This window comes from Candidatus Poribacteria bacterium, assembly GCA_009839745.1.
GTDB lineage: Bacteria > Poribacteria > WGA-4E > WGA-4E > WGA-3G > WGA-3G.
Genome location: VXPE01000110.1, coordinates 1 through 57,671, shown reverse-complemented (window position 1 = coordinate 57,671; position 57,671 = coordinate 1). Strand labels below are relative to the sequence as shown.

The following is a 57,671-nucleotide window of genomic DNA, read 5'->3' as shown; positions in this document are numbered from 1 at the left end:
ACCCCATCCCGTGATAAATCCCCAGCCACGTCTGTTGTGATACATATTCACCGAATGCCCGGTGCCAACGGACAGCATCCGAATCTCTTGTGTTTCCTTCCCAAACACCGAGAGTGCTTCTGTGAAAGCGACCGTGGACGGATTGTTTGCCCAGAGTCCACCGTCCGCTAACAGGAAATTGTCAACGGATTTTGGTGCAAAAAACGTAGGCGCGGCACAGGAAGCGAGAATCGCATCTCTTAGACTCACGGCTTTATCTGTAGAAGCACTCTCCGAATCGCGATTGCTATAATTCGATCTAAAGATATGGACCTCACTTTTAGCAATCTCCGAACTCGTTATCATCAAAGGCGTTTCTATTTCACTAAGAGACGTCGCAGGGAGGTGCTTGGCGATAATCTGTGCCAGTTTTTGATCGGGATATTTACTGAGGAACAACGGGATACGGTACCATCGTCTTCGGAAGATATAAGGGGTCTCCGTCTCAAAAAGTTCGACGATCTCTTGCATAGGGATGTCGGAGACAGCGGCACCAGCAATGATTGCCCCTGTGCTTGTCCCAGCGATGAGGTCGAAACAGGTTCTGATAGGTGTTCCAAGAGCCTGTTCAATCTTGGCAAGGAGTTGGGCGGTGTATATGCCGCGAGTGCCACCGCCATCTAATGCAAGGATGTGAAAGGTGTCCTTGTTGTTCATTGAGTGTTCTCTTTGAGGAACGAGCAATAAATTGCCCTACTACAAACCACACTCATGTTTATGCCTCATCTTCGTCTTCCGGGGGTTCCCAGTCTGCGGCATTGAGTGCTTTGAGGCGTGGTCCGAAGACCTTGTCAAATAGTTCCAATTTTGATCCAAGCCACTCATGCTGGTTGGGCCAATCGGTTTCGTCTGTCAGATCGATATCCGTCCTCCGTAAGAATATCCGGCTACCTTCGTATCCAAGAGATTCATGCCATTCAAGGGGTTCAGCGAATTCTCGCTCAATTTCTTTTCGTTGTTCCTTTAGCGGGTAGAAGTATTTCATCTCGCTTTGCCATTCTATGCAGAGTCTAATACCAATCTCCTTCTTTTCGTTAATCAGATAGGCATCTATGTAGAATTCGCTCCCATAGTGCTCTGTGTCGAAATTTAGGAGACTCCACGTGCCTGATTGCGGACCTTTAAGAGGCTTACCTATCTGAGTCATGTAATCGCTCCATTCTCTCCAAAACCTCCCCACCCACAGTGGAGTTTCAGAGGGTGCCTTGGATGCTGCCCTTTGTGTGTCCCGAATTATCGGACGTCTCCAATCCTTCGGCTTGGAGACGATCTCAAATTGTGGTGCACAAGCTGAGTTTTCAATCTGCCATACCTTAATCTCTACTCCAAAGTACTGGAAATTTGCGCTTGGCGTTTCATTTAATCGATCAAGCGCGGCGCGGTGTTCCTCCCGGAATTTTTTCGCGATCCAGATAACTGCGTCAACATCCAATCCAACTGCATACGTTAGGATTTGACCGAAGTGACTGTGGTCAGTCTCCTCCAACTGGTTCTCAATCAGGACTCGCGAGCCATCCACTGCGTTTCTGCACAGCATATCGGCTCGAAAGTTCCCAACATTTAACTCTTGATCCTCAAGTTCAAGAGTCATACCGAGTGTCTCCCCGAGGGAAAGATAGATTTTCTGCCTGTGCCAGCCACAGTGTGAAATCTGTAGCCTCGTTGGGCCAAATATCACGGAGTTCAACGGGTTCAAGACGGGAAAGTTCTTTAGACATAAAGTGTTCTGTCTCCTTTATCAATTTTTGTCTCTTTGCATTAGATTTGTATTAACCTACCACATCTCTCTACCAAAATCAACTGAATTTTCGCACTTGACACAATCCCACAATTTCTGTAAAATGATATTCAAAACAGCAGGACAGGGAGAACCCATGAATCGTAGAAATTTCTTAATTCACGGAAGCACCGCGTTGGCGGGACTTTTCGTTGCGCACAGTCCCCTGTGTGTGTATGCGAACCATCACCAAGGTCAGCAATTACCACCATTACCTTACGCCTACGATGCGCTTGAACCTCATATTGACAAACGCACAATGGAAATCCATCACGGAAAACACCACCAAGGCTACGTCAATAAACTCAATGCAGCAATCGCGCGCAGCCATGACCTACAGCACATGTCGCTTGAAGGCATGCTCCGAAATATTGAAAGGGTGCCGAAGCATATCCGACAAGCCATTATCAACAGCGGCGGTGGGCATGCTAACCATACGCTTTTCTGGAACATCATGACTCCTGGCGGCAGTGAACCGACAGGCAAAGTTGCGGAAGCCATTCAATCCACTTTCAGTTCCTTCGATGCCGGCAGCGAAATGTTCGTCAAAGCCGCGAAAACGCATTTCGGATCCGGATGGGCGTGGCTTGTTGTCGATGAAAACAAGAAGCTGCAGATTTACGCCACATCGAATCAGGATAGTCCCCTGATGAAGGGACACACGCCGATCCTCGGCCTCGATGTCTGGGAACATGCCTACTATCTCAATTATCAGAATCGACGTGCCGATTACATTGACGCGTGGGGCAAAATCGTCAATTGGGAACAGGTCAACACCAACTATCTCGCAGCAATAAAGGCTTAAACTGAGTTACAAGCCGCGCCGAACGAGAAAGAATAAGGAGCAACTATGGAGCGTAGAGATTTTTTGCGACAGAGCGGTTTAACGCTTACCGGATTACTGCTCAGCCCATGGGTGGTCTACGCCTTCCCAAACCGTGAAGGTGAAGTGCTTATCCCATTCACCGATCAGCCACCCGAACCGCCTTCAAAACGCGGTTTACTGGATTGGAACGAACTCGATTCCTTTATCACACCGAACGCTGAATTCTTCAACGTTTCACACTACGGCAAACCTGAAGTAGACCTCGCGACGTGGAAACTGGAAGTGGGCGGCTTGATCGAAAATCCGTTGATGCTCACGATTGAGGACATCAAAGCACGTCCCCGACAGGAGGTGACCTTTACGCTGGAATGTTCTGGTAATCATGGGTTTCCAACGTTCACTGGCGGGATAGGCAACGCAAAATGGGCAGGGACACCGCTCGCACCGATCCTCAAGGAAGCCGGTATCCGAGAAAACGGCATTGAGGTCATCTTCTTCGGTCACGATGTCGGCGAAGAGGAACGACGCGATGTAAAGATGCGCCAGAATTTCGCACGGAGCATGTCCCTCGAAGACGCGCTACAGGACACAAATCTCCTTTGCTATGAAATGAACGGTGAACCGTTGCCCCAACCAAACGGTGCCCCGCTTCGCTTGATAGCACCCGGTTGGTACGGCATTGCGTGCGTCAAATGGTTCAAACGCATCGAGGTGCGCGACACCCGATTTATGGGGAGATTCATGGGGCGCGACTATGTCACGATCCGCGAGGAGAAACGTTCCGACGGTGAATCCGTCTGGATGGAGACTTCGGTGGGTAGAACAAAGTTGAAATCGTTAGCGGCGAAGGTAACCCGTATCGGCGACAAATACCGTGTCTACGGTGCGGCGTGGGGTGCCCCTATCCAAAGGGTTGAAGTCCGCATTGACGGTGGGGCATGGCAAAAGGCGACGATAGATCCCGAAGAGGACGCGGAATTCGCATGGAAAATCTGGCATCTCGACTGGAACAGTCCTTCGAAGGGTGAACACACTGTCGTTTCCAGAGCCATTGATACGGCAGGCAATATCCAACCCGCAGGTGATTCCGACTACATCACTGGAAAGCACACCTATTGGGAGAGCAACGGTCAAGTTGTCCGCCAAGTCAATATCGAATAGAAGCCTCTTAGAGTATTCTGTAGGAGGGAACTCCGATTCCCGACATTTCGCTACTTAACCAGAGACTTGCCCGAAACCGTAGGGGCTGGGTAACCCAGCCCGTATAGAGGGCAAAGCAAAACTTAAAAAAAGAAAAATATGAAGATAACCGATGCACAGAAACAGCAATTCCAAGAGGAAGGCTATTTCATTTTAGAGAATGTGATCCCAGAACCGCTGCTGGAACTCCTCCGCGGTGAATGCGGAACCTTTATCAGTCAGATGGATGCCGACATGGACCGGCAGGACACGGATGTCCTCGGTATCAATCATCGCAACAAACGCTATTTCGTCTCAAACTGCTTCAGGAAACAGCCGAAACTTCGCGAATTCCTATTCAGCGATCTAATGGCGGAGGTCTGCCGTGCCACCTTAGGCGATACAGCATATCTTTTCTGGGAACAGTATGTCGTCAAAGGCGCAGAAGCCGGAATGAAGTTCAGCTGGCATCAAGATTCAGGCTACGTCGGCTATCCCGACCATAAGCCGTATCTCACCTGTTGGTGCGCACTTGATGATATGTCTGAAGAGAACGGCACTGTCTACGTGATGCCGTTTTCGCAGATCGGTATCCGTTCATGGGTGAAGCATATCCGTGAAGAGGGAAGTAACGATATGGTGGGTTATTTCGGACCGGAAAAGGGTGTCCCCGCGATTGTGCCTGCCGGGAGTATTGTCGCCTTCACGAGCATCAACTTCCACTGCAGCGGCACGAACTACACCAGTAACCTGCGGCGTGCCTACCTTGCGCAGTATTCAGCAGAACCCCTCCTTGCACACGATGGAAGCCGCTTATGGGGCAATGCAGAACCGTTGTTACGGGATGGAAAGTCCGCTGTGGGAGACCCACCCCCCGATATTACGTCTCGGTTCAATTGATGGAAGTTGCGCGGTGGACTGATTTACACTGACTCCTACTCAGTGTTGTCAAGTTTCTGAAGTGATTGCTCAATCTCAGTTTTGAGGTCTTGGTTATCGGTTTGTTCTGCTAATTCCAAGGCTTTCTGGAGATCTGTCTGTGCTTCCGGAGTTCTGCCCAAAAGCGCATTTGCTTCGCCTCGGGTGTGATATGCTTCAGCCAAAGAGGGATCTCTCTGCACTGCCTCGTCGCAGTCAGTAAGCGCAGACTCAATTTGACCTAACTTAATTTTCGCAAATCCTCTATTAATATACGGCCAGGCATCATCAAAATTGAGACGGATGGATTCATCACAGTCTGCCAGTGCAGATTCGTATTGTCTGAGCTTGTTTTTCAAATGCGCTCGATTGTTATAAGCTGGGGAATGCTCTGGTTCAAGTCTGATAGTGTGATCGAAGTCTTTGATTGCAGCTTCATATTCTCCTATCTCATATTTTACATAACCTCGCACGAAGTAAGCTTGGGCATCATCTGGTTTAAGTTTTAAGCCTTTATCAAAATCCTCAATCGCTTCCTCGTAGCGTTCTAATTCAAGCGTTGCATATCCCCGATCAAAGTAGGTTTGGGCATGATTCGATTCAAGTTGAAGCCCTTTATCAAAGTCAGCGATCGCGTCCGCATAGCGTTCTAATTCAACTTTCGCGTGCCCGCGCCTGAAATAAGCATAAGCATTATCTGGATTAATTTTGATACTCTTATCAAAATCAGCAATCGCATCCTCATGGTATCCCAACGCACCTTTTGCTATTCCTCGGTTGCTGTAAGCTTCTGTATAATCCGGTTTTAGACGGAGTGCCGCATCAAAATCCACGATTGCAGCCTCATAGTGTCTAAGTCTACTCTTCGCTCTCGCGCGGTTGTAGTATGCATCAGTATACTGTGAATCCAGATGTATTGCCTTGTTGTAAGCAAGAAGTGCCTCTTCTGGGTTGTTATCTGAGAGGAGACCTCCCATGGAAAACCAAGCGTGGGCAGCAAGTTCATTATCTGCTTCTTCTGCAATATTTGCGATGGAACGCCACTTTTCTATAGCATCCGCAATTTTTCCACTCTGTCGTAGTAGGTAGGCATCAATAATCGCCTTGTCGACGAGAGACAGTTCAACATCCCGCAGCTCTTCCTGCACAGTTTCGCTAATTGAACCATCTCTTGTGGAATTGCTGATATTTTCTATAAGTTCGATTAAAATTTTTATGTTCACGGTTTTCCTTGATGATGTCCTTTTCTCGGTCTGTGTGGGGAATTGGACAAACAAGAGCCACTTTCTGTATATGGTTAAAAGCAAAGGGAGATAAGACAAGGGTAGGGCGACTCTTTTTAATCTCAATCCCTATTTGTGGGTTGAAGTTAATTCGCAGGAAATTGGCGAACTTACAGTCAATTTACCACTATAATCAAAAAACTACAAGTATTATACTATGTCACAACTTAAATGTCAAAAAATTGCGCAGGTAAGGTGGTACATTGGGTTGCTCCGCGCTCTATAGCAATTAATCTCTAACGATCCATAGAAGAATGACGACTGAAGCCAGTCAAATAATTCCCAATCTTATCTTGGATACTTCGCGCAGATCTTGCTGGACCGATGTAATGACTGATGAGGATACCAAATGCAAACACCTCATCGTCTGCGGTCACGGTATAGCCAGCGAGCGCAGAAACCCCACTCAACGTCCCCGTTTTCGCGCGTAATATCTTCTCAGCGGACACGCCTTGCATCCGATTTTTCAAGGTGCCGTCAACGCCAGCAATCGGAAGCGATGCCAGAAACTCCGGCATCACCTCAAAATTATGATAGATATGGACGAGCAACCGTGTGAGCAATTCCGCATTGAGGAGGTTGTACCGAGAGAGTCCAGAACCGTCAACGAATCGGTGTATCGGCGGCTCGTCCATAATTTCCCCTAAAAATTCGGCGATGGCTTCTCTCCCCTTTTTCCACGTCCCCGGCTCACCCATCACCTCAGCACCGATTGTCTTAAAAACTAATTCAGCGATCCAGTTATCGCTCGGTTTGTTCATCAACCTGAGAATGTCGGTGAGGGGTGGCGATAGATGTTTCGCTATGCTGCGCGCATCCGATGGAACTGTTCCAGAGACGATTTTATCCGGCACGTGGATCCCTTTTTCTGTAAGCGCAGTTTTCAAGAGGTGTCCACAGGCAAATGCCCTGCTCATTGTGTTTGCGTTCGGTTTGACTTCTCGGATACTTAAAGGACTGATCCACAGCGGTCTATCGTCCCGCATCCACCCCGGACCCTCCCAAATGGCGTCGAGATATGTTTCATCGACAACGATATACCCCTGTATCGACTTCACACCCGCTTCAAGCAAGGCATCACCCAATTTTACAATGTCTTGAGGTTGGAGCACTGGATCAGCTCTACCTTTTAGATAGATATTTCCTAAGACTTCACCTTTCACAATGGCATCACTATAGAGTGTTGTCTCAAATTGATAGTCCGACCCCAATTTCGCTAAGGCGGTCGCTGCCGTGAAGAGTTTTGTTGTAGAAGCTGGATGATGCAACTTGTGGCTATTTTTTTCGTAAACCACTTCTCCTGTTTCAACAGCAACCACTTTGATACTGATGCTTGCATTCGTGAACAGTTCTTCTTGCAAAACGGCATCGATATCGGTCTGTAGTCTTTCGAGCGGGTCTACAGTATGGGTCGGCGGTTCGGTTGGAGTCGGATGGGTAGTGAATATCCCACAACCTGAGAGTAACAGCGTGCCGCAAAATAGAAAAATAGCAAAGGTCTTCATGATCTTTAATCATATCACAACTCAGTGAATTATCAAAATACAAACCGATGGAAACTAATTTTCAGTTTTCAGTTTGCCTCGCAGTGAGAATTATCGGTAAGACAGTAGCCGGAAATTTGACTTTTGCGCTGAGATGTGTTAAAATATCATAAGGTAATTTAACAGAAATTATGACCTAAAAGCATAAAAGGAGACACTAAATTTTGGCATTGTAGGGTGGAGCTTGCAAGTCTTTATGTAAAACCGCAAGCCAAAACTTGCTGTGAAAACGACATGGTTGAATTTTATGATACAACACTCAGGGATGGCAGCCAAGCAGAAGGCGTAGCGTTTTCTGTTGAAGATAAACTCATCATCATAGAGGCACTCGATAAGTTAGGCATTCGCTATATTGAAGGCGGTTATCCGGGTTCCAATCCAAAAGACATAGAATTTTTCAAGCGGGCAAAAGGCATGGCTCTGGAAACAGCGACCATCGTGCCGTTCGGTAGCACACGCTATCCCACCTATACCGCCGATGCCGATCCAAATCTAACCGCTTTGCTGGATACAGGGGCAAGAACTGTAACGATCTTTGGAAAGAGTTGGCGACTCCATGCCACGGATGTCCTACGCGTCACAGCAGAAGAGAACCTGGAATTAATTGAGAGTTCTGTCCGTTATCTCGTGGCGAATGGTCGCGAAGTCATCTACGATGCCGAACATTTCTTCGATGGTTACGCCGACGATGCTGAATATGCGATAGAGACGCTACGAGCCGCTGCCGCTGGCGGCGCGAATTGCCTCGTCCTCTGCGATACGAATGGCGGCAGATTACCCTTGGAAATTCAGGAAGGTGTTGAAGTCGTCCGCTCCGATCTGTCACTGCCTGTCGGTATCCATACCCACAACGACGCTGGAATGGGTGCTGCAAACGCCGTACTCGCCGTGCAAGCAGGCGCAACCCACGTGCAAGGCACTTTCAACGGATATGGTGAACGGTGCGGCAACGCGAATCTTGCCTCTATCATTCCTACAATTCAACTCAAACTCGGGATAGAGTGTCTCAGTGATCCACAATTACAAGCGTTAACAAGTGTGTCTCGGCTCATCAGTGAATTGGCGAACCTCCCGCATGACGAACGTCAACCCTACGTTGGACGTTCCGCCTTTGCGCATAAAGGGGGTTTACATACCGATGCGATCCGTAAAAACCGCCTCACTTATGAGCATATCGTGCCGGAAATGGTCGGCAACACACAACGGATTCTTGTCTCCGATCAAGCAGGACGGGGGACCCTTATGAAAAAAATCGAGAAGGCGTATCCCGATTACGACAAGAATTCACCACAGGTCCTGGAACTCTTCAAACGCCTCAAAGAAGCCGAACAGGAAGGCTACCAATACGAAGCCGCCGAGGCATCGTTTGAACTCTTGACGCATAAGATCTTCAATGGATACGAATCCTTCTTTGAGCCTGTCGGTTTCCGCGTAATTGTCGAACAGTTCAGCGACTTCGCTCTGCGTTCGGAAGCAACGATAAAGGTCACAACGCCAGATGGTCTTACCGCGCACACCGCCGCTGATGGAGATGGGCCCGTCAATGCCCTTGATACTGCACTCCGAAAAGCACTTGAGCAGTTCTATCCTGCCTTGCAGACAGTCCGACTCATAGATTACAAGGTTCGGGTATTGGATACGAAGGCTGGCACGGGTTCGAAGGTTCGGGTGTTAATTGAAGCGAGCGATGGTGAAAGGATTTGGAGTACCGTTGGTGTTTCAGAGAATATTATCTCCGCAAGTTGCGAAGCACTGATAGATAGTTTCGAGTATAAACTCTATATAGATAAAGCCATTGAAACACAATAACCTCACCTACAAATAACGTTCAAATTTTGGCGCAGCTTGCAAGCCAAAACTTGCTGTTAAAATATCTTGCCTTGAGGTCACCGTGCCTAACATCTTTGGGAGAAAACATGGGACATTTAGACACAATTGAAAAAGCAGCACAGAAATTGATCGCACTCTGTCAGAAAGAAAAACAAACAAAAACCGACAAAAAAAAGATGCTCGGAATACATGCCGAGATCCTGGCAAGTATTGAAAACCTTGCCGAATGTGAACTCTGCGGCGCAATCACAGAAATGATTGTAACCATGACCTTGGCTGACATCACAGCGAAGTTGTGTAAAGAGTGTGGGGTCAAATCATTGGAGACAGGAAAGATTCAAGCTTCCAAGCAGGGGACATCTCGGAAAAAGACCCGCCGTGCGAAAACATCCACTTCTGCCACAATGGAGTCGAGGCCCAAGACCAGTAGGACGTCTTCCAAACGTGCAGCATCCGTTGAAAAACCAGAAACTCCAGCCGCACTACATACTCGGATTGAAGCACAGACCGGCATCAAGAAAGCCGATGTAAAACGTCTCCATAAGATCGTTCAGGACATTGCCGCGCCGATGAGCGCGGCGCATACGCTCACCTATGTTCAACGCGAAGCAGAAATCGCAAAAATAAAGGTAGACGCAGCGGCATTAAAAAAAGCAGTTCCTTTACTGACTTAAAAAGCAGTTTAGTTCGTTCGGATGTGCTTTGCCCATTCACGATTCGCTTGGTACCACTCTACGAGCGTAGTAATCCCTTCGCGAAAACTCACTTGAGGGCGCCACCCTAAAAGTTTTTCTGCTTTACGGATGTCTGCCCACGTAGCCCGAGCATCTGCAGGATGAAACGGTTGGTGTGAGAGTTCGGCTTTTCTACCAACCAGTTCCTCTATCAATCGAATCGTATCAATAAGCACGATCGGACTGTCGGAACCGAGATTGATTACCTCGTATCCGAGCGGTTTCAGCCCCGCAATCACCCCTCTTGCTATGTCATCCAAATAGGTATAGTCTCGTGAGGATTCTTTGCCGTCGCCATAGACGATAACCGGTTTCCCTTCGCTAATCCAGTGGACAAAGCGAAACGCACTCATATCGGGTCTACCCGCGGGTCCATACACAGTGAAAAAACGGAAAATTGTTACGTCGATGCCGTGGAGATGATGGTAGCTGTGGCAGATCGCTTCGGCACCTTTTTTTGAGGCGGCATAAGGAGACAAGGGGCCCTCTGTGTTTGCCTCCTCACTGAACGGAAGTGGATTATTGTCTCCGTAGAGGCTTGACGTAGAAGCCAGCACGAATTTCTTCACTTCAAATTCGCGGCACAAATCCAGTAAATTCAGCGTGCCAGTCACGTTTGTATCCTGATATACCCAGGGATCCTCAACGGAATGCCTGACGCCAGCACGCGCTGCGAGGTTAATCACCGCATCATAAGAGGTATTGAAGATTGTGCGAAGTGATTCCCGATCACAGATGTCTGAACGGTGAAAGTGGAAGTTTGGGGTGCCTTCGAGTTGCTCAAGCCTCCACTGCTTGACCCGCGTGTCATACGAAGTATTTATGTTATCGATCCCAACGACGGTGTGCCCCGCCGCCAACAAAAATTCCGTCACCCTCCATCCGATAAATCCCGCGCAACCGGTGACAAGATATTTCATAATATCACTCCTAATTTTTATTTTTGTTTCGTATCTGGTATTGCCAAAAGCCTGTCGATCTCTTTTTTGAGTTCGGCGTGAATTTCTGCCTTGAAATTCGTTTTTCGGTGGAACACAATCGTGCCTTCTTGCGAGATGAGATAGAGCGTCGGTTTCTTTTCTTCTGTTTGATACTGTTTGTGGATCTCTCCCTTCCAATCCAGCAGGAATTTCACAGGAGGTGGGTTCTTCTTCAGCTGACTTCTGATAAATCGTTTCGGTATGAACCCGGGAACGCTCCGTAAATCGCCAATGATATAGGCGACAACTTGTTCGTTTTCTCCGTATTCTTTCTGGAACGCCTCTGCCCACTTGTCGTCTTCCTCCCGAATTTTGCGATTCCCCATAATGAGAAAAACGACCTTGCCGCGCAACTTCTTCAGGGTGTACTCCTTTTCTTCAGCGTCTTGGAGCGTCCAATCCGGTGCGGTGTCTCCGACTTTCGGTGGTGCTGTTTCTGATTTTTCATCGGCAACAACCACGAACATTCCAAAAAGACGAATACTAATAGCTGCAACGATAAGTAGTTTCATAGCAGTTCTCGGCTCCTTGCATTTACTATCCACATTCTAACACGTGCTGTTAACGATTGTCAAGTTGACTTTTCCCGGAAAACCTGCTACGCTATTAGACAAGAGAATTGTGCTAACAAACGCTTGCCTATTATTGAGATCCGCAACATGAATGCCGAACGCACTATCCCTACACTTTTGAATCAGATTCGGGAGGAAGTCCTCCCATCCATTGTGCATCCTTCGGAACTCCAGACGACTGAGGGCTTGCAAGACCTCAGAAGTCGGCTCCACAGCCTCCACTATTACTGCATCCGCGCACAAATTCCCGATCCGGTTTGCAACCGTGTAGAGACTTTGCTTTCAACGAGTTCAGACCTTTGGCATCTCATCGCTGAAAACGAGTTGATGCTGAAAAATCTGAAAGAGTATACCCGCGTGCGGACCTTCTCGGCAGAAGCAGAAGGGATCACCAATATTGAGGAACTCCTTTCTGGGGAAGATACTCTCCGTGATGTGCTCATCAACAGTGTCGCGTTCATGCTCAATTGGAAGGCAAACACGATCTGGGTGGACTCTGCGAAACGCGCACGCACCGCAATGGCAAAAAACTATATGCTGGAAATCCAGGATCGTATCTGGCAGTTCATCAAGGAAAGCACAGTGGGAACAGAGAACGACGATTTAGAGAAAGCCGAACAGGTCAGAGAACGTGCGGACAGGTTGCTCGCGGTAATCCATGCCAGCGATTTACCGACAGAAGCACAGGTTACGCTTCTGATGCAGATCTATACACTACTCTTGCGACTTCAACTCGGTCAACTGATTCTTCAATTAGAAACCCTTCAAGATCAAGAGAATGGAACCAACGCATGAAAACACGTTAAAAAGACTGCCGATGAGAAACCCTACACCGAGATAGTAAAGGCATTGGAAACGTTCCGCGATAAATATGTTGGCAGCGTTTTCAAAGGACACGCCACGCAACTGCTCAGTGAACTCCTAAATGCCAAAGCGGATGCATTAGAGGACCGAGCGCGCGAGGCGGAAGCAGGGAACAACTATACGCGGGCACTGCAACTCTACAAACTCTATCTTACCCACTTCCGGGAAGCAGAACGCTACGCGGAAGTCCAGAAACATGTAAGAGCCTTGAAAAACAAAACAGGAATGAGATAAGGAGGATCTTATGGAAAAAGAATTGTTCAAAGAACTTGTCGGTGTCATAGCGATATTAAGAAGCGAGAATGGGTGTCCGTGGGATCGCGAGCAAACCCATGAAACCCTGAAATCCACACTCATTGAGGAGACCTACGAGACACTTGAAGCCATTGATGCAGGCGACCCGAAAAAATTGAAAGAGGAATTGGGGGATCTCCTGCTGAACGTTATGCTCCAAGCACAGATCGCAGCAGAACATAAGGATTTTGACATCTACGCCGTGATTGAAACACTTACAGAGAAACTCATTCGGCGACATCCGCACGTCTTTGGCGATATTGACGTTGAGGATTCAGATGAAGTTGTGAAAAACTGGGAAGAAATTAAACGCCAAGAGGCAGGCTATGAAGATCGGAAATCCGTTCTTGACGGAATTCCCGACGCGCTCCCGACACTGCTCCGCGCCCAGAAAATACAGAACCGAGCAGCCCGGGTGGGTTTCGATTGGGAGGAACTCGCAGATGTTGTCGCCAAAGTCGACGAAGAACTCCAAGAGGTCAAGGCAAGTATGAGGACTGATGAACCTGAAGCAGTTTCAATGGAACTCGGAGATCTGTTCTTTGCCATTGTCAATCTGTGTCGCTTTATGGAGATCCAAGCCGAAGAAACACTCCGGGCGGCGAACCGCAAGTTTATAACACGCTTTAAATGGATGGAAGCGGAATTAGAACGCCGCGGCACAAATTTTGAAGCACAAGACTTAGAGAGTCTCGATGTAATCTGGGAAGAAGCGAAAAAGGCGGAAGTTAATGGAGACCTCGGTTCGTAGTGGCGCAATAGCGCACGTCGCGTGTGGACTTGCGGAACAATGCACCTTGCGTAAGTCCTAATATGCAACAGGAGCGCACGTAGACGAATGGCACACTCACTATTGGCGTTTCCACTTTGTAGCGTAGGCTGTTAGCCTGTGATCCTAAGAACACAAACACGGATAGACGAATGGCACATTCACTATTGGACCTATTGATACAAAAGTGTGAAGATCATCCGGATTATGAAGGGTACACCGAACTCTTTAATCGGTTGAATCCAGCGGCATCGCCGCGGATAGAATTGATACACCGGGCAGAATCAGCAATATCGGAACCCAGTAAGAGACTCGGCATTTTTTCAGGTTCCTTCAACCCGCTAACGCTTGCGCATACCAAAATGATTGAGGATACAATTGCTGAATACCAGTTGGAGGAACTGCTCCTACTCTTGGCGAAGGCCAATGTGGATAAAACGGTCTTTGGCTTACCGCTTGCCGCAAGGCTCTTGACCCTCAAAAGGTACACGGAAAACCGAGAAAAATTTTCCGTCGGTGTCTCGAGCCATGGCAGGTATATTGATAAAGTAACCGCTTTAAAGGTTATTTTGCCACCAGAAACCGAGTTCCATTTCATCATTGGATACGATACCCTCGTCAGAATCTTCGATCCGAAATACTACACAGATTTCCACACCGAGTTGGGAGAACTCTTTGTAGATGCCCGTTTCATTGTTGCAAACCGAGCGGAGGCAGATGTCGAGACAATAGTGTCCTTCATGGATCAACCGGAGATCCGCCAATATGCCCCCTACGTTTCATGTCTTCTACTTCCCGATGTTTACGCGTATATGTCCTCCACAGAGGTGCGCGAACTGTTAGAACGGGGTGAAGCTATTGAACACCTCGTGCCACCCAGCCTCCTTGCCATGCTCGACTAATTTTTTCCTTTTTCCTTTATTTACACGACAAAAGCGCGGCATGCATCCGTCCTAAATATGTTGCTATTTTGCTACATAAATATATATTTCTTGTCCTATTGTGTTTAATTATACACATTTTTCCTCCCTTATCCTTCCGTATTGACATCTCTGCGATGGCATGATTCTTGCTACCTCTTGAGCATTCATCCATTCATTTGGAAACTTAACGTAACAAATTTGAAACCAACTCGTAGATATTTCCGTTTACTAACTATAATAATTCAGGCAATTGTCTCAAAATTTGAGAAATGCCGACAGGTTCATATAGAACTATCATAGAAATCCTATGTTGAGGAGAACATACGATGTTCAACGGAATAGAATTTGTTATCGGCAGTTTGGGTGCCCTCATCGGTATCGGTGGTGGCTACTTAGTCCTTTCTGCCTTCTTCGCGGGCATCCGGCACATCACGAAGCCCGGTGCCGTTGAAGTCAAAGAGACGAGGCAAAAGAAATAATTATTAGACTCATAAACTACGCCGAAAAGGCTTGACAATCGAAGTGTTTTGTGTTATCATGTTATGAGCATCCGCGGAAGGGTTTACTACCGTGCCCGCTTTATGCCTGAAGCATTGTAAAACACGACGACGTTTACATTGAAAACGAACAGCGGCAGTTATGCAGTATCGCGATCTCCATTCGTGGGATGTTACACCTGAAGAAGCGCGGCAGCTCCAAAACGAACTCCGCACGCAGGTGGTTAAAACAGACCGGTTTGGGAAGATCAGCACCGTTGCTGGGGCAGATATCGGATTCAAGAAGGACATCGCACGCGCATCCGTGGTCGTCCTCAGTTTTCCCGGCTTGCAGGTGGTAGATAGCGTGGTTACTGAAAGCCCTGTTCGTTTTCCTTATATACCGGGGTTGTTATCCTTTCGGGAGATCCCGCCCCTGCTGACAGCATTCACACAGTTACACACCGAGCCGGATCTGGTAATAGTAGACGGACAGGGAATCGCACACCCAAGACGGTTTGGACTCGCATCGCATTTGGGACTGGTTTTGGATAAACCGGCGATCGGATGCGCAAAATCCCGACTTTGGGGACGCTACGAGGAGCCAGAAACGGAACACGGATCTTACACCTACCTGATGGACAAAGACGAGGTGATCGGTGCTGCTGTTCGCACGCGTAGAAACGTTCGGGTGGTCTACATATCCATAGGACATCGAATCTCTTTGGATTCCGCACGCACATTGACACTCGCATGTTGTCGAGGCTACCGATTACCCGAAACAACTCGTCACGCACATGACGCTGCCTCTGGTAAAGTCCCCAAAACCAAAATACATTAACGATTCAAATACCATGAACGATAGCAATTCGCTGCACTGGTCCTTTGACTACAATTACGGTGCCCAAAACCCCCAATTTGCCCAAGAATTAATCGGAACGCTTCGCGGATATGACCCTGAAGCTGCCATACGCTGCACGCAGACACCGCAAATTATCACGCATGTTTACAATGTGCTACCGAACTACTGGCGCGGCTATAGCAGAGGAGAGAACACAGAGCCCTTGCGCATCGGAACTGCCGTCATCGAACGGCGCAAAAACGACGATCTGTGGCATTATTCCGTCAAATATGAGAATACAACGAGCGGCGAGAATCTACAAATGCAATTCTGTTGTCATGATGAAAACTACCGTCCGCTTACGAGCAATTGGAGCGTTGATGCCCGAAATAGTGCTGGTGATAAATACTCTCAATTGACGTGTACGGGCTATCTCACCTCGGATTCAGAGGTGCGGCTACGCATCAACGGAAACCCTGAAATCGCTGGAGGAGCAGTCGGTGCATCCGTCAAATTGACGTGCAATTGGGCACTCTTTGATGTAATTCCCACGCTTGCCCGAACAATTCAAGCGTCAGGCGATGGGGTAGACATTGCTGTGCTTGAAGATCTGGAACAACTGCGACTAAAAAGTAAGCTCGGTTTCCTTGAGTCGATACAGACCCCTCTTCCGCTGGACGGTTATTATCTTTACGGTGCTGGACTTTTGCCTTCGTATTGGTGGCTTGATGGACACGGAGATGTCGCTATCGCTTCAACTTTTTTCGAGACGCTGGTGCTGAGAGAGAAGATGGGGGAACGTGTATGAACGAACGCCCCAATATTCTTTTTATTAACACCGATCAGCACTCGTGGGATGCGATTTCGGCTTACGGAAATCCGTTCCTTCGGACACCCAATATCGATGAACTTCATCGAAACGGGACCTCCTTTCGCAGATCGTTCTGCACAGATCCAGTGTGTGCCGCCGCTCGTTCCAGCTGGGCGACGGGTCTATACACCTCCGAAACAGGTGTTCCGTTTAACGGTGGATATTTGCACTCAGAAATCCCTGACCTTGGGCAATTGCTGAACGCAGGGGGCTATCAAGCATTCCACTGCGGTAAGTGGCATGTACCGGGCAGAGATGTCCGCGAGAGTTTTCAGACCCTCTATTATGGGCAACAGGACATTGGCGCAGGGGGTGCCGCATACTACGATTCGGCATCTACGCACGCAGTTGCTGATTTCTTGACGAACTATGACAGCGACGATCCATTCTACCTCCAGATCGGTTACGTCGATCCGCACGACGTATGCGAATACTTGCACAACCATGAGGAGAAACATATTCCAAACCCATTGGAACAGGGAATCGTTTCCGAAGACGATCTGCCGCCGCTCCCAGACAACTTCGGTTATGATGAACGGGAAACCGTGCTACACCGGGTCTGCCGAAGGGTTGACGACGCGCTTATCCACGCCGCGATTCTTAAAGGGGTCCGGGATTGGGACGAATTCCACTGGCGTTACCTGAGATGGAACTATTATAGGTTCATCGAGAAAGTGGACGCAGAAATTGGAAGAGTCCTCGCACTGCTACGCGAGACATCTCGGCACCATAACACGCTTATTATCTTCAGCACAGACCACGGGGAGGCATGCGGTAGCCACCAGATGTTCCAGAAATTCACGCTTTACGAAGAGAGTGTGAGAGTGCCTTTCATCGTCGCGTGCTTGGGAGAAGACATTTCTGTAGAGAAGGATCGGTTCGACGAAACGCACTTCGTCTCTGGGGTCGATCTATTGCCTACCGTCTGCGATTACGCCGGTATTGACGTGCCTGAAGGAATACGGGGATTGAGCGTCCGTTCCCTTGTAGAGGGGAAGGATGTCCCTTGGCGCGATTACGCCTACATAGAGAGCAATTATTGGGGACGGGCAATTGTCACGGATCGGTATAAATACGTTACAGAATACAAACCTAAAGCAGTAGAGGACTTCCAGTCCCCTGGACCAGATACCGACCAACTTGGGCTTGCGCAGTTGTTTGACCGACAAAATGATCCTGGGGAGACGGAAAACTTAGCAGGAAACCCAACTTATGATGAAGTCGTTAAGGTATGCAGGAACAAACTATTTGCCCAAGAGGCGAGACTCCATCGGCAGCAAATCGTGCATCCAAGCCCGAAGCAGGTCATATCGAATTGGGGCGATCGGTTACGAACATATTGGCAGCACAACGAATAAAATTTTTAATTTATCGCCACTTGGGCTCCATTACATTACGAGCAGGTTCTTGGTAAATCCGCAACTAAAATAAATATCTGTGCGGTGTAATATTAAACTGCAAGCCCGCAACAACAGCGCGGGCGACTCGAACACAATAAGCGTCAGATTACAGACCACTCCACTTATCCGCAAGGAAAATTAAAAGATGAATATATTTTCAAAACGCTTAAATCGACTCCCACCCTATATGTTCGGCAAACTGAGGCAGTTAACACACGAACGTCGGCAGCAAGGCATCGATATTATCGATTTGGGGATGGGCAATCCGAATCAACCGACCCCGCAACCCATTATTGATAAATTGACGGAGGCGGCGCAAGAACTCAGAAATCACCGCTATTCCGTTTCGCGTGGCATCTACAACCTGCGCAGGGAAGTCAGTTGGCATTATGAACGTCGGTTCGGTGTGGATATTGATCCAAATGAAGAGGCAATCGCTGTTATTGGCACAAAAGAGGGACTCGGACACCTTGCTTTAGCCTTAATTGATAATGGGGACTTAGCGATGGTCCCAAATCCGACCTTTCCCATTCACATGTACAGCATTGTGCTCGCAGGTGGAAGCGTTGTGAGCATACCTCTCACAGAAGAGAACGATTTCATCCCCTCGCTTACCGAAATCACACGTGACATCTGGCCCAGACCCAAGGTGTTAATCTTAAGTTTTCCGCACAATCCAACGGGTGCTGTCGTCGACCTTGGCTTCTTTGAAGAGATTGTTGCCTTCGCGAAACGCCAAGAGATTGTTGTAATCCACGATTTGGCGTATGCAGACATTGTTTTTGATGGCTACAAGGCACCGAGTCTCTTGCAAGCAAAAGGGGCGAAGGATATCGGTATCGAATTTATCTCTCTGTCTAAATCCTACAATATGGCGGGATGGCGGTGTGGATTTGCTGCTGGAAACCGTGAGATTGTTGAAGCACTCGCTCGGATTAAAGGATATTACGATTACGGGATTTTCGCGCCGATCCAGGTCGCCGCAATTATGGCATTGCGGACCCCAGAGGATACGGTGATGGAAAACGCTGCCGTCTACCAAAAACGCCGTGATGTGCTTGTCGATGGTCTAAACAGAATCGGATGGAAGGTCCCAAAACCACAGGCTTCAATGTTCGTCTGGGCACCGATTCCTGAAGCGTGGAAGCACTTGGGCTCCATGGAATTCGCCATGAAACTTCTGAGCGAAGCAGAGGTCTGTGTTTCTCCCGGCGCGGGATTCGGGCATAACGGCGAAGGCTATATCCGTATTGCCCTCGTAGAGAACGAAGATCGGATTCGTCAGGCAGTGCGTCAGATTCGACGAGCGTTGTTCGGTTAATCCAGTCCCCACTCTTTCTTTGCTTCTTCAAATGAAATTTTTTGACTGCCCGTGTGGGAGATCGGGTTTTTGCCGACCCATCGTTCATCAATAGGATGCTCTGCGGGTTGGAAACGGATATCACAGCTGATTCGCCATCTGTCGGAGAGATTCTTCGTAGAGGTGTGCATCGTGTGCATCGTGAAGATGATGACATCCCCCATCTCGAAATCCGCTGTCTGCCACTCGCCCCCATATTTTTCACTAATCTCCATCGGAACGCGCCCGAAATGTCCTGGGGTGCCGTCTCTGTCAACATCTGTTTTGCCGTAGGTATCCCGAATCGGAGCGAAGCTTGGGAGATTATGCGATCCGACAAGCACAGTCAATGTTCCCATCGTTGCTGGCACATCGCCGAACGGCACCCAACAGGTGTGCAACTGCTCTGAACCCCGCCCCATATAGACGAAATCGAAATGGGGTCCCGACCAGCCATCAGGACGGACGAACCGTAGCCACTTGTAATCGAAAGTTCGGGTATCGCCACTAAAGAAGGTTCGGAAAAACTTGAAGAGTTCATCCCCTTCCAAAACTGCCTGCACGTCTGGATGGTGTGTAACAGCAGGCGTGCCCATTGTGCGTCCAGGACTCCCCTCACCGGCGATTGCTTCTATCATGTCAGTACCGGACTTGAAAACCTCATCTTTCCCGTTTCCATTGGCGTATTCAAGGATAGCCCGACGCCCCGCAACAATTTTTTCTTTATCGATTAAGCCCCGAACGAGGAGATACCCGTCCGCGGCTATCTGTTTCTGCAAACCCTCGGCTGAATCGAGTACAGCGTTGCAGTCCCGAAGCACACCGAGGTGTGGACCGGGAAAAGTAAGTTCATGGTCTCCCAAAAAAACGGTCTTCGCCATTATTTTCCTCCAAATTGTGCCATTAAGGCACAATTTATCTTTGCCTTACATTTAGGGACGGTTCAAGCCGTCGCGCCCCAAGTTCAAAAAGCGATTGATTCGCTGGTGTGTCAAGGGTAAAAACGGGTTTACCCCATGCCAATACCTGCTGCGCAAATTCCAAAATCTTGCTCTCCTCTGCAGCGTGTGCGATACAGATTTTGTCCGCAAGTGCTGCAACAAAGGCATTGCGTTGGTGCGCCAATGCCGCGGTCGATCGCTCATAGCGGCTGCCAAAAATAGATAGGATTAAGAGACGCTCCTCAGACAACGCATCCTTCCACGTCGATTTCAGTCGCATGTTTTCGATACTCCGCGCCGGACATAAAAGTATTGGTTGTGCCCCCCGCAATAAGACACGTAGGCACTCCTGCTCAACTGGCGAGTGATACCCACCGATTGTAGGGATACCTATTTCCTTGAATTTCTGTGCCAAGTCGTGGGCTTTCAGAATAATCTCGCCGGGACATTTGCTGGAGCAAAAGAGTGCCCAGAGGTCTCCATTTAAGGTGGTGTTTTGCCAAGGTAACAGGTCGATATTCCCGCGTGCCCAGATCGTCTCCGGTGTCTCCGTTTTTAAATACTGCTCTAATTCTGTTGGGTAATTCGTATCTTTTTGTGTGATGCGTTGAATCGACTGCGTCACTTCTCAATCCTATATGATATTAACTGATAGTTGGTAGAATATATGGTGAAACTTAACAATTGTGTTTAACCTACCCTTAACGAGGGAACGTTTGTAGTAGGGCGATTCATCGCCCGTCGTATTAATAAAGTGTAAAAGTATTTTTCTAATTCACCATAAATGCTATTTTTGTCTTGTAAAGGGGCTAAATGTCGGTAGGACTATTTTAACAAAACCCAGTAATTAGTGCAAGCATCTAACTTATTGATTATAATGAATATGGAATCAGGCAGAAAGCCGACGATGTGCTTCAGGCGGTGCGCCATTTTGCAACCAGAGAATAGGTTGTTCTTCCGTTGTCTTATCTGGATTTACCCAGATAATATTTCGGATTTCGCCAACCTGTTGAGATGCTCGTTTGAAAAGCCCGCGGATAGTTTCATCCAGCGAAATGACCGTTTGATCGGTTGTGAGTGCTGCTTGGAGGAGATGAAAGTCTTTTTCCATCGCTTCAATCTCATTTTTATCGTTTGTTGTATTTGTGACCTTGTCTTGAAGTTCCTTATCTTCTGATGGATTAATGCGATCTATTTTTCTGCGTGCATCCATTGACACCCGCCACTCAAGGGCAAAACGAGATTGATGTCTTTTCCACTCATCACTGATTTCTCTTGTCATCACCACCCTATGATCTTGAGACCTCACTTCCTTTAAGAAATCACGACAATGAATGGCTCGTGGATCTGTCGCGGCTTCATCACCAGACGATTGGACAACATCTGTGTCAATCACCAATCGTTTTGAATTTCTTGCTCTCATGAAGTTTCCTTGTCGCCAAATCTGACATTGTCAACGGCATCAAGAAAACGACTCTGCGCGTTGAGACTAACATCTGCGAAATCTTCGGGCCACTCTCCGTAAGCCCCCGCCTCGTCTAAGTCGGCACTGTTGACTTCGGTCACACCATCCTCCTGCCGTGAGAACCAGTGCAGTTTTACCAACTCCGGCGAGAGGTCGCCTTCTGCGACGAGCGTTTGAACTCCCAAAACCAGCAGCGAACTGTGCGTTTCAGCGACAACGCGCACACCCCGTTTCGCTGCATCTGCTAACACTTGTGCTAAGGCGACCTGTGCGCGGGGATGAAGATGTAACTCTGGTTGTTCGAGATAGACCAACTGTCCGGTTTCCGAGACAATCAATGCCACTATAACCGGTAAAACTTGAGACACACCGAGTCCTACATCGGTGATGTTGACCATATCCATCTCGTCGGTGCTGCCGCGTGGGAGACGACCAACTTGAAGTTCGATACCGACATCACCGATTTTTTTTGTGCTGATCTGTCCTGTCAGTCCAAGCGTACGAAGGGCATCGGTAACCCATTTCAAGCGTTTATCTTTTCTCTCCTGCCACTCGTGAATGATGCTTGCAACGTAGTTTTCAAACGTGCCAGGATACCAAGAACTTGCGCTAGTCCGTTTGTAAGTGCGCGCTGGATTGCCACGCAAGCCGGGGAGGTGGATGCTGTTAAAAATATCATCTGCGAGCTCATCAACGGCGACATTCCAAACAAAATAACCATGTTGAGACTCTAAACGTAAAAAACAACCTGAACGCTTTACAACATCAGCATCTTCAGAAAGCGAGGGTGGTGGAGGTTCAACTATCAGTTTGATTTTTTTTTGCGACATTTTAGGGTACAAGATAAAACTCTCGGGCGGTATAGATTGATCAACTGCCATTTCGACAAGTTCAATTCCGCTTGGTTTCTTTCTGAAAGTCGTTTTCACTGTCCCAGAAAAATCAGACCCATCAACCTTAATCCCAATCTGAAAACGATCCGTTCTTTTTCCGTTAGGTAGTGTGGACAAAAATTGCGCTGTCTCAGTAAATTGAACGTTCGGGCCATCAATTAATAACGGTCCTGGATCATAGGGGGCCTCCAGCGTCTGTTTTAGCATTAGGAGTGGTTGCATGATACTGGATTTCCCAGAACTGTTCGCACCAGCAAGGATCGTTAACGGACGGATGTCGATTTCGCACTCCTCCGCTATCGACTTGAAACCCTTGACTGCTATTTTAGTGATGCCTTTGATCGTTTTATCTGACATGTAGATCCTACTTCTTATGTTGGCGTAGTTAATCACGCAATTAATCGTTCACCTGATCGCCTAATTAATCGCCTAATTAATCAGTGACCTTTCGGACGTATCTTGTTCCTCTTCCCTTTCCTGTCATAGTAAATAAACCTTTGTTAGTCAAGTCCCTTAGTTCAGCATGGGCGGTCTGGCGCGAAACACGGTTGATCTCTACATACTCTTTTGTCGCAATTTGCCCGTGTCTTTGCACATAGAAAAATGCATTCCTTTGCCGTTCATTCAACTGTTCCGAAATGTCGTCAATAACTTTTTAAGGGCTGGCAGTATGTTCTTGTCTCTCCGTTTTCATTTTTTGTTGCAACGCTTCAATCTGTTTTTATTGTGCTTCAATCTTTTCATCTTGTGCGCGCATGTCTTTTCGCTGCAATGCGACGAGGATTTGCGGGATTCCGACGACCACTATGATTAATGCTATCAAACCCATAACCAACGTAAAAATCTGGTTCAAGCGTTTGTCCATCTCCGCGATTGTGATGTTGACTGCTTTAATTTCGGTAGAGATATGGTGTTTCATCCGTGTCTCGGATGCCGCAACTGCCGCCTCAACTTCCTCTTTGACAATTAAGCGAATCTTATCAATGTCCGATGAGGTCAATTCGCTGAAGGCAGATGCAGTAAAGCACAAAAGCACTGCGAATAACAGTGTGATGAATTTCATTTTCATCTCCTTCAATGTAGTTAGGGCTTACGTATGATGCTCTTTTGTAGCATAGGAACCGTTAGCCTGTGTCAAGAGACCGTCTGCATTTTTTACCCTGCATTTTTTAGCCATTTCCATCTCACAAAACGTGCTATGGTCAAAATTGCGTAAGTCCTGTGTAGTAATCAATTATCTACTTTGTCCAAGGATCCTCAACGGGCATTGGTTTACTTGGTTCTTCGTATATTAACCCAAGTTGCCGGTTAGTAATGAGTTGTAAATCCATGGGATCTCCTTTATAGTGTTTTTATCCCAAAAACCAAAAGGAGCCCCCCATGGACCTAACTGTGGTCTGAAAGTCCATCTGATGGTCACCGAGACCGGCAAAATCGTTGAAACGTTTTTCACCCCGGGCCGCTGTTCAGATGTTAAAACTCTTCCTCGTCATCTATGTTATCCAAATCCATTCCCAGGTAGAGCCCCTTAGAAGCGAGTCGGTTTCTGATTTCGTTGAGCGTCCCTTCTCCGAGCCCTTTGTATTCCAGAAGGTCCCATTCCTCTTTTGCGATGAGTTCTTGGACGGTTCGGATATTTTCCCTTTCAAGGCAGCTTTGGGCTCGAGTAGAGAGTCCAAGTTCATAGATAGTTTCAGCTAAGTAGGCATCCCGTTGTTCTTCTGTTACATCAGCCACAGGCTCCGGTTCAACGTAAGTCTTGCGAGTCGTTAATCTGGGTTCCTGTTGCACCTCAATGATATCTATCCAAGGCGCATCCAATTCCTGTTCTGCCCCCAAAATATCTGACAAAACATCCCGTTCAGAATCGATCATGGCTTTTCCGAGTAAACCGGCGAGAGAATTCAAAAGCATCTCCGGGTCTTGTCCTTTTAAGATAGCCTCGTTCCAATTGGTGACAATAGTTCCGAGTGTCTCGCTAGCTTTTTCAAGTATCTCGGAGTCTTCTTCACCTAACGCTATTTCGCGCCAACTTAAGGCAATTTCATGCCAAAAGTCGAGAAAAGTCCGAAGCGTTTCACTATCCTCCTTTTCCTCTGAAATTTGGATCATCAATTCAAATAATTCCCCAAAAAACTGAGCAAGTTCCTCGTTCGCTAACCACTTGATCCAATCGTGAGATTCTGGGATCGTAAAAGATTTGACGAACACTTCGTCATCCAGTAAGTATCCAACGACGAGTTTGGGCATTTTCATGTGCTATCTCCATGTAATCGGAATATCAGATTTCTACAGATTATACACGAGGCACTAATAAAGTTCAAGATTTTTTGTGAGGGGTAAATTTTCTGAGAATTGATTTGACACAATTTTGATTTTCAATTAAACTATCTCCACAAATTGCAGTTCTTGCATTCGATTTTTCATCGTAAGCGGCGGATTCAGTGCCGTTTCCAAATTGTGTGTGCTCTTAAGACGCAATGTGTCTTTGCTTTACATTGGAGGCTCTCATGTCGAAAATTCTCGTGTTATCAGGTGAAAACCACGGTTTCAGTGCAAGTGCCAGCATCATTCACGATTTCCTCTCCGACGATGCTAATATTTCAGCGACGTTAACTGACGATAAAGAGGTTTTAGCATCCGAGGCGTTAAATACCTACGATGCGTGTGTCTTTGGCACCGGCTTCACGCGGACAGAACGCCAAGCGGACGGTTCCGTCGCCCGTGTCTCCGATTTAGCGCCTGCTGAAGAAGAGGGTTTGTTCCAATTTGTCAATAGCGGCAAAGGGTTAGTCGGCATTCACGGGACCGCGTGGTGGATCAGTGGTCAAGCAATGGACCTCATCGGGGGTGCTTCCAATTGGCATCCGCCCGGCTCAACGTTTACTGTCCATATTGAGGATAGCGAACATCCCACGACCCAAGGCGTCGAAGATTTTGATGTGGAAGATGAAATCTATATCTCCGCCCACGATCCCCATATTCACGTGCTGGCATCTGCTGAATGGTTCGGTAAGGCACACCCGATGGCATGGGTGCGGTCTTACGGTTCTGGACGCGTCTTTTACACCACGTTAGGACACGGACCCGGAACCTTCGAGCGCGTCGGAATGCAGAAGTTTCTCACCCAAGGCGTGAAATGGGCAGCAGCATCGTAGTTTTGTATAGTCAATCTTGGAAACCTGCAAGTTACACCTAAAATTCTGTAAGGCGAGGCATTCATGCCTCGCCACTCCACTACCTTAAATCTAAATGCCCACACTAAAAATCACAAACATAGAGACCGAGATCGTTCAGGTAAACCACCGCGGCAATTGGGTCTTCGTCAAAGTCCATGCCGATGACGGCACAGTCGGTGTTGGCGAGGCTTCCCACGGTAGGGACGACGCGAGCATCCAACATATCATTCAAACACTCAGATCTGTGCTCATCGGTTGGGATCCGTTTCAACTTGAGGCATTTCGCCAACGTTTCTACCACGACGCTGAAAGCCACACCTACCATACCGCTCTCAGCGGGATTGAGCAGGCGATGTGCGATCTGATAGGTAAGGCGTTGGATGTGCCGAGTTATCAATTGTTAGGCGGCAAGTGCCGAGAAAAGATCCGTCTTTACGCCAATATCAACCGTGCAACCCTCGATCGCACCCCTTTCGGTTTTGCTACCAACGCCGAGCGCGCCGTTGCTGAGGGGTTTACCGCCATAAAATGTGCACCCTTCGACGATGTTTCCGTTGTGAACGTTTCACGCGGAACGCTGACCCCTGCTATCTGCACGGGAATTGAGCGCATTCGCACAATTCGCGCAGCGATCGGTGCGGATATCGATCTCATGGTGGATTGCCACAGTCGTTTTAACCCGGGTATTCTCATCCAAGTCGCAAAGGAACTGGAGGACTTGCACCTCTTCTGGATTGAGGATGCCGTGTCCCTGGACAATCTCGATGCCTTTGCCTATATGAGTCAATCCATTGGGATTCCAATCGCAACCGGTGAACGCTTACGCACCCTCACGGATTTTGATCGATTGCTAACCCAAACACACGTTGATTATATTTTACCGGATGTCAAACATGTTGGCGGGATCACGGGTTTGAAAAAAATTGCGACGCTTGCTGCTGCACGAAACGTCATGGTAACACCCCACAATCCGAGTGGTCCTGTCGCGACCGCCGCGAGTGTGCAATGCATGGCGAGTGTCCCGAACTTCGCAATCCTTGAATACGCGTGGGGAGAAGTAGACTGGCGCGCCACGCTCATTGATCCACCCGAAGCAATCGTTGATGGATTTATTGACGTGCCTTCCCGAACCGGACTCGGCATTACACTTTAAAATATCTCAGGAGTCTGAATGATGTTTTGCAAACCTGACAACCCAATTATCCTAAAATTTATGCCGCTTTGCCTCTTTCTGCTTGTCTTTACTTTTGCTGGATGCCTCGGAAACCTACAGACGATGCAAACCGCAACCGATACGCCTGCTCCCGCTGCAGAGACGGAGGAAGCATCACGTCCGCTCTCGGAACTTCACCTCTCGACCCCTAAGGCAAATTATGCTGCACAGGAAGAAATTCCCCTTCAACTCAATATTCAGAACGGCAAATTTGACCTCCTCGTGCCTTTCTTCAGTGTCGCGACAAAGGGTGCCTTCACGCGGATAACTGTAAAGGACGCGAATGGACAAATCGTCGAACCGAAGCGCGCAATTACACAGGAGAACCCACAGAAATATGTAAAACACGACGGAAAGTCTGTCCGATGTATCCACGGGTTTGATTTCAAAGCGGACATGAAGCAGGAACTGACATTGAAAGATATCCAGCGATACTATCGGTTACAACCCGGCATTTACACCCTAACACTCGCGATTGATCTGGAAGTTTACCGAGAATCTATCATTGAGGATCACCCCGAGATACTCGAATTAAAGCGCGATCTCGCACGGCTTCAGAGTGATCCGAATCTTCAAGCAGCCGCAAAGGCGGACGCTGTCAATTACTACCAAGAACAAATTAAATTTATTGAAGAAAGACACAAGGGTGAAGTGAAGGACATTTACTTACCCGTCAAATCGCGGCGTGGGAAGGCACCGCTTGTATCTAACGAAATCACACTAACGATAGAGTAAAATTTTCTATGAAACCATCTAACTGTCTTATACTTCTTTGTATAGTTCTGATTTTAAGCGTGATGGGGTGCATCACGAGTTTACAAACCTAATCTTTAGAATAGGGATTTGGGAAAGTCTTTAGTCTTAATTCTTTGCGAAATGCCCAAACAGAATGCCCTCGCGTCCTTTAAAAATTTTACTTGCAAATTAGCGCGAAATAATATATAATTTTAACCAACGAAACGCATACACCCTAAAGTTTACGTGACATCGCGATTCTCAAGGATCACCCAGAATGCTTTTTAACTTCGCAAATGTGCTAATCTTCTTGATTGTTGGCTGTTTATTTGTCGTTTTAAACCTTACTATCTCTCGCCTCCTCCATACGAAACAATTCTCAGGCGAAAAGTATATCCCATACGAATGCGGCGAAGATCCGATCGGTGATACACGGATTAAGTTTAACACCCGCTTTTACGTCATCGCGCTCATTTTCCTCATCTTTGACGTGGAGACGGTGTTTCTTTTCCCGTGGGCGGTCGTCTTTCGCGACTTCGGGCTCTTCGCATTTTTGGAGATGCTCGTTTTCATCGCCATTCTGTTAGTCGGGCTTGCTTATGTCTGGGCAAAGGGAGATCTGGAATGGATCCGATCCACGCAGTTGGAAGTCCAATCCGTCCGGAGGGAAGAAAGTTATGATAATTGATGAAAAACTGGACAAAAATGTTATTGTCACCTCGGTTGATGCCGTCGCCAACTGGGCACGCTCCTCCGCCCTCTGGCCCATGACGTTCGGGCTTGCCTGCTGTGCCATTGAATTTATGGCGACTGCCGCTTCTAACTACGACCTCGACCGGTTCGGGGCAGGTGTGCCGCGCGCGACACCCCGTCAGTCCGATCTCATGGTCATCTCTGGCACGGTGACACTCAAAATGGCAACTCGGATCCGACGGCTTTATGAACAGATGCCGGAACCGAAATATGTTATTTCGATGGGCAGTTGTGCGACCAGCGGCGGCCCCTATTGGCAACACGGATACCACGTCCTCAAAGGCGTGGATCGGATTATTCCTGTTGATGTGTATGTGCCCGGATGCCCACCGCGCCCGGAAGCACTTATTGAAGGACTGCTCAAGTTACAAGAGAAGATTAGAACCCAGACCGTCGCAAAACGCGATCACGTCCCCTTCCTGAAGAGACTCTTTACGAAAACGGAGTGGTACGAGCTTGAGGGAACTGAAGCCCCAGAAGGCGACAGGGAATAGCAAGTTTCGGCTTGCAAGCTGCGCCGAAAGACTGAAACTACCGTCTAAACGACCAGGTGTCCAACGGTAGGAGCGATTTGTAATCGCGACATGGAGTAGGATATACGTGAAACCGGAAGAAATCTATGAAGTCCTAACCAAACAGTTCGGTGAAGCCGTCCTCGGTTTTGACACCGAACTCGCTGGTGACCCGAATATTCGCATTGCCCCCTCAGCAATCGCCGATGTGTGCCAATATCTCGCCGAAAACGACACATTGGCATTTGATTCCCTGATGTGCCTTAGTGGTCTTGATTTGAGTGCCAGGGACGAAGAACTGGCTATTGTCTACCATCTCTATGCCATGCAGCACCGGCATAGCGTCGTGCTGAAAGCGACGGTTCCGAAAACCGATTCACACCTTCCAAGCGTCTCGCATATCTGGAAAACCGCGGATTGGCACGAACGTGAGGCTTATGACCTCTACGGCATCTTCTTTGAGGGACACACCGATCTCCGCCGTATCTTGCTTCCCGATGATTGGGACGGATACCCCCTACGTAAGGACTACAAGGAGCCTGAATTCTATCGCGGCATGCGTGTGCCATATTAGATATAGAGACATTGCGTTTTGTGCGACGCGACAGAGAAAATGTTACACTTTTAATGTTTTTTTAATTTTTTCGAAACGGAGCACGGCACTCAAAATGCCTCCGAACGCAGTCAGGACGTAGGTTTACGGGACGTGAATGTTAAGCCTGCAATGTTACACTTAGTGTAACATTTTTCTCTGGGAATGGGAGCCAAATTACGACACAAATCTTCTCTGAAAAAACAGGTCAAGATTTGACATTGAACGGCAAAAATGGTATCATATATACTGGTAAAGTCTAAAAATACGAGAGAACGCGTAAGTCCTAACAGAAAAAGAAACGCAGCTTGGAACGAAGTGGAAAGCGGATTTAAGAAAGGACAGTCGTAAACCAAACCGCCCTGCTTTAACCGCAAGGTAAAATTAAAAAATGGAAGCTACGCCACAGACTGAAAGCAAAATTATAGAATTGAAACCGTTCGCTGATGAAATGGTTGTTAACATGGGACCTCAGCATCCAAGTACACACGGCGTGTTACGGCTGGAGTTGAAATTGGATGGCGAAGTCGTTCGGGAAGCAATCCCCCACATCGGCTACCTGCATCGCTGTTTTGAGAAGCACTCCGAGAACCTCTCCTATCCCCAAATTATTCCCTTTACCGACCGAATGGATTATATAGCGGCGATGAACCAGAATTGGGGGTTCTGTCTCGCTGTTGAGAAATTGTTGGAGATGGATGAAACCAAGAACTTCGAGGTGCCGGAACGGGCGGAATACCTGCGGGTACTTATCTGTGAATTAAATCGTATTGCGAGCCATCTCCTCTCCTTCGGGACCTACGGGATGGACCTCGGTGCATTTACGCCATTTCTTTACGCCTTCCGGGATCGGGAACGGTTGCTCCTGCTTTTTGAGAAAGTATGCGGCGCACGTCTCACCTACAACTATATCCGCATCGGGGGCGTCTCCGAAATCATCCCGATGGAGTCGGGTTCCATTGCCGAACAGAACTTTTTGGACGAAGTCGAAGCGTTTTTAGACTACTTTGAACCGTTGATTGACGAATATAACGAACTCCTGACAAAAAACAGCATCTTCGCGCAACGCACGACGGGGGTCGCTGTCATGTCAGCAGAGATGGCACTCAGCTACGGCGCAACGGGTCCGAACCTTCGCGGTTCCGGTATTGATTGGGATCTGCGCCGAGACGAACCTTACTCTATTTACGACAGATTTGACTTTGATGTGCCTGTTGCTGTGGACGTTCCAGAATTAGGAGCGGTCGTCGGTGACTGTTGGTGTCGTTACAAAATACGCATGGACGAAATGAAAGAGTCTGTCCGGATTGTGCGACAGATTTTAGCGGAAGGACTCCCCGAGGGTCCAGTAATGGCGGATTTAAAAGCCGTCCGTCCACCGAAAGGTGAAATCTATTTCCGCAGTGAAGCCCCGCGCGGTGAACTCGGCTTCTACATTGTCAGTGATGGCACACCGAAACCTGTCCGTCTCAAGGGACGTTCCCCCTGTTTCAGTGCTTTGAGCGCACTCCAGGAACTCAGTCGCGGTTTGATGGTCGCAGATATTATCGCGATTATCGGCAGTATTGATATTGTGATGGGAGAAGTGGACCGGTAAACGCACTTCATAGCGAAGTGGACCGAATCAAACAAGGAGGTTAGATGTCGGATTTTAGGGCGATGCTTGCAGGTTTCCCATATTTCAATATATCTGAAAATTTCTTTCCCAATCTAAGGCTACAAGATGGACGCAATTGGGCAGAGGAATTTATACAGAACGTTGTGATTCCGCGATTACCGGAAGCGGTCGCTTCGCATTTTCCTGTGGAGATCGGCACAGTTCTCGTCATGTTTGCATGTGCTGGCGTTTTTGTTGGAGTCGTCCCATTACTCCCCTTGGTATTGGTGCTCGCCGAGCGAAAAGTCTCTGCACGTTTTCAGAATCGAACGGGTCCCATGCGCGTCGGACCGTGGGGAACACTGCAAACGTTAGCCGACGGTGTGAAACTCATCTTCAAAGAAGATTTTATCCCCCCGCAAGGCGATAAACTTCTTTTCCTGCTTGCACCCTATATCATTTTTGCCTGCTCTTTTGCTGTTTTCGCCGCGATTCCCTTCAGCGACGGTATATTGGTGAGCGACTTTAATATCGGCATCTTCTATATCATGGCGATCTCCTCTGTGATTGTTATGGGGGTGATTATGGCGGGCTGGTCCTCGAATAGCAAATGGTCACTGTTGGGGTCGCTCCGTTCTGCTGCCCAGATTGTCAGTTATGAAATTCCGCTCGGTCTTTCTATCCTTACTGTTGTGATGCTCGTCGAAAGTTTGAGCATGCAAGAGATTGTCGCAAGTCAATCCAATGGCGTTTTCAGTTGGCTCATTTTCCGAACCCCCTTTGCCTTTATCGCATTTTTTATCTTCTTTATCTCTTCTATCGCTGAAGTAAACCGAACACCGTTTGATTTGCCTGAAGCCGAATCCGAAATCGTTGCGGGTTTCCATACCGAGTATAGCGGTATGCGTTTCGCACTCTTCTTTATTGCTGAATACGCGAATATGTTCGCTGTGAGCGCAATCGCTGTAACACTATTCCTCGGCGGTTGGGAAGGTGTTTTGCCGGGTTACGATATCCTCGGCGGCTTCCCCGGTTTTGTTATCAAATCCATGGCACTCGTTTTCTTGATGATGTGGTTGAGGTGGACGTTGCCGCGCTTGCGAGTAGATCAGCTGATGAATCTCTGCTGGAAATACTTCATCCCGATCGCCTTCTTTAACATCTTAGGCACTGGTATCTGGGGACTCATTTTCCCGGAAGACACTGTGATCAGCACCAGCATTAGTTGTGCAATTATCTATATTGGACTTATCGCTGCGTATAAGGTTGCTGGACGGGGTCTCGCACAGAGACCCGCACCACAACCCAGTTAGGGTCGTATCTGTATCCATTATCTGGAAGGAGCACCTAAAATGGACAAATACATACGAAACATCTACAGAGGCGTTTATACTGTACTCGTCGGGATGCGGGTGACAATCAGGCAGTTCTTTAAACCGAATGTCACACATCAATATCCGTATGAACACGACTTTGAAAAGAAACGCAACGTCCGAGAGATTCCGAAGGGGTATCGCGGGCAACTCTACAATCGAATTGAGGATTGCATCGGGTGCAAAAAATGTGAGATGATTTGTCCTGTCGATTGCATTACCATCACAGGGACCAAACTTCCCAAAGGTGAACAACTCTGGGATAGCATGAACGTTGTGCACCTCAAGGATGGGCGGGAAGTCATCGGTATTATTGAAGGGAACGATAAAAAAATAAAATCGGCAGATTCAATAACCCTTACGAATATCACGTCTCGCCAAGGTTCACAGGAGGTCATAGACCGCCTTGAATCATCAGGAGTTGAGAATCGAACCCAGACGTTTTCCGGTGACGAGGTGTCGCGTGTTGTCACCCGAAATCCGGTGGTCTTCTACCTCGATCAGTTCGATATTGATATGTCCCTCTGTATGTATTGTGGACTTTGTACTGAAGTTTGTCCGACGGAGTGTCTCACTATGAAGGACACACTCGCCGGGGTTGAATACTCAAAATTCGACCGATCGGATCTCATCTTTAAGTTTGACAAACAGGAGATGTACGGTAAAGGTAGCACGGAAGAAGTGGATGCCGCAGATTAGCACTTTCATAACGTTGGATCTTGCGTTACAGATTTAATTCGTATTGAATGGGGTTTCTGTGGCACTTGCTTGATGTCCTAAAAAGTTGAAAAGATTGGCAAAAGTCAGCAGCACTGCAACAACGGTAGCAGTGCGGGTTTGAAAAGAGGAGCTGCACGCCAAGTAATCCTGACAATTCGCTTGCGCCAGCTTAAAAGAATGGAATTTACGCTTAAAACATTTATTTTTTACGGCTTTGCCCTGATGACAGTCGCCTCAGCGCTCATCGTTGTCACAGTCCGAAACATTGTCCACGCGGCGTTTTCGCTCATGGTGACGCTCTTCGGTGTTGCCGGGCTTTACGTCTTTTTACAGGCTGATTTTCTCGCTGCAACGCAGGTGATTGTCTATGTCGGTGGTATACTCGTCCTCATTCTATTCGGGGTCATGATGACAAGCGAACGTTTTGACATGCCCATTCAGGTTAAAGGTCATATAGAACGCGGACAACTGCTGCTCGGAGGCGTGATTGCACTGGCACTGCTTATGTTGCTCTTAACCGTTATTGCGAATACACCCGCATGGAAGAATCTCACCGACGATGGCACTGAGCTTCCACCGACAACAGAACGCATTGGCGAGTTGATCCTGAATGGACAATTTCTCTTGCCCTTTGAGGTCGTCTCTGTGCTGTTGTTAGTCGCATTAATCGGAGCCGCCCTGATTTCCCGGAAGGAGGTTAGGGACTAAACCCTTTACACCAAAGATGACCCTACAACACTACCTCGTTATCAGTGCGATTCTGTTCACGCTCGGTATCTTCGCCGTCTTGACCCGACGCAACGCCATTAGTATTTTGATGGGAATTGAATTGATTCTCAATTCGTGTAATCTTAACTTTGCCGCATTCTCGCGTTTTGTGACACCACCAGAAGACATCAGCGGACAAATTATCGCGATTTTTGGGATTGTGCTCGCCGCAGCGGAAGCCGCTGTCTTTTTGGCGATTATCCTCGCGATCTACCGTGAATTCGGGAGCATCCGTCCCAACGAAGTGGACACCTTAAAGGGGTAATTTTTTAGCGATAACTGCTAAAACGTTAAGAAACCTTTTTGAACTGCAAACAGGTTCTTTCATCAATTTTAGATCGGTGTTGACAACGGAAACACCGCCCTGGAGCAATAGTTAAAAGTATGGTTGTTCTATTAATTAGTCTCATCTTACTTTGCCCGCTTGCCGCATTTGCGATCTTTGGGCTTTTGGGCTTGGGAAATCGGAGTTTCCAGCGACAGGACTACCTCTCCACTGCCGCAATGCTCATTGCACTCGTCTGTTCGTTCCTGTTGTTGGGAGAAATCGCTCCCGATCCAGAACCGCATACAGTTAATTGGATTTCGCTCGGTGGTGTTACCTTCTCTATGGGCTTTTATTTGGACAGCGTCACAGCGATCATGCTGATTGTTGTCACGCTCGTCAGTAGCCTCGTTCATATTTTCTCAATGGGATACATGCACGGCGATCCGAGATACCCACGGTTTTTTGCCTACCTTTCGCTCTTCTCCTTTTCGATGCTCTTCTTGGTCGTGTCGGACAACTTGCTCGGCATCTATATCGGTTGGGAACTTGTTGGACTTTGCTCCTATCTGCTCATCGGTTTCTGGTTTGAAAAGGATTCCGCCGCGGATGCCTGTAAAAAAGCGTTCTTGACCACACGTGTCGGTGATGTCGGTATGTTCATCGGCATGATGATGCTCTTCACTAAGTTTAAAACGCTCTCGCTCTATGGAGAAGGCGGTATTTTTGCCCTTGTCGCCAGCCTGAATACCGGCGATATGGTATGGCTCTCGATCGCAGGGGTCCTCATCTTTTGTGGTGCTATCGGTAAATCTGCACAGGTGCCGCTGCATACATGGCTCCCTGATGCCATGGAAGGACCTACACCCGTCAGTGCCTTGATTCATGCTGCGACGATGGTTGCCGCCGGCGTATATCTTACGGCTCGGATGTTCCCTATCCTGACAGAAACCTCGTCTTTAGTTATTGCTTACATCGGGGGCATTACTGCACTCATCGCTGCGACTATCGCTATCGTCCGCTTCGACATTAAACGGGTTCTGGCATACTCGACGATTAGCCAACTGGGTTATATGATGCTTGGAATTGGGGCTGGAAGTTATGTCGCGGGGCTTTTCCACCTCACGACACACGCCTTTTTCAAAGCACTGCTGTTTCTCGGTTCAGGGAGCGTCATCCACGCCTTCCATGCCATGCATGCGCACGCACATGACGATGAAAACGATCATGCCCACGATACACACGGACATGAACACGACGACCACGCTTTAGTCCATGATCACGGTTCCGAAATTCCGCCCGATCAGGACATGCGGAACATGGGCGGACTGCGCCACAAAATGCCAATTACTTTTGTCACAATGCTCATCGCAACGTTGTCCATTTCTGGAGTGCCTTTTGTCTTCTCCGGATTCTGGAGCAAGGACGCGATCTTAGGCGGTGTGCTCGGGCGAGCGATGGAATGGAACTCTGTCCATCACTATCTCCTATTCGGGATAGCACTCTGTGCCGCTGGAATTACGGCATTCTATATGTTCCGACTGATTTTCATGACCTTCTTCGGCGAACCGCGCAATCAGGAGATGCACGACATGGCGCATGAATCCCCGAAGTCGATGACCGTGCCGCTCCTCATTTTGGCGGTTCTGAGTCTCCCTGTCGTGAATATACTTTGGTTTAACGAAGACTATGTTAAACCACCAGAACAACCGCATCTTCACGCACCACAGCACGCGGACGCTTCACCTGACAGCAAAATGGACGAGGCGCGAGTCACTCTATCACTCTTCGGCGTTTCTGAAGCAGTCGCAGCGGAAGAAAGCGGACACGATACACACGGCGCACACGCTGATGATGGGCATCATGGACACCACGGTCCTGCACATACCATCGCGATGGTGCTATCTATTTGCGCCGCTGGATTGGGTATATTCCTCTCATGGTTGTTCTACCACAAGAGGACTTTGTCTGCCGAATCTGTCGCAACGACTTTCCGACCGCTTTATAATTTGTTCTGGCATAAATACTACTTTGACGAGTTTTACAACGGTGTATTGGTCGCGCTAACCGTGTGGAAAGCACGACTCTTCGCGCAATTCGATGGAACTGTCGTTGACGGTATCGTCAACGGTGTTGGAAAAGTGACGCGAGACTTCCTCGCTGTGTTCATCGGCTCTTTTGATAACCGTGTCGTTGATGGCATGGTGAATCGAGTTGCTGAGGTTACGTGGGCAATCGGCGGAAGAGTCCGTCGGATCCAGACCGGCGCGATTCAAACCTATCTCTTCGTTGTGCTCGCTGGAATTGTATTGTTAATCCTGATTTTTCGGGCTCTTTAACTGTTGGGTTTCCCGCGCGCCATTCCATAATGAAATGGAGGGGTTTTTGCTTGGGTGTTTCTTCAGGTATACGGAAAAGCATTCTAAACCTTAAACCCACCTGACCGAACCGCAAGGAAGAATTAAAAAATGTTACTATCGTTGATGATTTTTATCCCGTTGCTCGGGATGATCGCTGTTTTACTTCTGCCGCGCGAGTCAGAGGAACTGATTAAACGCGTTACGCTCCTCTTTACACTCATCCCACTCGCACTCGCAGTCACTTTATTTATCTCCTATGACCGCTCGACTGCAGGAACACAGTACGTCGTTAACGTCCCTTGGATCCAAGCGTTTAATATCCAATATCACATCGGCATTGACGGACTCAGTGTGACACTTCTGCTCCTCACTGCACTCTTAGGGCCCATCTGTGTTATTGCCTCTTGGCGAAACATCGAAAAAGGTATCAAGGCTTACATGGCGTTGTTCCTACTGCTTGAGACCGGAATGCTGGGTTTCTTCGCTGCCTTGGATCTGTTCCTGTTCTACGTCTTCTTTGAACTGACACTCCTGCCGATGTACTTCCTTATCGGTATCTGGGGCGGACCGCGCCGCGAATACGCTGCAATTAAGTTCTTCCTCTATACGCTCTTTGGCAGTGTGTTAATGTTGGTTGCGATGATAGCCGTCTATCTCAACAGTGGCACACCAGGGGCACGAACCTTTGATATTCCGACACTCATTACGTTAGCGTCTACAGCGGGACACGCCCTGAACAACCTCAACTTCCAGATCTGGGTCTTCCTCGGTTTCTTTGTCGGGTTTGCTGTAAAAGTGCCAATCTTTCCGTTCCATACGTGGCTTCCCGATGCACACGTCGAAGCACCGACAGCCATTAGCGTTATCCTTGCCGGGATTCTCCTAAAAATGGGAACTTATGGGTTGGTTCGGGTAAACATGGCGATGTTCCCACAAGGCTTGGACTTCTTCTGTAATGGGATGGGTTTCTGGGGCAATAGTCTTGCACTTCTTGGATTTATTAATATCGTCTACGGATCCTTCTGTGCCCTGGCACAAACCGACTTTAAGAAATTGGTCGCGTACTCGAGTATCGGGCACATGGGGTTCGTCATCCTCGGACTTTCCGCCCGAAATCCGGAGGGTATTACCGGCGCAATTCTCCAGATGTTCAACCACGGTGTCATCAGTGCCATGCTCTTCCTACTCGTCGGTGTCCTTTACGACAGGGCACACCATCGTGAAATCAATGGATTCGGCGGTCTGGGAACCAAAATGCCTGTCTATACCGGCATTACGACGCTTGCGTTCATGGCTTCTTTGGGACTCCCCGGCTTGAGTGGATTCGTCGGAGAGGCACTCTCCTTACTCGGTGCCTACGATAAATTCAAACTGTTGACCATCTTGTCCACTATCGGGATCGTTGTCGGTGCGGCATATTTCCTCTGGACGCTCCAAAGGGTTTTCTTAGGGACACTCAACCCTAAATATGAAGACCTTCCCGAAATCAATGGACGCGAAATTCTGACATTGGTGCCACTTGGCATCTTAACCATCGTGCTTGGCGTTTGGCCCAACTTCGCTATTGATATGTTCAGAGAATCGGTTACCAGTCTCATTGGTGTCCTGCAGGTAAATTAAAAATTGAACCCAGGCACCTGACCAAACCGTAAGGTATAATTATAGTTGTCAGTAAAGAAGTTTTTGTTAGACCCAAGCGCGTAGCTTGCAACAACGGCGCAAGCGGATAGACAGCGATAGACGTTATTGAACCCGCGCCTCTGACCGAACCGCAAGGTAAAATTAAAAAATTAAAATATGCAACCCTTAAGCAACATCGAAAGCCTCCTCTACTTCAGCCCAGAAATCCTCCTTGTGATTTTTGCCGCCGCTGTTGTACTCCTTGATCTCGTTGTAAAGGATGGAGAAAGTTCCGCAGTCGCACATCTCTCCCTCGCAGGGTGTGTTTGCGTTTTCGCCGCTGTCCTAATCACGCACTTCTCTTTCGGCGATGAAGGTCCCATTTCCCTCTTTTTGGGGATGGTCCGACTTGACGAGTTTTCCAGCTTTTTCAAGGTTTTATTGCTACTCGCAACCGCTGCAACGATTCTCTTTTCGCTCCGCTCCGACGAACTGGACGCCCGTTTGAAAGGCGAATACTATGCACTTTTGTTAGCCATCACCCTCGGCATGTTCCTGATGGCATCCTCGACAAATCTGTTGATGATATTCATCTCGTTGGAAACGGTAAGTCTTACCTCCTATATTCTCGCCGGGTTCTTGACACATAGCCCGCGTTCCAGTGAAGCTGCGTTTAAATACATAACCTATGGCGCAGTCGCCTCTGGCACCATGCTCTTCGGGTTGTCGCTCCTCTTTGGGATGACGGGCTCCGGCGATCTCGGTCAAATTAGCGTGCGACTCACCGAGCTCCTCGCATCTGGAGACGTTACCCCTCTTGCTGTGCTAATTGCCATAACCTTCATTCTTGCGGGCGTAGGCTATAAGATCGCCTCAGTCCCGTTTCACATGTGGTCCCCTGATGTCTATGAAGGCGCCCCTATCCCAATCACCGCCTTTCTGTCAGTCGCCTCAAAATCCGCAGGTTTTGCCCTGTTCATCAGGTTTTTCTATGCCGGGTTTGGCAATTCTGAATTGATGCAAGCTGTTGATTGGACCTTTATGTTAGCGATCGTTTCTGCATTGACGATGACTGTCGGCAATCTCGCCGCTTTGCCACAACAGAATGTGAAGCGTTTATTGGCGTATTCCAGCATCGCACACGGGGGGTACCTTTTGATGGGGGGGGTCCTGCTCACCTCTGAAGGCATCGGCGCGATCCTCTTCTATCTCGTTGTCTATCTCTTTATGAACTTAGGCGCGTTTTATGTCGTTGTCCTGATTGCGAATGAGGAGGGAACTGAGATGATTGAGGGCTATCGCGGTCTCGCCTCGCGGGCACCGTTGGTCGCTTGGGCAATGGTGATTTTCCTCTTTTCGCTGACAGGGATTCCGCCCTTCGCGGGTTTCTTCGGAAAATGGCTACTCTTTGCCGCTGTTCTTGAGCAAGGGTATTATTGGCTCGCACTTGTCGGGCTGCTCAATAGCGTCGTCTCGCTCTACTATTATGCCCGTATTGTGAAAGCGATGTTTCTCGAAGATGCTGGAGAGGAAACGACGCAGGTCTCCTTTTCTACCGGCACTTTTGCCCTCTTGAGCGTCTTTGTCATCCCAACGATCCTCATCGGATTCCTCAATATTTTCTATACATTTTCCAATATCTCAGACTCCGTGATACCGATGCAATGAATTGAAGGAATAGTAATGAACTGGATGGAATGGGTTATTGCGGCTGTATTTATTACTTTTCTTGCTGGTTTGGGTACAATCGTAGGCACTGCTATTAGACACGCGAACAAAAGTTAAATTTACTTATCTGTCGAAAAATTGACAAACGCGATTTCTTAAGGTATACTTAAACATAACACGCCGCAAATGCGTGTTGATGCCCGGTCGTCTAATGGTAGGACGCGTGGCTCTGGACCACGTAGTGAAGGTTCGAGTCCTTCCCGGGCAGTCATTTTAATTTTAACTTGCGGTTCGGGCAGGTAGACTGAAGTTTTTGCGTTCATTTCCGTAGAGTCGCCTGCGCCGTTGTCGCAGGCTGCGTTTTTAGTTTTTCTATTCTCTCAATATGCCGCTATCGTCTAGGGGTTAGGACGGGTGGTTCTCAGCCACCAAACCGGGGTTCGAATCCCCGTAGCGGTATCTCTTCACCTGTAAGGGCGGGCTTCCATACTACCCGCCCATTTTTTTGAGTGCAAGAACACCTTCTAAAGTAGAGTCCCACACATTGGAGAAATGCCCACATGCACGGTACACCCGAACACACCAACCGCCTTATCCATGAAACAAGCCCCTATCTGCTCCAGCATGCCCATAATCCCGTTGACTGGTATCCCTGGGGCGAAGAAGCATTGACGCGCGCCAAAGATGACCAGAAGCCTATCCTTCTGAGTATCGGCTACTCCGCGTGCCACTGGTGCCACGTCATGGAACGCGAATCCTTTGAAAATGAAGAGATCGCCGCGGTCATGAACGAGCTTTTCATCAACATCAAGGTCGATAGAGAAGAGCGTCCCGATTTAGATGAAATCTACATGAACGCCGTCCAGATCATGGCCCGTCAAGGGGGCTGGCCCATGACGGTCTTCCTCACGCCTGACCTGAAACCCTTCTTCGGCGGAACCTATTACCCGCCGACCGACGGATACGGTAGACCCGGGTTCCCGAAGGTGATGCATGCTGTTGCTGAGGCGTTCAGGGATCAAAATGTGCAGGTCCTACAGCAAGCCGACCAAATTACTGACCACCTTGCCCAGATGAGTAACGTCGTTGACCCGCACCATTATGAACTCACGGAAGAGTTGATGACCCAGGCGTTTCAGCACTACCACTCGCGATTCGATGCACACCACGGTGGATTCGGCGACCCTCCCAAATTCCCACCCAGCATGGGATTGCCTTTCCTCCTGCGCTATTGGCACCACAGCGGCAACGCCAACGCCTTAGAGATGGTCGAGCTTACACTGGAGAAGATGGCGCGCGGGGGTATGTATGACCAACTCGGTGGCGGTTTTCACCGATATTCCACCGATGCTCACTGGCTTGTCCCACATTTTGAGAAGATGTTATATGACAACGCACAACTCGTTGTCGCCTATTTTGAGGCGTATCAAGCCACGCAGAAACCGTTCTATCGTGATGTAGCCACGGAAACCCTCGATTACGTTCTCCGTGAGATGTACGACGCAGAAAACGGCGGTTTCTATTCCACCCAAGATGCCGATAGTGAAGGGGTAGAGGGCAAATTCTTCGTCTGGGAGCCGAACGATGTGGAAGATGTCGTTGGTGAAGAGAATGCCCAGATCTTCTGTGAGTATTACGACATCACACCACAAGGCAACTTTGAGGGAGAAAACATCCTCCACGTCCAGACGCCACCTGATGTCTTTGCTCGGAAGCTGCGTCTGGATGGCGAGGAACTGGAAACGCTTCTCGCAGATGGAAAGCAGAAGTTGTTTGATGAACGAGAGAAGCGAATTAAACCCGGATTGGACGACAAAATCCTCACCAGTTGGAACGGAATCATGATTCGCGGTATGGCGATGGGATACCAACTGACCGGGAAACCTGAATACCTTGAGGCGTGTGAAAAATCCGCTGAATTCGTCTTGACGACCCTATCACAAGAGGACGGACTCCTCTTGCGCACCTATCGTGCCGGTAAAAGCCACCTCAACGCCTATCTTGAGGACTACGCCTACTTCATCGCTGGGTTAATCGCGCTCTACGAAGCCAGTTTTGAACCGCGGTGGCTCACTGAAGCCGAACGCCTCGCACACATCATGATCGATCAGTTCGGGGACGACGCAGGCGACGGGTTCTTCTTCACTGGCAAAGCACACGAGACGCTGATCGTCCAATCCAAGTCCGCTTACGACGGTGCCACACCTTCCGGGGCATCCATGGCGATTCACAGTCTCCTACGGCTCGCCAAACACCTTGACAATTCTGAATTCCACGACAAAGCCGTTGAGACGTTGTTGCTCTACTTCCAGCAAATGGAGGCGATGCCTTCAGGATCCGGGCAGCTGCTCTGTGAATTAGCATTCCTGCTATCGACACCCAAAGAGATTGCGATTGTTGGTGAAAAAGGGAATGCAAAAACGGAGGCGATGTTAGAAGCATTGCACGGCACGTATCTGCCCAACAAAATCGTCGCCTTGAGCGAATCCACTGACGGACAGACGTTACCGCTCCTCGCTGGCAAGACCCAAGTTGACGACACCGCAACCGCCTACGTCTGCGAGAATTACGTCTGCCAAGCCCCCACAACGGATGTTGATGCATTCATAGAACTCTTACAATAACCCCATACAATCCCACGGGTACACCACTGGCGAGGTTACCTAACCTCGCCTAATCTCCAACCAGAAGGTAGGTGCGGTTTCCAACCGCACCGGACAATCCTCAAAAACCCTTTTATGGTAAAGTCGAATCGTAGGGGCGAGGTCCCCTCGCCCGTTACCGATGGATAATGTGCTTATGTAATACGCAAAATTGCTTAACAGAAGGCTCGTAGGGGGTTTTTGCTGGGGGTATTTGCTTGGGTGTTTCTGCGTATTTCTTCGTAGGTTCCCGCGCCCGTCGGGATTTTACCATAATCAATTTAGGTTGCGATTTTAATACACCTTCGGTATAATAAAGCCACGAAAAACAGACCTCTGTTGACACGGATTAAAAACAGAATCAACACTCATGGCTTTACACCCCGATTTTCCCGAATCTCCACACGCAATCATTGACCCTGCAGTGCGTTGGCTTCCAGATCAGCCTCTGTTGTTTGAGGAATATGGGATGCTATTGCCCCCGCTTGTGCAAAAGATCCGGGAACAAGTCAAAACGTGGCGGGATAACAACTACAGCGGTGCCTCCGAAACGAGCAAAGCACTCCTCAATTGGTGGTTTAATACCGAACACCTGAGCGAACAGGATGATGAAACGAGGACAGAATTCCGGTATTACTTCGCCCAGCGCGAGGCAATCGAAACCATCATCTACCTATACGATGTTGTCAAGGTAAGGGACGAATACGATCTCATGCGCTTTGACAGTTCCCGCGCCGTTTCAGCGGGACTGTTTGACGAAAACTGGCGGCGGTTTGTCATAAAAATGGCAACAGGCACAGGCAAAACGAAAGTGATGAGCCTCGCCATCGCGTGGAGTTTCTTTCACAAGTTATATGAATCCGATTCCGAACTCTCGCGCAACTTCCTCGTCATTGCCCCCAATATCATTGTGCTTGACCGACTCTATCACGATTTTCAGGGGTTACGCATTTTCTTTAATGATCCCGTGCTGCCCGATAACGGGTTTGAAGGTAACAACTGGCGTGACGATTTTCAACTCACCCTACACGTCCAAGACGAAGTACGTACTACCCAACCCACAGGCAACATCTTTCTCACCAACATCCACCGCGTCTATTCCAGCGATCAATCCCCACCGTCCCCTGATGATGATAACAGCATGGACTACTTTTTCGGTAAAAAGCCGACAGGGGCAACAACAGATTCTAAGGTTGATCTCGGAGACATCGTTCGCGACATCGACGAACTGATGATCCTCAACGATGAAGCACACCATGTCCACGATCGGAGGTTAGCATGGTTCAAGTCCATTGAAGATATTCACAATCGTCTTTTGCAGAAAGGCAGTGAATTGGCATTGCAAGTGGATGTAAGTGCTACGCCGAAGCACGACAACGGTGCAATTTTTGTGCAAACAGTCGCAGATTATCCGCTTGTAGAGGCGATTTCGCAAAATGTTGTTAAGCACCCTGTCCTTCCGGATGCTGAGAGCCGGGCAAAACTTGAGGAACGCCAAAGCGTGAGGTATACCGAGAAGTATGCCGACTATCTCGAACTCGGTGTTATGGAGTGGCGAAAAGCAGCTGAAGAACATGAAAAATTAGGGAAGAAAGCCATCCTATTTGTGATGACCGACAATACCCAGAACTGCGACGAAGTGGCAGCGTCCCTCGAAAACCTGCATCCTGCTCTCAAAAATGCCGTCCTCGTCATTCATACCAACAGAAGTGGTGAAATCTCTGAGGCGAGATCCAGTAAGAAACAAGCAGAATTGGAGAAACTCCGTAAGCAGGCGAATGAGATTGATTCCCTGGAGAGTCCATACAAAGCGATTGTCTCCGTGTTGATGCTCAAGGAGGGATGGGATGTCAAGAATGTAACGACTATTGTTGGACTCCGCGCCTATTCCGCCAAAGCCAATATCTTACCAGAACAAACGCTTGGACGCGGGCTCCGCCTCATGTACTCGGGTGGTCTCGAAGAAACTGTGAGTGTTATTGGCACTGATGCCTTCATGGAGTTTGTTGAGGAGATTAAATCGGAAGGGGTCGAATTGGAACGTCAAGCGATGGGTGTAGGGACAAAACCGAAAGCACCCCTCGTCATTGAAGTGGACAAAGCGAATGTCAACAAAGATATTGACGCGCTTGATATTGAAGTCCCGATACTGACGCGCCGCATCTATCGGGAGTACACGAGTCTCGCGGATTTGGATATCACACAGTTCGGTTTTACACCCGTGGCATACCAAGCGTTTGACGAAACATCGGAACGCGAAATCGTTTTCACGGACATGGCGACGGGCGAGGTTACGCACACCACGGTATTAGACGGCAGTGGTGTCGCTGATTACCGCAGCGTGATCGGTTATTTTGCAGAGACACTCCGTAAAGACCTCCGACTCATCAGTGGTTACGATGTGCTGTATGGAAAGGTTAAAGACTTTGTCCAGAACCAACTTTTCGGCGAAACGGTGATGTTAGAGCACCCAGATACCCTACAGAACCTGTCAGAACTCTCAGCCACAAAAACGGTCATGGAGACGTTCAAATACGCTATCAACGATCTCACAATACAGGATAGAGGAGATGCAAAGTTGATCGAAACAACGCGAGCACAGGACGCACGTCCCTTCATGGTTAAAGAACAGGAATACTTGGTCCCCCAAAAGTCTGTGTTCAACAGAGTCACCGGTGACAGTCATTTTGAATTGGAATTCGCCGCATTTCTCGAAAACTGCCCAGATGTCGTCTCCTACGTCAAAAACGACTTTAGCCTGCATTTCAAACTCGACTATATCAATGCAGATGGCGATATTTCCAATTACTACCCAGACTTTGTTGTTAAGTTGACGAATAGACGCGTAATCGTTGTTGAGACGAAGGGGAGAGAAGATCTGGATGTGCCGCGCAAGATGCAACGCTTATCGCAATGGTGTAAAGATGTCAACAAGGTTTCGTCAAATACTATCTATGACTTTGTTTATGTAGATCAAGAGAGTTTTGACGTATACAGACCCGAAACATTCCAGCAACTGCTTGACGGATTTACGGAATACAAAACCTCGTAGCGGATGCTTATGAACTAACCTGGTAGCATAAGCTGTTGGTTTCCTATGCATCCCCAAAAGATGATTGAGTTGGTCATGATGCCACTTGTAGCATAGGCTGTTAGCCTGTGTATCCTCCGTAGCGTAAGCTTTGTCTACTGAAAAAGGAATGCAGTGATTCAGCGAAAGTCCCTTATCGAAAGCCCAGAGCCATTTAGTTTATATATTTACTTTATATATGTGAATATTTTTACTCTTTTTAACTCCCTCAACTCGGTAGGAGCGGTTTCTAACCGCTCCAAATCGTCAAAAGAAGCGTAAAAACCCGAATAAATTCTTAAAACTAAATGACCCTATCGAAAGCCCAAAACCGCTTGACATACCATACCAATTTATGTTAAAATATAAGACATCTTTCCACAAGTTTTTTCATTTTTGAGAGGGGGTGGCACTATGACAGCTTACGCATTTTGGAACAACAAAGGAGGGATTGGCAAGAGTTTCTTAAGCTTTGTTGCCGCAACAGAATATGCCCGTACTTACCCGAACGCCGATGTCTATGTGATAGACCTTTGTCCACAGGCGAACATCTCTGAGATGTTGCTCTTGGATTCCCAACTTTTGATTGATACCGGTGACCAAAGGTCAATATATAGTTACGATGTAGTCCGAGAAAATGTTGATCCGATACACAAACTAATAGGAAAAACGCCGCGTGCTACAGTTGCGGGTTACCTTGAAGCGCGACTGAATTCTCCATTTAAGCAGATCCATGATGTTTCTCCTTATGTGTGCCATCCTCGGAACTTCAACGCAAAACTTCCAACAAATTTACTTTTGGTTTGCGGTGATTATCTGCTGGAAATCCTCTCAGAGGCGATTCGTCAGACCTCCCAGCTTGCCATTCCGGTAGATGCATGGAAACAAGTACTCAATTGGATCAAAGATTTGACAATCGCGTTACGTAAGCGGAGCGGAAGCAGAGATGCACTTTTTATTATTGACTGTAATCCGAGTTTCGCTATTTATACTCAGTTGGCACTTGCTGCAACTGAAAACCTTGTCGTGCCTTTTACACCTGATGATAGTTCACGTCGGGCCGTGGAGAATGTTGTTGCCCTGCTTTATGGATACGGTGTGAGTGACCCTAAAATAGAAACTTATGCGAGAATCAACTTTGCTAATAGAGCAAAGGACGAGGGTTTGGATGTTCCGAAACTCCACACCTTCATCAGTAATCGCGTAACTCTCCATGGTGGCAAGGCAAGCAGGGCTTTTGAGGCAGTAAATGAGGCCATTAAAGCAACATTGGATGAACTTCACAAAAAACATCGCCAAATTTATGCATCCCCAAAAGATTTACCGAGTAAAAGGTTCATAGAGGTCCCAGACTATCACAGTGCATGTGTCGTTATGACGGTTAAAGGAATACCCTTAGATAGTCTTCGCCCCGGACCGAATATGGTTCACGATAAACCGGTCCAACTCAATCCCAAACCGTTAGAACGGTATCGGAATGCTCTTACTGAATTTGTAAATTATCTTTAAAGGTTCCTCGTGCCATCACCAGCAGCATTGAAGTACACGGCCTCGGCAAATCGTATACAAACACTGCGTAGAGCAGCAACGAATAAGCGGTTGCGCCCCATGTCACTTGACGAAATACAGGTTTACTATCACGCAGCGCTTACCGGTTACGTCGCAGCGTGGAATGCATACATAGATAACTTGGTGCGTAATTTCTACGATGTGATAGCAGATCCGTTAAACCCAAAATTTGATGCTATACATACACTCGCTAAGAATATAGCAGGTAATGCTTTGACAAGATTTAATACGCCAAACTGGGAAAATACACGCAATCTCCTCGATCAATACACAGGATACGATCCTATCAACGATTGGGGTGGGTCTCAAGTTAATATGAATCGGGAGCAGGTAAATCAACGATTAAATGAGATATTACGTATTCGCCATAGTCTGGCTCATGGTTCTAACATGCCAACTTACAATTGGATACAATCACCGAGTGGCAAAATCCGTCTAACCAGCAAAGCGATCCAAGAGACTGAGACTTTCTTCAAAAACCTTGTCAATGTTACGGACACGGGCATGAAAACGCATATTGAGTCAACTTACGGGCTTGCCAACATTTGGTAAGAGGTATAAAAAATGGCAGAACCCATCCGTGGAAAAGTCGCACGGGTGCTTAACGAACGGGAAATAGCAATAAACATCGGAACAGCACACGGCGTAGATGTTGGTATGTATTTTGATGTGATGGATCCTCAAGGGCAAGATATAAAAGATCCAGATACAGACGAAGTGTTGGGTTCTATTGAACGTCCAAGAGTCAGAGTGAAGATCACCCATGTTCAAGATAAATTAGCTATCGCTAGTACATACAAAGCAGAGTCAGTAAACATCGGCGGAGAGGGCGGACCTTTGGGACCATTTGCTCGATCGCTTATGCCCCCCGAATGGATAAAAAAATACGAAACATTGAGAACAAAAGACAAAGGTTGGTCTCATCTTTATGAAGGAGACAGTTATGTCAAGGTCGGGGATCCCGTCGTTCAAGTTGATCGTCCGTACGATTAATAAACGTTGTAAAAACCGAGAGAGAAAACCATGCCACGACTTACAGAACAAGAACAACAAGAAATCATCCGCTTTATTGAGGCAGACAAACCGCTGCCCGACAAGTACCGCTTCCTGCTGTTTGAAGACAAACGCGAAGTCGAACTCGTCTGGAACGGAAAAACCAGTGAGGTCTGCAACATTGTCCTACCCTTTCAAACGATTGAACAGGTAGATGAACCCCGTGCTGAGAAACCTTCCCCAGACAATATGCAACTCGCGCTCTTTGACACACGTGGCCGACAGCGCAAAGGTTGGACAAACAAGTTGATCTGGGGTGACAACAAACTTGTTCTGTCATCGCTCAAGAACGGACCGCTGCGCGAGGAAATTGAAGCACAAGGTGGACTCAAACTCATCTATATTGACCCTCCTTTTGATGTAGGCGCGGACTTTTCCATGGATATCGAAATTGGGGACGAAACTTTTACCAAAAATCCAAATATCCTTGAAGAGATTGCCTACCGCGACACATGGGGACAAGGAGCAGACTCCTTTATCGCGATGATTCATGAGCGGTTGGTCCTAATGCGGGAGCTATTGGCAGAGGATGGGAGTATCTATGTGCATTGTGATTGGCGCGTGAATAGTTATATCCGCCTTGCAATGGATGAGATTTTTGGGAGAGAGAATTTCATTAATCAAATATCTTGGTATTACAGGAGATGGAATATTGCTGGTAAAATGTTTGCAGCTAACCACGATAATATTTTCTATTATGCAAAAAATAAAGGGAAACATTGTTTTAACCAGCTTTTTATCCCGAAATCATCTAAATCCAGCGCGCAAGGAAAATCATGGAAAAGTGTTATTGGGGAAGATGGGATTAGGCGATCTATAATGACAGATGAGCCTACAAAAGGTGTTCCAATGCCGGATATGTGGGAAATCTCGATGATAAATCCTGTTGGACAGGAAAGAATAGGCTATCCCACTCAAAAGCCCGAGGCCCTTTCGGAACGAATCATGAAAGCGTCCTCCAATGAGGGTGACCTCGTTGCTGACTTCTTCTGTGGCTCTGGCACCACTGCTGCCGTTGCTGAAAAGTTAGGACGCAAGTGGATTGCTACAGACCTCGGCAAGTTCGCTATCCACACTACACGCAAACGGATGATCGGAGCCCAGCGTCAACTTAAGACTGATGGTAAAGACTACCGCGCCTTTGAAATCCTCAATCTCGGCAAATATGAGCGTCAACACTATATCGGTGTTAATCCGAACCTGCGCGAGGCTGAACAGCAGAAGCAATCGGTAGAGAGAGAAAAGGCGTTCATTGACCTCATTTTGTGTGCTTACGCTGCCGAAAAGACCGAGAGTTTCACCAATTTCCAGGGAAAAAAAGCCGGACGGCTTGTTGCAATCGGTCCTGTCAATATGCCGGTGACGCGCCTCTTTGTGGAGGAAATTATCCTTGAGTGCCGTAGACACCAAATTACGCGTGTGGACGTTCTCGGGTTTGAGTTCGAGATGGGGCTGTTTCCCAATGTGTTAGATGAGGCGAAAAGCAAGGGACTTGACATTTCACCGAAATTCATTCCCGCCGAGGTTTTCGACAAACGAGCGGTGGAACAAGGTCAGGTTGTATTCCATGACATGGCGTTTATTGAGGTCAAACCCACCATCTGTTACCCTCCTGAGAAGGAGGGCAAGGGAGGTTCTTCGACCAAACCCCCTAAATCCCCCTTATCAGGGGGACTTGCAACGGTCGCCGTGGAATTAACCGATTTCTCTGTCTTTTACTCACAGGATTCTATCTCCAACGCTGAGCAGACACTCAAGAACAGGAGTAGTCGGATCGTCGTAGAAAGAGGGCAAGTCGTAAAAGTAAGCAAAGACGCGGATGGGATTGTGAGCCGTGAGGTTTTAACCAAACACTGGACAGACTGGATCGACTACTGGTCGGTCGATTTCGACTTTGAGAGCAAACACGAGATTATCCGCATGCAAGATTCGCAAACAGGCGAATGGGAAGAACAATGGACAGGCGATTATGTTTTTGAAAATGAGTGGCAAAGTTTCCGCACCAAGAAAGACCGATCATTGGAATTGACCAGTGTTGCCCACGAATGCAAACCTGGTCATCGCAAACTTGCCGTCAAAGTCGTTGACATCTTCGGCAATGACACAATGACGATTGTGGAGGTTTCGGTGTAGGATTGTCGCCTCAACACAGAAGATACTTTTTAAGGAGATAACCGTGTCAGAAAATATTAAAATATCCATGTTTAAAGTCGTGGGCAGCCCGTTTTGCGTTGCTTCCGGCGACGGGCAGAAGATTCATAAACACCTTGATGCTGCTCTGAGAGCGAATCAAGATGTCGTCCTCTCATTTCACAATGTCACAGCATTAACAACACCTTTCCTCACTGCTGCAGTTGGTGAATTGTACGGAACATTCAGTGAGGAAAAAATTCGCTCCCTATTGAAAGTGGAAGATATAGAACCAGACGACCTCGCTTTCCTGGAATCTGTCGTTCGCGATGTCAAATTATATTTCAAAGACCCCCAGAAATTCAATCAAATATTTCAAATTGATGAATTCTCAATGTAATTGCCCTCATACTTACTGTTAAATCTGTAAACACTTTGAGTAATGACCCTATGACAATTGTAGAGGTATCAGTATGAGTCTGACAGTAAAACTAAAAAACATTGGAATCCTAAAGCAGGCAGAATTTTCGCTGGGCGATTTGACACTCATCTGTGGTGAGAATAACACCGGCAAAACTTATGCTGCTTGTGTATTGTTCGGTTTTTTAAAGTCTTGGCATCAATTCATCCGTTTCCCAATTAGCGATGCCCAAATCCAGCGAGCACTTACAAAACAGGTTAAGATTGAATTGGTGCCAGCAACTGATGACCTACTTACAGAAGCATGCAGGAAATACACCGAGCAACTGGATACAATTTTTGCGGCACCTGAAGGGACGTTTCAGAAGAGTGAATTCTACTTCATGACAGATGAGATTGACATACAAGGTAAACAATTCAACAGCCTATTCACAGGCCTCCAATCTTTCCTATTTTCAAAGGGCAAGGGAAGCGAAGCAGCAATACTTACTTCAAGAACAACAAAAAAACAAGAAGAAAAAAAAATTGATACCGATAGTGTAAAAAGTTTTATTGATTTTGTTATTATCGAGCATATTTTCTCTGGTTCTTTACCCAGACCTTTTATATCTTCAGCTGAGCGTACCGGCATCTCGACTTTTCGGAAAGAACTTAATTTTGCTCGGAGTCAACTGCTGAAAGACATGGCACGAGCAGATCAACAGACGGACTTGCGGGGATTGCTATCCAAGGCGTATCAAAGTTACCCATCGTCAATAGGAACCGATGTCGACTTTATGGGTCAACTTGAAGATATTGCCAAAAGCAAAAGTTTCATTGCCAAAGAGCATCCCGAAATTTTGGAAGACTTTGTAGATATTATCGGGGGCGAATACACCATTACACAAAACGACCAACTCTACTATATTCCGAAAGGCACACGACTCAAATTAACAATGGTGGAAAGTTCAAGTGCCGTGCGTTCACTCTTAGACCTCAGCTTTTATCTCAATTGTATTGCCGAAAAAGGTGATCTGCTGATGATAGACGAACCCGAATTAAGTCTCCATCCGGAAAATCAACGCCGCATCGCCAGACTCTTTGCGAGGCTCGTGAATTTGGGTGTTAAAGTCTTCATCACTACCCACAGCGATTACATCGTCAAAGAACTGAACACACTGATCATGCTCAATCACGACAAGCCACACCTGAAAAGAGTCGCCGAAGAAAACGGTTATCAGGAAAGTGAATTGATTAACGCCGATCAAGTCAAAGTATACGTAGCGGAAGAAAAACTGATGCCATTGGAAGAAGGGCAAAAGAGACGGAGAAGGGGGCATACGCTCGTTCCTGCTAAAATTCATCCAAGATTTGGCATTGGAGTCAGCAGCTTTGATAAGACGATTGATGATATGAACAGGATTCAGGACGAAATTGTCTGGGGGGAAGAGTAGACTTTGTGAATGATATTCAGATACTGAGGGAAATGCTCACCCCCAATATCCAAGTTACCTTACAACCGGGTCAGGGAAGACCTTCTGTGCAATTAACCGATTTGCAATCCGGTGCGACTGTCGAAATAAAAGGGATTCCTCCTCACTCTATTGTGATCAGGGCAGAAGATTTTGAGAATCCTCTTACTGTTTTCAATGGAACGAAGGGCGAACGCAAACGGGCTGATTTTGTGATTGTATCCAACGATGAGCGTGGAAGAAAGTGGATTATCTGCATCGAGACGCAGGAAATGGACGCTAAATTGGCTTCCCACGTTGTCCAACAATTAAAAGGGGCATATTGCTTTATTACTTACTGCCAATGCATAGGAAAATCGTTTTGGGCATCGGATGACTTTCTTAATGGTTATCAGTACCGGTTTGTTAGTATTGTAGAACTTAACTTTAACAGGAGCAAGCGTAGAACACAACCTTTCCAATCCATGGGACAACTGCATAATCGTCCCGAGATTTTTCTAAAAATCTCACGGAGCCCTACTGTCCTTTTTCATAAGTTAATTGATCCCGTATTCTGACACCAAAATATAAGAGGAAACGGTAATGGCACACACAAGCGAAGCATTAACCGATTTAGATTGGCACCCACTCTCCAATGAGGACATACAGCACTTTGACGATAAAGGCTACCTCATCATCCGAAATGTGCTGGACTCGGAGACGGTTGACAAACTGATTGAAGTGAGCGATCGACGTGAGAACCGTCAACACAACTCCAACAACCGATAACGCATTTGGGGGAGGGATTGTAACCCCAATGTGGTAGGGGTTTGTAACCCCGATTACGTCAAGGTGATTACGTCCTTTTTAACGATCTCTTTCGTGTCATAGTGCCCTGCCTGGGAGATGAGTTCCAGGGTTTCCGGCGACAATCGTGTTCTAACCTCTGGCGGCACCCGACTCTCGCCGCGATGCTGCGGTCTGTAGCGTAAGGTCAGGACACAACGATACCGATCTTTCGGTTTCCACGGCAGCGCACCGTGCGTCAGGAGCTCAGAGATAATCACGAAATCCCCTGCCTTCGGCGTGATGTTAACAACCCCTTCTGGAATCTCATCGGCATCCTTAATCCTCCCGTTGTTGTAGAGGTGTTCAGGACGATCGAAAAAGGTCTTGTGTGTGCCGGGAACGACTAACAACCCACCATCCCCCGGATGCACATCATAGAGGTAAGGAAAAACGACAAAATCGTCACAAAAGATTCGACCATTTCGGACCTCATAACGGTTGCAGTGCCATCCAAAATCTTCTCGCGCACAATGCAAGCGGAGGCCTTCTTCCGACTCCGACGCACCCGCCCGATCCGCAATCATGGTGCCACGCATCAATTGCGGTTTGTTATTCGTCAGTTCTTTGATAATAGGCCACGTCGATCGGTGCATCGTGAGTGCCTCTAAGGGTTTCGCGAAGGCAAAGCCGTTTGGGAGATTTTTTTCGCTGGAATCAAATCCGGGTGGAAGTTCTTCGGTAGGGGTATTGATGTATTCATTCGCTGCTGCTTGTGCCGCTTTCAGTTCTTCGTCCGTCATGACGTTCTCTAAGTGAAGGTATCCGGTGACATCGAAAAGATACCGTTGTTCAGGGGTCATCATAGTATTTTACTCCTTCTTCCGTAGCATAGACTGTTAGTCTGTGCGTATTTATAGTAAAGTTTAGAATTAAAAAGACATTTTAACGCTCCGACATGCCTGCCTCACCTCGTAGGGGCGAGGTCCCCTCGCCCGCTGTCAAATGTCCCATTAATTATGGGTTTTACTATATAGTAAATCCCCTCAGTAGGGAACCCTTCATCGCCCGTCCCACTGCCTAAACGCGTATTGTCCCGCAAGTCCACACGCGACTTATACCATTGCGCGACTACAAACCCAAATTATGAATCGTTCTCAACTGCTCAGCAGAATACTGACTTCTAAGTGATAGGAGTTTCCCACACGGGCCAATCGTTCTCCTGTAACTGCTTAAAGCGTTGGTCAAAGCCTTCACTACCGTCATCTTCCCATTCATCCAAACGCACCCCGGGTGCATAAGATTCGTCCACGCCCTGTTTCATGAGGCGTTCCGCCTGTTGTAGGTTTCGGTAGTAATGCTTTATGCCACCGGGTAAGGTGACAACAGAGATGTGTCGTTTCCATGTAGGTTCAGGCGTTTCGGAATACCGTTTCACAGCAGCTTCATCTAATACCACACCGAGACCGGGACCCTCTGGCACCTGCATAAATCCGCGCTGAACTTTGTGCGGTGTAACAATTAAGTCGCTTTCATAAGCGTGGCTTGCAGTGACTCCCGGCAGGGTCGCTGTTGGAATCACGGCTCCCAGATGACACGCAAATGCCGCTGTAATGCCAGTACCGACATACTGGAGTAGGATCGGTGTATTCGCAGCAGCGAAAGCCCACCCCGATGCCAGTGCACTTTTGACGCTTTCATGGCTACACAGCGCACCGTCAAAATCGCCCGCTCGAAGCCCAATCCACGGACCAGAGGGTTGACGTGAAGCACCCTCCCGGATAACACCAACACCATGTAGATAGAACGGAATCCGAATCTCTTGATGCAGCCGTCGCCAGCCCTCCACGTCGTAAGCGAAAATCGGTTCTTCGAGACCCTTAACAACCGAAATTTTCTCCAGTTCTCGTAGGATGGGGAGTGCCTTCTCAACGTTGATTAACGAGCCGTTGAAGTCGAACTCCACGCGAAAGTCGGGAGGCGCAACCTCTTGGATCGCAGCTGACTGCTCAACGACATCATAAAAGGCGCGTGCCTTACACTTCAAACCTCGGTATCCACGTTCAGCAGCGACTTGAACCTCAGCAGCCGTGTCTTCAGGCGACATACACGGCATCCACCACCCCATCGCAACCCACTCCCGAACCTGTTGACCCATCAACTTCCATGCTGGCAGACCGAGATGTTTCCCCATCAGATCGTAACACGCCATGTCAAGATTAAAACGACCCTCACCCATGACATGATCGAACGGGTTCGTGCCGAGATAGGTGTCCAGCACCTCCTGATCAAACGGCGGTCCTGGGTTCTCTCCGAGACCGACGAGACCGGTGTCGGTATAAAATTTATAGACCGTGACTAACTCCGTCATCGCGAAGTGGTAGTATCTCTTACGAATCCGTTCCTCGTAAGGCACACGCAATGGAATAGATTCAATTTCGGTAATTTCCATTTGTTCTTATCCTCACGGTACCAACTGCACCTTAATCGAATCCGACCCTTCTTGGACCATCTCGAATCCCGTAAGATAGTCCTCCAACGGCAGTTGATGCGTCACAATGTGCTCGACCTCGATGAGACCGCGATGGATGTAATCGATCGCTAATGGATACGCATACGGACCTAAGTGTGAACCGTGGATGTTCAACTCCTTTGTGTCCCCAATGATCGTCCAGTCCACTGTCACCGGTTCCCGCATGACACTGAATTCGACGAAGGTGCCCGCCTTCCGAATCATGTGCAGTCCCTGCTCAACCGCTTTGGGATGTCCCGTTGCCTCAATATAGACATCGCACCCGTAGCCTTCTGTGAGGTCTAATACCTCTTGCACAGCATCTGTTTCCGAGGGATTGATCCCGATATCTGCTCCCAACTTTTTGGCGACCTCTAACCGTTTCGGCATCAGGTCAATAGCGATAAGCACCCCTGGATTTTTCAACTTCGCTGCGCCGATCATACCCAGTCCGAGAGTCCCCGCACCCGCAACCACGACGACATCACCGAACTCAATGTTTCCTCTTTGCACGGCATGAATAGAACAAGCGAGGGGTTCGATCACCGCAGCACTCGCCGTCGGAATATCGGAAGGGACTTTGTAGACAAGTGAGCGTGCCGGAAACTTCATATAGTCCGCCATACCACCGTTCACAACAGGTTGAAACCCGTAAATGTTGTGGACTTGGCAAAGCCAATACTTCCCGGTTCGACAATATCGACACTCCCAACACGGGACTATCTGCTCTGCGATAGCCGTATCACCGATTTCAAGCTTATATTTCTCACCTGCCCCTGGACCGAGTTCTACGACTTCACCGATGAATTCGTGTCCGGCAATAACGGGTGCTTCCACGTATGGTTCGCGGTGTTCGTCGCCCCAGAAAAGCGGCGCGCCTGTATAACATTTGATGTCGCTCGCGCAAACGCCGCATGCGTTCACCTTAATGACGACTTCACCGGGCCCTGCCTCCGGCAGTGGGACCTCTTCGAGGCGGTAATCCCACGGTTCGCGACACATAATCGCTCGCATCGTTTTCGACATTTTTTAATTATTCCTTGCGGAGAAATGACATGCGTTTGGAATTTGATGTGCGTTTCTCATATCCGCCTGCGTGTTTTTGCGAATCAGAATCAACGGTATGAAGCCCGTGTGGGCTTCCCCGGGTATGAATGCCATGTGGCATTCCCCGGGGTATTTCTGCGTATTGTTGCAGGCTACGCGATTTGGGTTTAACGAAAACCTCTTATAGTGGATCCGAAAAATAAATGGACACTTTCCGCCCCCGGTAGGTTCGGTTTCCTAACCGAACCGGCACAGGATGTCCTATTAATTCTAAACTTTACTATAAATGCCAACTATTTTTCTGATAAATGCCAACTATTAAAATTGATGCAGGATGTGATAGGCGGCGATACCGAGAGAGACATGAACGTTCAATGAGGCACCCGCGCCATACATCGGAAGATAAATGATCATGTCACAGGCAGCAAGCGTTCGTTTCGTTACCCCGTGGTCCTCATGCCCTACGATGAGACAGATTTTGTCTGGATAGTCTATCTCATCGTAACGGATGGATTGCGCAGTAACTTCTAAGGCGCAGCTCGTGTAGCCATCGGCTTTCAGCGATGCAATCGCGTCCGCTGCCTGCTCTGTGTATCGCCATTTGACCCGTCGGTGTTTCCCGCGCGCCACTTTGCGCACCAGTGGATGGGGCGGTTGTGCGCTGATACCTGTCAAAATCAGTTCTTTCACACGGCACGCGTCCGCTATCCGAAATGCGGAACCGACATTCACCGGGTCTTGGACATCTTGTAAGATAAAAACCAGTTCTCTTTCCGGCGGTTTCACCTGCTTCAGAAAGTCTTTGAGCGGTTTGCCGCGTAGTTGCTTTTTAATTTTTCCTTGCGTAGGACTTACGCAATAATGTTTGACATAACCTCATAGAAGGGGTAATATGTTCT

At 48.0% G+C, this 57,671-nt stretch carries 54 protein-coding genes and 2 tRNA genes (1 of these 56 running past the window's edge); 39 read left to right on the top strand and 17 right to left on the bottom strand.

What is annotated here, in order from left to right:
- A protein-coding gene (locus tag F4X88_16935; GenBank protein MYA57968.1) for a patatin-like phospholipase family protein crosses the window boundary here: on the bottom strand, nt 1–696 show its 5' portion. The gene continues 216 nt to the left of window position 1, outside the view; only the first 696 of its 912 coding nucleotides appear in the window; it begins with the start codon at nt 694–696; its stop codon lies beyond the left edge, outside the window.
- Nucleotides 697–754: 58 nt separating this feature from the next.
- The gene (locus tag F4X88_16930; GenBank protein ID MYA57967.1) at nt 755–1,630 is read right to left on the bottom strand and encodes a DUF4268 domain-containing protein; all 876 of its coding nucleotides are present in this window, start codon (nt 1,628–1,630) and stop codon (nt 755–757) included.
- A gap of 283 nt (nt 1,631–1,913) precedes the next feature.
- On the opposite strand from F4X88_16930, the gene F4X88_16925 reads away from it, so the two are divergent.
- From F4X88_16925 to F4X88_16915, 3 genes are all read left to right on the top strand, one after another.
- Nucleotides 1,914–2,621 (top strand): superoxide dismutase, encoded by a 708-nt coding sequence (locus tag F4X88_16925; GenBank protein ID MYA57966.1) that lies wholly within the window; start codon nt 1,914–1,916, stop codon nt 2,619–2,621.
- 45 nt (nt 2,622–2,666) lie between these two features.
- Nucleotides 2,667–3,803, top strand: a complete 1,137-nt coding sequence (locus F4X88_16920) for a sulfite oxidase (protein ID MYA57965.1) — start codon at nt 2,667–2,669, stop codon at nt 3,801–3,803.
- A 138-nt stretch (nt 3,804–3,941) separates the two neighbouring features.
- Nucleotides 3,942–4,721 (top strand): phytanoyl-CoA dioxygenase family protein, encoded by a 780-nt coding sequence (locus F4X88_16915; GenBank protein ID MYA57964.1) that lies wholly within the window; start codon nt 3,942–3,944, stop codon nt 4,719–4,721.
- A 35-nt stretch (nt 4,722–4,756) separates the two neighbouring features.
- Here the strand turns inward: F4X88_16915 and F4X88_16910 are convergent, their stop codons facing one another.
- The 3 genes from F4X88_16910 to dacB all read right to left on the bottom strand — a co-directional run bounded on the left by F4X88_16910 (nt 4,757) and on the right by dacB (nt 7,527).
- A complete protein-coding gene (locus tag F4X88_16910; GenBank protein ID MYA57963.1) occupies nt 4,757–5,962 on the bottom strand; it encodes a tetratricopeptide repeat protein in 1,206 nt (401 codons plus the stop codon).
- Entirely contained in the window at nt 5,895–6,143 is a 249-nt protein-coding gene (locus tag F4X88_16905; protein MYA57962.1) for a type II toxin-antitoxin system PemK/MazF family toxin, read from the bottom strand. The genes F4X88_16910 and F4X88_16905 overlap by 68 nt, the downstream gene beginning before the upstream one ends.
- 115 nt (nt 6,144–6,258) lie before the next feature.
- The gene (gene dacB, locus F4X88_16900) at nt 6,259–7,527 is read right to left on the bottom strand and encodes a D-alanyl-D-alanine carboxypeptidase/D-alanyl-D-alanine-endopeptidase (protein ID MYA57961.1); all 1,269 of its coding nucleotides are present in this window, start codon (nt 7,525–7,527) and stop codon (nt 6,259–6,261) included.
- 273 nt (nt 7,528–7,800) lie between these two features.
- Between dacB and F4X88_16895 the strand changes: the two genes are divergently transcribed.
- Together F4X88_16895 and F4X88_16890 are read left to right on the top strand one after the other, a co-directional pair.
- Complete coding sequence (locus tag F4X88_16895) at nt 7,801–9,375, top strand: citramalate synthase (protein MYA57960.1); 1,575 nt, start codon at nt 7,801–7,803, stop codon at nt 9,373–9,375.
- 107 nt (nt 9,376–9,482) lie between these two features.
- Complete coding sequence (locus F4X88_16890) at nt 9,483–10,070, top strand: hypothetical protein (protein MYA57959.1); 588 nt, start codon at nt 9,483–9,485, stop codon at nt 10,068–10,070.
- Between the two features lie 8 nt (nt 10,071–10,078).
- Here F4X88_16890 and F4X88_16885 read toward each other — a convergent pair whose 3' ends face one another.
- Together F4X88_16885 and F4X88_16880 are read right to left on the bottom strand one after the other, a co-directional pair.
- Nucleotides 10,079–11,053 carry an NAD-dependent epimerase/dehydratase family protein gene (locus F4X88_16885; protein ID MYA57958.1) on the bottom strand — a complete coding sequence of 325 codons (975 nt, stop codon included), beginning with the start codon at nt 11,051–11,053 and terminating at the stop codon, nt 10,079–10,081.
- A gap of 14 nt (nt 11,054–11,067) precedes the next feature.
- The gene (locus tag F4X88_16880) at nt 11,068–11,622 is read right to left on the bottom strand and encodes a redoxin domain-containing protein (GenBank protein MYA57957.1); all 555 of its coding nucleotides are present in this window, start codon (nt 11,620–11,622) and stop codon (nt 11,068–11,070) included.
- Nucleotides 11,623–11,769: 147 nt separating this feature from the next.
- On the opposite strand from F4X88_16880, the gene F4X88_16875 reads away from it, so the two are divergent.
- The 8 genes from F4X88_16875 (at nt 11,770) to F4X88_16840 (ending at nt 19,441) form a co-directional block, all read left to right on the top strand.
- Nucleotides 11,770–12,477: a hypothetical protein gene (locus F4X88_16875; GenBank protein ID MYA57956.1), complete on the top strand. Its 708-nt coding sequence runs from the start codon at nt 11,770–11,772 to the stop codon at nt 12,475–12,477.
- Nucleotides 12,478–12,531: 54 nt separating this feature from the next.
- Nucleotides 12,532–12,780, top strand: a complete 249-nt coding sequence (locus F4X88_16870) for a hypothetical protein (GenBank protein ID MYA57955.1) — start codon at nt 12,532–12,534, stop codon at nt 12,778–12,780.
- A gap of 10 nt (nt 12,781–12,790) precedes the next feature.
- Nucleotides 12,791–13,591, top strand: coding sequence for a nucleoside triphosphate pyrophosphohydrolase (gene mazG, locus F4X88_16865; protein MYA57954.1), 801 nt, complete (start codon nt 12,791–12,793; stop codon nt 13,589–13,591).
- 170 nt (nt 13,592–13,761) lie between these two features.
- A complete protein-coding gene (locus tag F4X88_16860) occupies nt 13,762–14,511 on the top strand; it encodes a hypothetical protein (protein ID MYA57953.1) in 750 nt (249 codons plus the stop codon).
- Nucleotides 14,512–15,171: 660 nt separating this feature from the next.
- A complete protein-coding gene (locus F4X88_16855; GenBank protein ID MYA57952.1) occupies nt 15,172–15,849 on the top strand; it encodes a deoxyribonuclease V in 678 nt (225 codons plus the stop codon).
- Nucleotides 15,850–15,862: 13 nt separating this feature from the next.
- The gene (locus F4X88_16850) at nt 15,863–16,657 is read left to right on the top strand and encodes a hypothetical protein (protein MYA57951.1); all 795 of its coding nucleotides are present in this window, start codon (nt 15,863–15,865) and stop codon (nt 16,655–16,657) included.
- Nucleotides 16,654–18,078: a sulfatase-like hydrolase/transferase gene (locus F4X88_16845; GenBank protein ID MYA57950.1), complete on the top strand. Its 1,425-nt coding sequence runs from the start codon at nt 16,654–16,656 to the stop codon at nt 18,076–18,078. The genes F4X88_16850 and F4X88_16845 overlap by 4 nt, the downstream gene beginning before the upstream one ends.
- A 187-nt stretch (nt 18,079–18,265) precedes the next feature.
- Nucleotides 18,266–19,441: an aminotransferase class I/II-fold pyridoxal phosphate-dependent enzyme gene (locus F4X88_16840; protein MYA57949.1), complete on the top strand. Its 1,176-nt coding sequence runs from the start codon at nt 18,266–18,268 to the stop codon at nt 19,439–19,441.
- On the opposite strand, the gene F4X88_16835 is transcribed toward F4X88_16840, so the two are convergent.
- The 6 genes from F4X88_16835 to F4X88_16810 all read right to left on the bottom strand — a co-directional run bounded on the left by F4X88_16835 (nt 19,438) and on the right by F4X88_16810 (nt 25,014).
- The gene (locus F4X88_16835) at nt 19,438–20,340 is read right to left on the bottom strand and encodes a phytanoyl-CoA dioxygenase family protein (protein MYA57948.1); all 903 of its coding nucleotides are present in this window, start codon (nt 20,338–20,340) and stop codon (nt 19,438–19,440) included. The two genes, F4X88_16840 and F4X88_16835, sit on opposite strands and share 4 nt — an antisense overlap.
- A 34-nt stretch (nt 20,341–20,374) precedes the next feature.
- Nucleotides 20,375–21,025 (bottom strand): hypothetical protein, encoded by a 651-nt coding sequence (locus tag F4X88_16830; protein ID MYA57947.1) that lies wholly within the window; start codon nt 21,023–21,025, stop codon nt 20,375–20,377.
- Between the two features lie 264 nt (nt 21,026–21,289).
- Complete coding sequence (locus tag F4X88_16825; GenBank protein ID MYA57946.1) at nt 21,290–21,823, bottom strand: hypothetical protein; 534 nt, start codon at nt 21,821–21,823, stop codon at nt 21,290–21,292.
- Entirely contained in the window at nt 21,820–23,115 is a 1,296-nt protein-coding gene (locus F4X88_16820) for an AAA family ATPase (GenBank protein ID MYA57945.1), read from the bottom strand. Before F4X88_16820 ends, F4X88_16825 begins: the two co-directional genes overlap by 4 nt.
- Before the next feature lie 364 nt (nt 23,116–23,479).
- Nucleotides 23,480–23,821, bottom strand: a complete 342-nt coding sequence (locus F4X88_16815) for a hypothetical protein (protein MYA57944.1) — start codon at nt 23,819–23,821, stop codon at nt 23,480–23,482.
- A gap of 410 nt (nt 23,822–24,231) precedes the next feature.
- Complete coding sequence (locus F4X88_16810) at nt 24,232–25,014, bottom strand: hypothetical protein (GenBank protein ID MYA57943.1); 783 nt, start codon at nt 25,012–25,014, stop codon at nt 24,232–24,234.
- Between the two features lie 224 nt (nt 25,015–25,238).
- Here F4X88_16810 and F4X88_16805 point away from each other — a divergent pair, with 224 nt between their 5' ends.
- The 26 genes from F4X88_16805 (at nt 25,239) to F4X88_16680 (ending at nt 53,216) form a co-directional block, all read left to right on the top strand.
- Nucleotides 25,239–25,916, top strand: coding sequence for a ThuA domain-containing protein (locus F4X88_16805; GenBank protein ID MYA57942.1), 678 nt, complete (start codon nt 25,239–25,241; stop codon nt 25,914–25,916).
- Between the two features lie 94 nt (nt 25,917–26,010).
- Nucleotides 26,011–27,090, top strand: coding sequence for a mandelate racemase/muconate lactonizing enzyme family protein (locus tag F4X88_16800; GenBank protein MYA57941.1), 1,080 nt, complete (start codon nt 26,011–26,013; stop codon nt 27,088–27,090).
- An 18-nt stretch (nt 27,091–27,108) separates the two neighbouring features.
- Nucleotides 27,109–27,885: a hypothetical protein gene (locus F4X88_16795; GenBank protein ID MYA57940.1), complete on the top strand. Its 777-nt coding sequence runs from the start codon at nt 27,109–27,111 to the stop codon at nt 27,883–27,885.
- Nucleotides 27,886–28,162: 277 nt separating this feature from the next.
- On the top strand, nt 28,163–28,573 hold the full coding sequence (locus F4X88_16790) for an NADH-quinone oxidoreductase subunit A (protein ID MYA57939.1): 411 nt from the start codon (nt 28,163–28,165) through the stop codon (nt 28,571–28,573).
- A complete protein-coding gene (locus F4X88_16785; protein MYA57938.1) occupies nt 28,563–29,132 on the top strand; it encodes an NADH-quinone oxidoreductase subunit B in 570 nt (189 codons plus the stop codon). The genes F4X88_16790 and F4X88_16785 overlap by 11 nt, the downstream gene beginning before the upstream one ends.
- 106 nt (nt 29,133–29,238) lie before the next feature.
- Nucleotides 29,239–29,724, top strand: a complete 486-nt coding sequence (locus tag F4X88_16780; protein ID MYA57937.1) for an NADH-quinone oxidoreductase subunit C — start codon at nt 29,239–29,241, stop codon at nt 29,722–29,724.
- A 409-nt stretch (nt 29,725–30,133) separates the two neighbouring features.
- Entirely contained in the window at nt 30,134–31,339 is a 1,206-nt protein-coding gene (locus F4X88_16775; protein ID MYA57936.1) for an NADH-quinone oxidoreductase subunit D, read from the top strand.
- Nucleotides 31,340–31,401: 62 nt separating this feature from the next.
- Nucleotides 31,402–32,652 (top strand): NADH-quinone oxidoreductase subunit NuoH, encoded by a 1,251-nt coding sequence (nuoH, locus tag F4X88_16770; GenBank protein MYA57935.1) that lies wholly within the window; start codon nt 31,402–31,404, stop codon nt 32,650–32,652.
- 255 nt (nt 32,653–32,907) lie between these two features.
- Nucleotides 32,908–33,411, top strand: coding sequence for a hypothetical protein (locus F4X88_16765; GenBank protein ID MYA57934.1), 504 nt, complete (start codon nt 32,908–32,910; stop codon nt 33,409–33,411).
- A gap of 198 nt (nt 33,412–33,609) precedes the next feature.
- Nucleotides 33,610–34,140, top strand: coding sequence for an NADH-quinone oxidoreductase subunit J (locus tag F4X88_16760; protein MYA57933.1), 531 nt, complete (start codon nt 33,610–33,612; stop codon nt 34,138–34,140).
- A 16-nt stretch (nt 34,141–34,156) separates the two neighbouring features.
- Entirely contained in the window at nt 34,157–34,465 is a 309-nt protein-coding gene (gene nuoK / locus F4X88_16755; GenBank protein ID MYA57932.1) for an NADH-quinone oxidoreductase subunit NuoK, read from the top strand.
- Nucleotides 34,466–34,584: 119 nt separating this feature from the next.
- Entirely contained in the window at nt 34,585–36,804 is a 2,220-nt protein-coding gene (locus F4X88_16750; protein ID MYA57931.1) for an NADH-quinone oxidoreductase subunit L, read from the top strand.
- 129 nt (nt 36,805–36,933) lie between these two features.
- Nucleotides 36,934–38,445: an NADH-quinone oxidoreductase subunit M gene (locus F4X88_16745; GenBank protein ID MYA57930.1), complete on the top strand. Its 1,512-nt coding sequence runs from the start codon at nt 36,934–36,936 to the stop codon at nt 38,443–38,445.
- A gap of 177 nt (nt 38,446–38,622) precedes the next feature.
- A complete protein-coding gene (locus tag F4X88_16740; GenBank protein ID MYA57929.1) occupies nt 38,623–40,113 on the top strand; it encodes an NADH-quinone oxidoreductase subunit N in 1,491 nt (496 codons plus the stop codon).
- A 197-nt stretch (nt 40,114–40,310) separates the two neighbouring features.
- Nucleotides 40,311–40,381 (top strand) — tRNA-Gln (locus F4X88_16735).
- Nucleotides 40,382–40,500: 119 nt separating this feature from the next.
- A tRNA-Glu gene (locus tag F4X88_16730) sits at nt 40,501–40,572 on the top strand.
- A 101-nt stretch (nt 40,573–40,673) separates the two neighbouring features.
- On the top strand, nt 40,674–42,737 hold the full coding sequence (locus F4X88_16725; protein MYA57928.1) for a thioredoxin domain-containing protein: 2,064 nt from the start codon (nt 40,674–40,676) through the stop codon (nt 42,735–42,737).
- Nucleotides 42,738–43,125: 388 nt separating this feature from the next.
- A complete protein-coding gene (locus F4X88_16720; protein MYA57927.1) occupies nt 43,126–45,807 on the top strand; it encodes a type III restriction endonuclease subunit R in 2,682 nt (893 codons plus the stop codon).
- Nucleotides 45,808–46,239: 432 nt separating this feature from the next.
- Nucleotides 46,240–47,334 (top strand): ParA family protein, encoded by a 1,095-nt coding sequence (locus F4X88_16715; GenBank protein MYA57926.1) that lies wholly within the window; start codon nt 46,240–46,242, stop codon nt 47,332–47,334.
- Nucleotides 47,335–47,343: 9 nt separating this feature from the next.
- On the top strand, nt 47,344–47,946 hold the full coding sequence (locus F4X88_16710; GenBank protein ID MYA57925.1) for a hypothetical protein: 603 nt from the start codon (nt 47,344–47,346) through the stop codon (nt 47,944–47,946).
- Nucleotides 47,947–48,051: 105 nt separating this feature from the next.
- Entirely contained in the window at nt 48,052–48,387 is a 336-nt protein-coding gene (locus F4X88_16705) for a hypothetical protein (protein MYA57924.1), read from the top strand.
- Between the two features lie 30 nt (nt 48,388–48,417).
- Entirely contained in the window at nt 48,418–50,580 is a 2,163-nt protein-coding gene (locus tag F4X88_16700) for a site-specific DNA-methyltransferase (GenBank protein ID MYA57923.1), read from the top strand.
- A 43-nt stretch (nt 50,581–50,623) separates the two neighbouring features.
- Nucleotides 50,624–50,977 (top strand): DUF4325 domain-containing protein, encoded by a 354-nt coding sequence (locus F4X88_16695; GenBank protein ID MYA57922.1) that lies wholly within the window; start codon nt 50,624–50,626, stop codon nt 50,975–50,977.
- A gap of 79 nt (nt 50,978–51,056) precedes the next feature.
- Nucleotides 51,057–52,430 carry an ATP-binding protein gene (locus tag F4X88_16690; GenBank protein MYA57921.1) on the top strand — a complete coding sequence of 458 codons (1,374 nt, stop codon included), beginning with the start codon at nt 51,057–51,059 and terminating at the stop codon, nt 52,428–52,430.
- Nucleotides 52,431–52,435: 5 nt separating this feature from the next.
- Nucleotides 52,436–53,005 carry a type I restriction enzyme HsdR N-terminal domain-containing protein gene (locus F4X88_16685; protein ID MYA57920.1) on the top strand — a complete coding sequence of 190 codons (570 nt, stop codon included), beginning with the start codon at nt 52,436–52,438 and terminating at the stop codon, nt 53,003–53,005.
- Between the two features lie 25 nt (nt 53,006–53,030).
- Nucleotides 53,031–53,216 carry a hypothetical protein gene (locus F4X88_16680; protein ID MYA57919.1) on the top strand — a complete coding sequence of 62 codons (186 nt, stop codon included), beginning with the start codon at nt 53,031–53,033 and terminating at the stop codon, nt 53,214–53,216.
- Nucleotides 53,217–53,269: 53 nt separating this feature from the next.
- Here F4X88_16680 and F4X88_16675 read toward each other — a convergent pair whose 3' ends face one another.
- From F4X88_16675 to F4X88_16660, 4 genes are all read right to left on the bottom strand, one after another.
- Complete coding sequence (locus F4X88_16675; protein MYA57918.1) at nt 53,270–54,079, bottom strand: phytanoyl-CoA dioxygenase family protein; 810 nt, start codon at nt 54,077–54,079, stop codon at nt 53,270–53,272.
- A 317-nt stretch (nt 54,080–54,396) separates the two neighbouring features.
- Nucleotides 54,397–55,665: a hypothetical protein gene (locus tag F4X88_16670; protein MYA57917.1), complete on the bottom strand. Its 1,269-nt coding sequence runs from the start codon at nt 55,663–55,665 to the stop codon at nt 54,397–54,399.
- Nucleotides 55,666–55,677: 12 nt separating this feature from the next.
- Nucleotides 55,678–56,751 (bottom strand): alcohol dehydrogenase catalytic domain-containing protein, encoded by a 1,074-nt coding sequence (locus F4X88_16665; protein MYA57916.1) that lies wholly within the window; start codon nt 56,749–56,751, stop codon nt 55,678–55,680.
- Between the two features lie 339 nt (nt 56,752–57,090).
- Nucleotides 57,091–57,606: an RNA methyltransferase gene (locus tag F4X88_16660; GenBank protein MYA57915.1), complete on the bottom strand. Its 516-nt coding sequence runs from the start codon at nt 57,604–57,606 to the stop codon at nt 57,091–57,093.
- Between the last annotated feature and the right edge of the window lie 65 nt (nt 57,607–57,671).

What these genes read in the sequence shown, in the direction of transcription:
- F4X88_16725 (MYA57928.1), top strand. Translation starts at nt 40,674, where the DNA reads ATGCACGGTACACCCGAACACACCAACCGCCTTATCCATGAAACAAGC.
- F4X88_16925 (MYA57966.1), top strand. Translation starts at nt 1,914, where the DNA reads ATGAATCGTAGAAATTTCTTAATTCACGGAAGCACCGCGTTGGCGGGA.
- F4X88_16890 (MYA57959.1), top strand. Translation starts at nt 9,483, where the DNA reads ATGGGACATTTAGACACAATTGAAAAAGCAGCACAGAAATTGATCGCA.
- F4X88_16880 (MYA57957.1), bottom strand. Translation starts at nt 11,622, where the DNA reads ATGAAACTACTTATCGTTGCAGCTATTAGTATTCGTCTTTTTGGAATG.
- F4X88_16815 (MYA57944.1), bottom strand. Translation starts at nt 23,821, where the DNA reads ATGAAATTCATCACACTGTTATTCGCAGTGCTTTTGTGCTTTACTGCA.
- F4X88_16670 (MYA57917.1), bottom strand. Translation starts at nt 55,665, where the DNA reads ATGGAAATTACCGAAATTGAATCTATTCCATTGCGTGTGCCTTACGAG.
- nuoH (MYA57935.1), top strand. Translation starts at nt 31,402, where the DNA reads ATGCTTGCAGGTTTCCCATATTTCAATATATCTGAAAATTTCTTTCCC.
- F4X88_16875 (MYA57956.1), top strand. Translation starts at nt 11,770, where the DNA reads ATGAATGCCGAACGCACTATCCCTACACTTTTGAATCAGATTCGGGAG.
- F4X88_16705 (MYA57924.1), top strand. Translation starts at nt 48,052, where the DNA reads ATGTATTTTGATGTGATGGATCCTCAAGGGCAAGATATAAAAGATCCA.
- F4X88_16675 (MYA57918.1), bottom strand. Translation starts at nt 54,079, where the DNA reads ATGATGACCCCTGAACAACGGTATCTTTTCGATGTCACCGGATACCTT.
- F4X88_16745 (MYA57930.1), top strand. Translation starts at nt 36,934, where the DNA reads ATGTTACTATCGTTGATGATTTTTATCCCGTTGCTCGGGATGATCGCT.
- F4X88_16930 (MYA57967.1), bottom strand. Translation starts at nt 1,630, where the DNA reads ATGACTCTTGAACTTGAGGATCAAGAGTTAAATGTTGGGAACTTTCGA.
- F4X88_16795 (MYA57940.1), top strand. Translation starts at nt 27,109, where the DNA reads ATGATGTTTTGCAAACCTGACAACCCAATTATCCTAAAATTTATGCCG.
- F4X88_16765 (MYA57934.1), top strand. Translation starts at nt 32,908, where the DNA reads ATGATTTGTCCTGTCGATTGCATTACCATCACAGGGACCAAACTTCCC.
- F4X88_16920 (MYA57965.1), top strand. Translation starts at nt 2,667, where the DNA reads ATGGAGCGTAGAGATTTTTTGCGACAGAGCGGTTTAACGCTTACCGGA.
- F4X88_16785 (MYA57938.1), top strand. Translation starts at nt 28,563, where the DNA reads ATGATAATTGATGAAAAACTGGACAAAAATGTTATTGTCACCTCGGTT.
- F4X88_16700 (MYA57923.1), top strand. Translation starts at nt 48,418, where the DNA reads ATGCCACGACTTACAGAACAAGAACAACAAGAAATCATCCGCTTTATT.
- F4X88_16915 (MYA57964.1), top strand. Translation starts at nt 3,942, where the DNA reads ATGAAGATAACCGATGCACAGAAACAGCAATTCCAAGAGGAAGGCTAT.
- F4X88_16895 (MYA57960.1), top strand. Translation starts at nt 7,801, where the DNA reads ATGGTTGAATTTTATGATACAACACTCAGGGATGGCAGCCAAGCAGAA.
- F4X88_16800 (MYA57941.1), top strand. Translation starts at nt 26,011, where the DNA reads ATGCCCACACTAAAAATCACAAACATAGAGACCGAGATCGTTCAGGTA.
- dacB (MYA57961.1), bottom strand. Translation starts at nt 7,527, where the DNA reads ATGAAGACCTTTGCTATTTTTCTATTTTGCGGCACGCTGTTACTCTCA.
- F4X88_16805 (MYA57942.1), top strand. Translation starts at nt 25,239, where the DNA reads ATGTGTCTTTGCTTTACATTGGAGGCTCTCATGTCGAAAATTCTCGTG.
- nuoK (MYA57932.1), top strand. Translation starts at nt 34,157, where the DNA reads ATGACCCTACAACACTACCTCGTTATCAGTGCGATTCTGTTCACGCTC.
- F4X88_16750 (MYA57931.1), top strand. Translation starts at nt 34,585, where the DNA reads ATGGTTGTTCTATTAATTAGTCTCATCTTACTTTGCCCGCTTGCCGCA.
- mazG (MYA57954.1), top strand. Translation starts at nt 12,791, where the DNA reads ATGGAAAAAGAATTGTTCAAAGAACTTGTCGGTGTCATAGCGATATTA.
- F4X88_16760 (MYA57933.1), top strand. Translation starts at nt 33,610, where the DNA reads ATGGAATTTACGCTTAAAACATTTATTTTTTACGGCTTTGCCCTGATG.
- F4X88_16775 (MYA57936.1), top strand. Translation starts at nt 30,134, where the DNA reads ATGGAAGCTACGCCACAGACTGAAAGCAAAATTATAGAATTGAAACCG.
- F4X88_16820 (MYA57945.1), bottom strand. Translation starts at nt 23,115, where the DNA reads ATGTCAGATAAAACGATCAAAGGCATCACTAAAATAGCAGTCAAGGGT.
- F4X88_16825 (MYA57946.1), bottom strand. Translation starts at nt 21,823, where the DNA reads ATGAGAGCAAGAAATTCAAAACGATTGGTGATTGACACAGATGTTGTC.
- F4X88_16835 (MYA57948.1), bottom strand. Translation starts at nt 20,340, where the DNA reads ATGGCGAAGACCGTTTTTTTGGGAGACCATGAACTTACTTTTCCCGGT.
- F4X88_16665 (MYA57916.1), bottom strand. Translation starts at nt 56,751, where the DNA reads ATGTCGAAAACGATGCGAGCGATTATGTGTCGCGAACCGTGGGATTAC.
- F4X88_16860 (MYA57953.1), top strand. Translation starts at nt 13,762, where the DNA reads ATGGCACATTCACTATTGGACCTATTGATACAAAAGTGTGAAGATCAT.
- F4X88_16845 (MYA57950.1), top strand. Translation starts at nt 16,654, where the DNA reads ATGAACGAACGCCCCAATATTCTTTTTATTAACACCGATCAGCACTCG.
- F4X88_16840 (MYA57949.1), top strand. Translation starts at nt 18,266, where the DNA reads ATGAATATATTTTCAAAACGCTTAAATCGACTCCCACCCTATATGTTC.
- F4X88_16720 (MYA57927.1), top strand. Translation starts at nt 43,126, where the DNA reads ATGGCTTTACACCCCGATTTTCCCGAATCTCCACACGCAATCATTGAC.
- F4X88_16680 (MYA57919.1), top strand. Translation starts at nt 53,031, where the DNA reads ATGGCACACACAAGCGAAGCATTAACCGATTTAGATTGGCACCCACTC.
- F4X88_16855 (MYA57952.1), top strand. Translation starts at nt 15,172, where the DNA reads ATGCAGTATCGCGATCTCCATTCGTGGGATGTTACACCTGAAGAAGCG.
- F4X88_16810 (MYA57943.1), bottom strand. Translation starts at nt 25,014, where the DNA reads ATGAAAATGCCCAAACTCGTCGTTGGATACTTACTGGATGACGAAGTG.
- F4X88_16740 (MYA57929.1), top strand. Translation starts at nt 38,623, where the DNA reads ATGCAACCCTTAAGCAACATCGAAAGCCTCCTCTACTTCAGCCCAGAA.
- F4X88_16850 (MYA57951.1), top strand. Translation starts at nt 15,863, where the DNA reads ATGAACGATAGCAATTCGCTGCACTGGTCCTTTGACTACAATTACGGT.
- F4X88_16790 (MYA57939.1), top strand. Translation starts at nt 28,163, where the DNA reads ATGCTTTTTAACTTCGCAAATGTGCTAATCTTCTTGATTGTTGGCTGT.
- F4X88_16715 (MYA57926.1), top strand. Translation starts at nt 46,240, where the DNA reads ATGACAGCTTACGCATTTTGGAACAACAAAGGAGGGATTGGCAAGAGT.